The organism is sulfur-oxidizing endosymbiont of Gigantopelta aegis, assembly GCF_016097415.1.
Lineage (GTDB): Bacteria > Pseudomonadota > Gammaproteobacteria > GRL18 > GRL18 > GRL18.
On the sequence record NZ_JAEHGE010000001.1, the window covers coordinates 3,175,739 to 3,233,409 of the forward strand.

At 39.8% G+C, this 57,671-nt stretch carries 52 protein-coding genes and 8 pseudogenes (2 of these 60 running past the window's edge); 18 read left to right on the forward strand and 42 right to left on the reverse strand.

All coding sequences use genetic code 11. The features are described from left to right. Positions 1 to 261 carry the 5' portion of a hypothetical protein gene (locus JEU79_RS16240; RefSeq protein WP_198264940.1) on the reverse strand. It extends 33 nt beyond the left edge of the window, so 261 of the gene's 294 nt are visible here — the first part of the coding sequence; it begins with the start codon at positions 259 to 261; the stop codon falls past the left edge of the window. 489 nt (positions 262 to 750) lie between these two features. Between JEU79_RS16240 and JEU79_RS16245 the strand changes: the two genes are divergently transcribed. From JEU79_RS16245 to JEU79_RS28095, 4 genes and pseudogenes are all read left to right on the forward strand, one after another. Beyond that, on the forward strand, positions 751 to 930 hold the full coding sequence (locus JEU79_RS16245) for a hypothetical protein (protein ID WP_198264941.1): 180 nt from the start codon (positions 751 to 753) through the stop codon (positions 928 to 930). A 1,218-nt stretch (positions 931 to 2,148) separates the two neighbouring features. Then, positions 2,149 to 2,295: pseudogene (locus JEU79_RS16250) on the forward strand (phosphoribosylamine--glycine ligase); the annotation flags it as partial. Between the two features lie 417 nt (positions 2,296 to 2,712). Continuing rightward, positions 2,713 to 2,892, forward strand: a complete 180-nt coding sequence (locus JEU79_RS28090) for a hypothetical protein (RefSeq protein ID WP_343074980.1) — start codon at positions 2,713 to 2,715, stop codon at positions 2,890 to 2,892. Between the two features lie 26 nt (positions 2,893 to 2,918). Beyond that, positions 2,919 to 3,182, forward strand: a complete 264-nt coding sequence (locus JEU79_RS28095; RefSeq protein ID WP_343074981.1) for a hypothetical protein — start codon at positions 2,919 to 2,921, stop codon at positions 3,180 to 3,182. Between the two features lie 235 nt (positions 3,183 to 3,417). Here the strand turns inward: JEU79_RS28095 and djlA are convergent, their stop codons facing one another. After that, positions 3,418 to 4,113, reverse strand: coding sequence for a co-chaperone DjlA (gene djlA, locus JEU79_RS16260; RefSeq protein ID WP_343074982.1), 696 nt, complete (start codon positions 4,111 to 4,113; stop codon positions 3,418 to 3,420). 144 nt (positions 4,114 to 4,257) lie between these two features. Here djlA and JEU79_RS16265 point away from each other — a divergent pair. Then, positions 4,258 to 4,607, forward strand: a pseudogene (locus tag JEU79_RS16265) (histidine triad nucleotide-binding protein). On the opposite strand, the pseudogene JEU79_RS26670 reads toward JEU79_RS16265, so the two are convergent. Continuing rightward, a pseudogene (locus JEU79_RS26670) lies at positions 4,604 to 5,113 on the reverse strand (secondary thiamine-phosphate synthase enzyme YjbQ). The pseudogenes JEU79_RS16265 and JEU79_RS26670 sit on opposite strands and share 4 nt — an antisense overlap. Before the next feature lie 399 nt (positions 5,114 to 5,512). Here JEU79_RS26670 and JEU79_RS16280 point away from each other — a divergent pair. The 11 genes and pseudogenes from JEU79_RS16280 to JEU79_RS28115 all read left to right on the forward strand — a co-directional run bounded on the left by JEU79_RS16280 (position 5,513) and on the right by JEU79_RS28115 (position 10,685). Next, positions 5,513 to 5,807 (forward strand): annotated as a pseudogene (locus JEU79_RS16280) (HU family DNA-binding protein). A gap of 324 nt (positions 5,808 to 6,131) precedes the next feature. After that, complete coding sequence (locus JEU79_RS27590; RefSeq protein ID WP_281400935.1) at positions 6,132 to 6,263, forward strand: CBS domain-containing protein; 132 nt, start codon at positions 6,132 to 6,134, stop codon at positions 6,261 to 6,263. A 95-nt stretch (positions 6,264 to 6,358) separates the two neighbouring features. Further along, on the forward strand, positions 6,359 to 6,616 hold the full coding sequence (locus tag JEU79_RS16285) for a CBS domain-containing protein (RefSeq protein ID WP_198264943.1): 258 nt from the start codon (positions 6,359 to 6,361) through the stop codon (positions 6,614 to 6,616). 131 nt (positions 6,617 to 6,747) lie between these two features. Then, the gene (locus tag JEU79_RS25790; RefSeq protein ID WP_214660604.1) at positions 6,748 to 6,900 is read left to right on the forward strand and encodes a hypothetical protein; all 153 of its coding nucleotides are present in this window, start codon (positions 6,748 to 6,750) and stop codon (positions 6,898 to 6,900) included. 240 nt (positions 6,901 to 7,140) lie between these two features. Further along, positions 7,141 to 7,608 carry a DnaJ domain-containing protein gene (locus tag JEU79_RS28100; protein WP_198264944.1) on the forward strand — a complete coding sequence of 156 codons (468 nt, stop codon included), beginning with the start codon at positions 7,141 to 7,143 and terminating at the stop codon, positions 7,606 to 7,608. Next, positions 7,572 to 7,862: a DnaJ C-terminal domain-containing protein gene (locus JEU79_RS28105; RefSeq protein ID WP_198264945.1), complete on the forward strand. Its 291-nt coding sequence runs from the start codon at positions 7,572 to 7,574 to the stop codon at positions 7,860 to 7,862. The genes JEU79_RS28100 and JEU79_RS28105 overlap by 37 nt, the downstream gene beginning before the upstream one ends. 6 nt (positions 7,863 to 7,868) lie before the next feature. Beyond that, positions 7,869 to 8,117 (forward strand): hypothetical protein, encoded by a 249-nt coding sequence (locus JEU79_RS28110; protein ID WP_198264946.1) that lies wholly within the window; start codon positions 7,869 to 7,871, stop codon positions 8,115 to 8,117. 513 nt (positions 8,118 to 8,630) lie between these two features. Continuing rightward, a pseudogene (locus JEU79_RS26675) lies at positions 8,631 to 8,720 on the forward strand (hypothetical protein); the annotation flags it as partial. Positions 8,721 to 8,808: 88 nt separating this feature from the next. Next, positions 8,809 to 9,416, forward strand: a pseudogene (trpC, locus tag JEU79_RS16310) (indole-3-glycerol phosphate synthase TrpC); the annotation flags it as partial. 110 nt (positions 9,417 to 9,526) lie between these two features. Beyond that, positions 9,527 to 10,450, forward strand: a pseudogene (locus JEU79_RS16315) (aminotransferase class III-fold pyridoxal phosphate-dependent enzyme). Then, positions 10,425 to 10,685 carry an aminotransferase class III-fold pyridoxal phosphate-dependent enzyme gene (locus JEU79_RS28115; RefSeq protein WP_343074983.1) on the forward strand — a complete coding sequence of 87 codons (261 nt, stop codon included), beginning with the start codon at positions 10,425 to 10,427 and terminating at the stop codon, positions 10,683 to 10,685. Before JEU79_RS16315 ends, JEU79_RS28115 begins: the two are co-directional and overlap by 26 nt. A 54-nt stretch (positions 10,686 to 10,739) precedes the next feature. Here the strand turns inward: JEU79_RS28115 and JEU79_RS16320 are convergent, their stop codons facing one another. From JEU79_RS16320 to JEU79_RS16500, 38 genes and pseudogenes are all read right to left on the reverse strand, one after another. Then, the gene (locus JEU79_RS16320; protein WP_198264947.1) at positions 10,740 to 11,234 is read right to left on the reverse strand and encodes a hypothetical protein; all 495 of its coding nucleotides are present in this window, start codon (positions 11,232 to 11,234) and stop codon (positions 10,740 to 10,742) included. 131 nt (positions 11,235 to 11,365) lie between these two features. Then, entirely contained in the window at positions 11,366 to 12,013 is a 648-nt protein-coding gene (locus JEU79_RS16325) for a hypothetical protein (RefSeq protein WP_198264948.1), read from the reverse strand. 42 nt (positions 12,014 to 12,055) lie between these two features. After that, positions 12,056 to 12,403 carry a DsbA family oxidoreductase gene (locus JEU79_RS16330; RefSeq protein ID WP_198264949.1) on the reverse strand — a complete coding sequence of 116 codons (348 nt, stop codon included), beginning with the start codon at positions 12,401 to 12,403 and terminating at the stop codon, positions 12,056 to 12,058. 191 nt (positions 12,404 to 12,594) lie between these two features. Next, the gene (locus JEU79_RS28760) at positions 12,595 to 12,708 is read right to left on the reverse strand and encodes an IS3 family transposase (RefSeq protein WP_198266048.1); all 114 of its coding nucleotides are present in this window, start codon (positions 12,706 to 12,708) and stop codon (positions 12,595 to 12,597) included. A 220-nt stretch (positions 12,709 to 12,928) separates the two neighbouring features. Continuing rightward, on the reverse strand, positions 12,929 to 13,456 hold the full coding sequence (locus JEU79_RS16340) for a hypothetical protein (protein WP_198264950.1): 528 nt from the start codon (positions 13,454 to 13,456) through the stop codon (positions 12,929 to 12,931). A 3-nt stretch (positions 13,457 to 13,459) separates the two neighbouring features. Continuing rightward, the gene (gene pilM, locus JEU79_RS16345) at positions 13,460 to 14,722 is read right to left on the reverse strand and encodes a pilus assembly protein PilM (RefSeq protein ID WP_198264951.1); all 1,263 of its coding nucleotides are present in this window, start codon (positions 14,720 to 14,722) and stop codon (positions 13,460 to 13,462) included. Between the two features lie 37 nt (positions 14,723 to 14,759). Further along, on the reverse strand, positions 14,760 to 15,617 hold the full coding sequence (gene ubiA / locus JEU79_RS16350) for a 4-hydroxybenzoate octaprenyltransferase (RefSeq protein WP_198264952.1): 858 nt from the start codon (positions 15,615 to 15,617) through the stop codon (positions 14,760 to 14,762). Positions 15,618 to 15,675: 58 nt separating this feature from the next. Then, complete coding sequence (locus JEU79_RS16355) at positions 15,676 to 16,275, reverse strand: chorismate--pyruvate lyase family protein (protein WP_198264953.1); 600 nt, start codon at positions 16,273 to 16,275, stop codon at positions 15,676 to 15,678. A gap of 285 nt (positions 16,276 to 16,560) precedes the next feature. Then, the gene (locus tag JEU79_RS16360; protein ID WP_198264954.1) at positions 16,561 to 17,286 is read right to left on the reverse strand and encodes a hypothetical protein; all 726 of its coding nucleotides are present in this window, start codon (positions 17,284 to 17,286) and stop codon (positions 16,561 to 16,563) included. Beyond that, positions 17,262 to 17,768 (reverse strand): DUF4124 domain-containing protein, encoded by a 507-nt coding sequence (locus JEU79_RS16365; protein WP_198264955.1) that lies wholly within the window; start codon positions 17,766 to 17,768, stop codon positions 17,262 to 17,264. Before JEU79_RS16365 ends, JEU79_RS16360 begins: the two co-directional genes overlap by 25 nt. A gap of 37 nt (positions 17,769 to 17,805) precedes the next feature. After that, a complete protein-coding gene (recG, locus tag JEU79_RS16370; RefSeq protein ID WP_198264956.1) occupies positions 17,806 to 19,971 on the reverse strand; it encodes an ATP-dependent DNA helicase RecG in 2,166 nt (721 codons plus the stop codon). Positions 19,972 to 20,004: 33 nt separating this feature from the next. Beyond that, positions 20,005 to 20,556 carry a Kazal-type serine protease inhibitor family protein gene (locus tag JEU79_RS16375; protein WP_198264957.1) on the reverse strand — a complete coding sequence of 184 codons (552 nt, stop codon included), beginning with the start codon at positions 20,554 to 20,556 and terminating at the stop codon, positions 20,005 to 20,007. Between the two features lie 57 nt (positions 20,557 to 20,613). Beyond that, complete coding sequence (locus JEU79_RS16380; RefSeq protein WP_198263143.1) at positions 20,614 to 21,609, reverse strand: IS30 family transposase; 996 nt, start codon at positions 21,607 to 21,609, stop codon at positions 20,614 to 20,616. Positions 21,610 to 21,999: 390 nt separating this feature from the next. After that, entirely contained in the window at positions 22,000 to 23,193 is a 1,194-nt protein-coding gene (locus JEU79_RS16385) for an MFS transporter (RefSeq protein WP_198264958.1), read from the reverse strand. Positions 23,194 to 23,246: 53 nt separating this feature from the next. Beyond that, positions 23,247 to 25,325: a TonB-dependent receptor gene (locus JEU79_RS16390; protein ID WP_198264959.1), complete on the reverse strand. Its 2,079-nt coding sequence runs from the start codon at positions 25,323 to 25,325 to the stop codon at positions 23,247 to 23,249. Positions 25,326 to 25,483: 158 nt separating this feature from the next. Then, positions 25,484 to 30,997: a trifunctional serine/threonine-protein kinase/ATP-binding protein/sensor histidine kinase gene (locus tag JEU79_RS16395; protein ID WP_198264960.1), complete on the reverse strand. Its 5,514-nt coding sequence runs from the start codon at positions 30,995 to 30,997 to the stop codon at positions 25,484 to 25,486. A gap of 410 nt (positions 30,998 to 31,407) precedes the next feature. Beyond that, the gene (locus tag JEU79_RS16400) at positions 31,408 to 31,635 is read right to left on the reverse strand and encodes a hypothetical protein (RefSeq protein WP_198264961.1); all 228 of its coding nucleotides are present in this window, start codon (positions 31,633 to 31,635) and stop codon (positions 31,408 to 31,410) included. Further along, positions 31,628 to 32,911: a non-ribosomal peptide synthetase gene (locus JEU79_RS16405; protein ID WP_198264962.1), complete on the reverse strand. Its 1,284-nt coding sequence runs from the start codon at positions 32,909 to 32,911 to the stop codon at positions 31,628 to 31,630. Before JEU79_RS16405 ends, JEU79_RS16400 begins: the two co-directional genes overlap by 8 nt. Before the next feature lie 313 nt (positions 32,912 to 33,224). Next, a pseudogene (locus tag JEU79_RS16410) lies at positions 33,225 to 34,383 on the reverse strand (IS3 family transposase). Positions 34,384 to 34,446: 63 nt separating this feature from the next. Next, entirely contained in the window at positions 34,447 to 35,031 is a 585-nt protein-coding gene (locus JEU79_RS16415) for a response regulator (protein ID WP_198264963.1), read from the reverse strand. A gap of 10 nt (positions 35,032 to 35,041) precedes the next feature. After that, a complete protein-coding gene (locus JEU79_RS16420; RefSeq protein WP_198264964.1) occupies positions 35,042 to 35,938 on the reverse strand; it encodes a sensor histidine kinase in 897 nt (298 codons plus the stop codon). A 63-nt stretch (positions 35,939 to 36,001) separates the two neighbouring features. After that, a complete protein-coding gene (locus tag JEU79_RS16425) occupies positions 36,002 to 37,738 on the reverse strand; it encodes a hybrid sensor histidine kinase/response regulator (RefSeq protein ID WP_198264965.1) in 1,737 nt (578 codons plus the stop codon). Then, positions 37,731 to 40,022, reverse strand: a complete 2,292-nt coding sequence (locus JEU79_RS16430; protein WP_198264966.1) for a GGDEF/EAL domain-containing response regulator — start codon at positions 40,020 to 40,022, stop codon at positions 37,731 to 37,733. Before JEU79_RS16430 ends, JEU79_RS16425 begins: the two co-directional genes overlap by 8 nt. Positions 40,023 to 40,135: 113 nt before the next feature. After that, positions 40,136 to 40,513: a transposase gene (locus tag JEU79_RS16435; protein ID WP_198266049.1), complete on the reverse strand. Its 378-nt coding sequence runs from the start codon at positions 40,511 to 40,513 to the stop codon at positions 40,136 to 40,138. Between the two features lie 45 nt (positions 40,514 to 40,558). Further along, on the reverse strand, positions 40,559 to 41,335 hold the full coding sequence (locus JEU79_RS16440; protein WP_198264967.1) for an IS4 family transposase: 777 nt from the start codon (positions 41,333 to 41,335) through the stop codon (positions 40,559 to 40,561). A 75-nt stretch (positions 41,336 to 41,410) separates the two neighbouring features. Beyond that, a complete protein-coding gene (locus tag JEU79_RS16445) occupies positions 41,411 to 42,535 on the reverse strand; it encodes a tetratricopeptide repeat protein (RefSeq protein WP_214660607.1) in 1,125 nt (374 codons plus the stop codon). Between the two features lie 131 nt (positions 42,536 to 42,666). Then, complete coding sequence (locus JEU79_RS16450) at positions 42,667 to 43,368, reverse strand: energy transducer TonB (RefSeq protein ID WP_198264969.1); 702 nt, start codon at positions 43,366 to 43,368, stop codon at positions 42,667 to 42,669. Between the two features lie 96 nt (positions 43,369 to 43,464). Then, a complete protein-coding gene (locus JEU79_RS16455; RefSeq protein WP_198264970.1) occupies positions 43,465 to 43,872 on the reverse strand; it encodes an ExbD/TolR family protein in 408 nt (135 codons plus the stop codon). Further along, a complete protein-coding gene (locus tag JEU79_RS16460) occupies positions 43,869 to 44,423 on the reverse strand; it encodes a MotA/TolQ/ExbB proton channel family protein (RefSeq protein ID WP_198264971.1) in 555 nt (184 codons plus the stop codon). Before JEU79_RS16460 ends, JEU79_RS16455 begins: the two co-directional genes overlap by 4 nt. 33 nt (positions 44,424 to 44,456) lie before the next feature. Beyond that, positions 44,457 to 45,833 (reverse strand): MotA/TolQ/ExbB proton channel family protein, encoded by a 1,377-nt coding sequence (locus JEU79_RS16465; RefSeq protein ID WP_198264972.1) that lies wholly within the window; start codon positions 45,831 to 45,833, stop codon positions 44,457 to 44,459. Further along, on the reverse strand, positions 45,830 to 46,609 hold the full coding sequence (locus JEU79_RS16470; RefSeq protein WP_198264973.1) for a DUF3450 domain-containing protein: 780 nt from the start codon (positions 46,607 to 46,609) through the stop codon (positions 45,830 to 45,832). The genes JEU79_RS16465 and JEU79_RS16470 overlap by 4 nt, the downstream gene beginning before the upstream one ends. Further along, complete coding sequence (locus JEU79_RS26685; RefSeq protein ID WP_246540338.1) at positions 46,609 to 47,859, reverse strand: putative bifunctional diguanylate cyclase/phosphodiesterase; 1,251 nt, start codon at positions 47,857 to 47,859, stop codon at positions 46,609 to 46,611. Before JEU79_RS26685 ends, JEU79_RS16470 begins: the two co-directional genes overlap by 1 nt. Positions 47,860 to 47,906: 47 nt before the next feature. After that, on the reverse strand, positions 47,907 to 50,186 hold the full coding sequence (locus JEU79_RS26690) for a PAS domain-containing protein (protein ID WP_246540339.1): 2,280 nt from the start codon (positions 50,184 to 50,186) through the stop codon (positions 47,907 to 47,909). A 242-nt stretch (positions 50,187 to 50,428) separates the two neighbouring features. After that, positions 50,429 to 52,543 carry a bifunctional GTP diphosphokinase/guanosine-3',5'-bis pyrophosphate 3'-pyrophosphohydrolase gene (gene spoT / locus JEU79_RS16480; protein ID WP_246540340.1) on the reverse strand — a complete coding sequence of 705 codons (2,115 nt, stop codon included), beginning with the start codon at positions 52,541 to 52,543 and terminating at the stop codon, positions 50,429 to 50,431. 84 nt (positions 52,544 to 52,627) lie between these two features. Beyond that, positions 52,628 to 52,900, reverse strand: coding sequence for a DNA-directed RNA polymerase subunit omega (gene rpoZ, locus JEU79_RS16485; RefSeq protein WP_198264975.1), 273 nt, complete (start codon positions 52,898 to 52,900; stop codon positions 52,628 to 52,630). Positions 52,901 to 53,013: 113 nt separating this feature from the next. Further along, positions 53,014 to 53,616, reverse strand: coding sequence for a guanylate kinase (gmk, locus tag JEU79_RS16490; protein ID WP_246540341.1), 603 nt, complete (start codon positions 53,614 to 53,616; stop codon positions 53,014 to 53,016). Between the two features lie 179 nt (positions 53,617 to 53,795). Then, positions 53,796 to 54,005 (reverse strand): hypothetical protein, encoded by a 210-nt coding sequence (locus tag JEU79_RS16495; RefSeq protein ID WP_198264977.1) that lies wholly within the window; start codon positions 54,003 to 54,005, stop codon positions 53,796 to 53,798. A gap of 122 nt (positions 54,006 to 54,127) precedes the next feature. Then, entirely contained in the window at positions 54,128 to 55,018 is an 891-nt protein-coding gene (locus JEU79_RS16500; protein ID WP_198264978.1) for a YicC/YloC family endoribonuclease, read from the reverse strand. Positions 55,019 to 55,263: 245 nt separating this feature from the next. On the opposite strand from JEU79_RS16500, the gene JEU79_RS16505 reads away from it, so the two are divergent. Next, a complete protein-coding gene (locus JEU79_RS16505; protein WP_198264979.1) occupies positions 55,264 to 56,217 on the forward strand; it encodes a serine/threonine protein kinase in 954 nt (317 codons plus the stop codon). Between the two features lie 19 nt (positions 56,218 to 56,236). On the opposite strand, the gene JEU79_RS16510 is transcribed toward JEU79_RS16505, so the two are convergent. Then, positions 56,237 to 56,641: a bacteriohemerythrin gene (locus tag JEU79_RS16510; RefSeq protein ID WP_198264980.1), complete on the reverse strand. Its 405-nt coding sequence runs from the start codon at positions 56,639 to 56,641 to the stop codon at positions 56,237 to 56,239. Between the two features lie 430 nt (positions 56,642 to 57,071). Between JEU79_RS16510 and rph the strand changes: the two genes are divergently transcribed. Next, a protein-coding gene (gene rph, locus JEU79_RS16515; protein ID WP_198264981.1) for a ribonuclease PH crosses the window boundary here: on the forward strand, positions 57,072 to 57,671 show its 5' portion. 132 nt of this gene lie beyond the right edge of the window; only the first 600 of its 732 coding nucleotides appear in the window; its start codon is at positions 57,072 to 57,074; its stop codon lies beyond the right edge, outside the window.

Sequence of the window (57,671 nt, forward strand, 5' to 3'; positions counted from 1 at the left end):
AGGCCTTATTGCCTGAAACAAAAGAATCTCATAAGGCAGATGAGCCGAATGCTTTACACTGGCTACATCAATATTCCCCATCACTGTTCTATCAGCACCTGCTCCTTTGGTGATAGCAACACCAAAGACAGTTTCTTCTTTACCTAGTTGAGCGCTCCCCCTTATATCCGTCTTATCCCAGGGATCGTAAGCAACTTTTGCACAGGCTTTTTGCAATACAGGTGCTACAGCTACTGAGGTGATGGCTTGAGTAGTGACCACATTTGCTTGCTGCAGAAGTTACTGTAACAGGGGTTATAGAGGGGCTAGGCTGGCTGCTTGAAGTTTTAGCAACTGCCGTGCTTGTAGTGATGGCTTTTGGTTGTGTTTATAGGCTGTGACTTGTGGCTTAGCTGTTGTTTTAGCAACTGGCTTTGAGCTCACTACTTGCTTAGGGGTTATTAACTGCTGGCTTAGGGCTATAAGCCAGCATTTTAGCTGAATCCTGCCATTGCATTGGCGGCTGTTTTTTGAGTCTGAGAGATGCCTGCTGCTGTTGGCTGATTGCTAATTGTTTGCACCATCGCTATGGCTTCAGCTTCAATAGGTGAGTTCAGTTTTCTATCGACTTCAGCAATGGAACGACTAATGACTTAAATAAAAGCTTGCCTTGTTCGTCACACACCATGGGTTAAGGCTGATAAACCAAGCAACGACTAGCAAGCATATTCAAACCATCCTGAGCATGAATTATCGGATCACACTGTCCACATGGTTATACCGTTCCATGGCATTTTTCCCGGTGGTGCCGTTAAGCCGATCAGCTTTAAGTTCTGGAAGTGGAATCAATTGTTTCCATCAATGAAATATATTGCTGTACCTCAATATTCATTGGCGGCTGAAGCTATTTATTTGTCAACATTGGATATGTGGGCGAGGGCTGGCACTTGACTTGTTTGTTGAGTATTCCAGACAGCAGGTTCAGCATAAACATTGCTGAGGCCAGTTTAGCCCTATTTTGCAGTGGTTGCTTTCGCTCATAAGTCGGCATGACCATGTGTGATTGTAATATTTCATAGAACTGCAAGAACATATCCGCACCGGCACACTGCAAGTGTCAGTCCACTAGAGTATCAGATTTTAACCACCACTTTTGGCTTTCAATAATGGCGAATAGTCATTCACCACTCATGGTCACCTATCAATGATGACAGTGCAGATAATTCACTGTAGCCAGAGTTGAGTGGCTATTCACATCACCGATTGAAGCACGAACAATTCAGCACAAAATCTTCAGGACAACACTTTACAACTGGCATTGTAATCACACAATGGCAGCGGATCGTGGCTGGAAAATGCAGAATGCCCATGACATTATCCGATCACATGGCAAACAATTTCTCGCAATGCTGATGGCGTTCGCCTTGTTAATTACACTAAACCAATCATGATAGCCAAAGTGGCCTGTGGATAGTCTTCACATCCTGCTTTTTCATAAAAACAGCTACGTGCTTAGACGCTCACTGGGGACTTCTTTGTAACAAAGAAGCATCGGTCAAAAAAGCTCTGTCTCAAGCAAATGTCAGCCGACATCGGCTGAGTGCTTTGGCAACCAGTTAAGCTGGTGGCTGTGATAATAAAACTTGTGCTGACTGCGATAGCGAGCAATGTTTTTTGAGCAAATTTCGGGAGTGAAGTGGTGGCAGATTTTCCGGTAGACATAAGCGATTCCTTCTAGCGTAAAGATTGGAAGCAGTAAGGGCTTATATTGAAAACAATAACTCCTCCTGAGGTAAAGGCGGGGAGTTAGGTGTAATTTAACAGCTACATCGTGACATTTTATTTGGCAATTGTTCTTTAATATCCTATTAAAAACGATGATTGCCTAGTTCTTATTTTGTCTCTGAAGCAGTAACTGCCAGCATCCTTACTACATTTTCCATGAATTAATATAATTTCTGCATGAATTATAACCAAGGCCTTTTTTGATTATTATTAGGTGTTTCCCTAGAAGATTTATATTTTTTCCAACAATTTATCTATTTTCCAACAACAGGGTAAAAAAAGAGGTGGTAAAATGTGCGGTCATTTATTCAGGATGATGATCAGTCTTTAGCTCAGAAAATTCATCCCCCTATCAATAGGTTTATTGCATGAAAATTTTTAGTCATCGGTAATGGCGGTCGCGAACACGCACTGGCCTGGAAAGCAGCTCAATCGCCTCAAGTAGACGAGGTGTTCGTCGCACCGGGCAATGCCGGCACCCACCGGGAAGCTCATGTCACCAATGTTGATATAGGCGTCTCCGATATCCCCTGCGCTCATTGACTTTGTGCAAGCATTACAACAAAAGCCCGATGCTGCTAATGCCGATAAAACACCCTTGGTCAGTGCTGCGATTATCATTGGCACTCCCTCTTTCGGCACAGAAATACCACATAGTAGCCCCAAAATGATTGAGAAAATAAAAAATTCCCCTATTAGATATGTATGGCAGCCTGGATCTTGATTCCGTTATGCGCTCTGCCAAGGCACGTAAAACAGCAGCGAAAAAATGCATCATAAGCATTCCCGTCAAGTAGAGACGATTGGCGCCAATCACTTTTATAATGGCCTGGATGATGAGTTGGTGAGTTATGTTAACAATTGGTTAAACAAAGTATTTTACCCCTAGCTTATTGGCTATAATAAACCCTAGATATATTTTTATTCCCTGTTTTTTGAGGTATTTTTATGACTTACTCGCTAGCATTTACTCTGCATTTACTTTCCGCTGTTATTTGGGTGGGTGGAATGTTTTTCGCACACATGATTCTGCGCCCTTCTGCCGTTGAACAATTAGAGCCACCACAGCGTTTACCTCTTTGGGTTGCAGTGTTCGGACGGTTTTTCTTTGGGTTTGGATTGCCGTAGGGACGATTTTAATCACTGGATACTGGATGATTTTTGATGTCTTTGGTGGTTTAGCGGGTTTAAAAGCACTCTATATACAGACTATGCATGGCATCGGCCTGATCATGACCGCCATTTATGCCTATATCTATTTTGTCCCTTATCAGCAGCTAAAAATAGCCGTAGCCAATAAAGAATATCCTGTCGGCGGTGCCTTGATGAATAAAATTCGCCAACTAGTGACAACCAATCTTATTTTAGGCTTGATTACCATCGCGATTGCCAGTGGTGGGAAATATATTAATTTGTAAGACTGCTGTTAGTATGAAGGCATTATTTTTTACATTCAATGATGTGCTTCGTACCTCATTGGCATCCTAGGTCGAGGTAAATTTCGATATTTGTAGGATGTCGTTAAGGCACGATGCGCATCAACATTCACTTATTTCTTACGCACTTCTTTAACCATTTCATAAGCCCTTAATCTGCTGCGTCTTCTCTGTCGCCATCTGTATCATCTCCTCAGGCAAGCCCTTAGAAACCAGTTTATCCGGATGATGCTGGTTCATCAAACGACGATAGGCCTTTTTTGACTTCCGCATCACTGGAAGCAGCAGATACACCTAACATTTCGTAGGCTTCTTTGACTAATTCACTATGGCTTTTATTCTCGTCGCCTTGATTATAGTAATAGCGATTGCCGCCTAGGCCCAGATTGGAACGAACCAGAGCACTTAATTGTTCAATATGTCTGTTGGTAAAGCCTAAGCGCTGAGCAACTTTATTAATGATTAATTGCTCAGCCTCATCCATTTTACCATCGGCAAAAGCAGCATGAAGCTGTATTTCCATAAACATTTGCAACAAGGTCGTGCGTCGATGCGCCACTTGTTTAAACTGAAATAACACCCCATCCAGATCAAAATCAGCCTGTTTACCTTGATTAAACAAAGCAATCGCGGCTTTCTTTTGTTCTGCATCCAGCTTCATGTGATCCATGATCTGCTTTGCCATGGCAATTTCGTCTTTCGTGACATGACCATCAGCCTTGGCAATATGACCCATAATGGAAAAAGTAGCCGAGAAAAAAGCCGCCTGAGTTAATTCATTATTATCATCCATGCCTGCCTGTAAAGGCTTATCCACTAATTTGTGGCCAATCACACCACCAATTAATAATCCCAGTGGTCCGCCCATGGTAAAACCCACCGCACCGCCTAAAAACTTACCCCACCAACTCATTTGTTCTTCCTCATATACTGCTTACTCAGCCACAATCAAATCTTACTCAGCCACTATCAAATCATACCAAAAACAAGCCACTTATTGAATTTTATGTTAGCGTATAGGCAAAATATCTTAATCAACGTCAGAGTAATGACCAATATGACTCAATCAAACTGCCTTTTCTGCCAAATTGCCCAGTATAAAATTCCTGCAAAAATAGCCTATGAAGATGAGCACATCATTGCCTTTCATGACATCTCACCACAAGCACCCATTCATATTCTTATTATACCTAAACAACACATTGCAACGATCAATGATTTTAGTGAGCGGAATCTGACTTGCTCGGTAAAATGATTTTGGTGGCAAAAAAACTAGCTCATGAACTCGGTGTCGCCGATGATGGTTATCGTTTAAATATGAATTGTAACCAACAGGGTGGTCAGACAGTCTTTCATACGCATTTACATTTATTAGCAGGCAGACAATTTGCCTGGCCTCCCGGTTAATTATTGATATGAATAATTATAGTTCTTTGGCCACTATGCTTGCGATGTTCCCATAAATATAAACCTTGCCATGTACCCAGTGCCATTTTATTTTGCATTACGGGTATCGCAATTGATGTTGCCGTAATTGCTGATTTGATATGTGCCATAAATATAAACCTTGCCATGTACCCAGTGCCATTTTATTTTTTCATTACGGGTATCGCAATTGATGTTGCCGTAATTGCTGATTTGATATGTGCTGGCATATCGTCTGCGCCTTCAAAGGTATGAGTATAAAGTGGATCGTTTTCTATCACTAAACGCGATCAACCAGTTTTCTAAATCATGTGCAAACAGATGGATCGGCATTTTCCTGAATAATTAAACTGGCGGATGTATGTTGCACAAACACAGTACATAAACCTTCAATTCAATATATTTGCATGATGAATAACGCGATCAATAGACTCTGTTATATTATGCAAACCCTGTCCTGAAACCCCTATTTTTATCGATTCAATCACATTTTTGCCTTTTTTTCATAAATTATTCAATTAAATACACTTTTTTTCATTATTCTGCTACTTTTATTACAATAAAACTATACATCTGTTAGATCAATAAAAGCCCTTAAATTATTATCATACTGATATCATAGACTGATATTATGTCATAATTAAAAAGAATAGTTAGAGCAATTTGAGCCCTATACCCAAGCGTTTTACTTAGTAAAATAATTAAAAAATAGTTAGAAACAATAAAAGCCCTAAAAAGTCTTATTATCATAAAAAATCAGTCCAAAAATGGTGGCTAAAAAACCAGTGGCTAAGAAAGTTACCACCAAAAAGAAAGCCGTTGCAAAAAAAGCAGTGACTAAAAAAAAAGCAGTCGCTTGCTAAAAAACAACCGCTATTCAAAATAAAATGACCAAGTCTCAAATTCTGACTGAAATAGCAGAAAATACAGACATCAGTAAAAAAGATGTTTCAACAGTACTGGCTGAGTTAGACATGCTGATCGAACGTCATATCAAAAAACGTGCCTGTGGTGAATTCTTACTACCGGGTTTATTAAAAATCGTTACTGTCAAAAAAAAGCCGTTAAAGCACGTAAAGGTATTAACCCTTTCACGGGTGAAGAAATGATGTTTAAAGCCAAAAGGCCACTACTGTCGTTAAAGTACGTGCGCTTAAAAAGTTAAAAGAAATGGCTGTTTAGCATTTACTATGGATAGGCCTTCGGCTTATCCATTTCCCTTTCTTACCCCTTTACCCTTCCCTTCTACAATTAAAATTTCTTTGATATTTCCCCTTTTCATTGAATTCCTGAGTATCTTTGTCTACATTTTATTTCAAGGGTGAACTTATTTACTCACACTAAGAGTCTCACACTAAGAACTTCACTCACATAAAGGGAGATGTACGATGCCTACTAACTATCAAGCGCTCGAAATAAAGCCATTACAAGTGGCGGCAACCTCTGTGTGAACCCAATTATTATCCTTATGACAGTATCACTCTCGAAGACCCTGCGGGCAAAGCAATGACCGATCTAACGAAGGTCTCTGCAATAACCATATCCCCTGCCTGTAGTTTGGATGAAGTCATTGATCGTATGCAAAAAATGAAGGTTAAGTTATTATTCGTAACTGATGCAATGCAAATCGCATTATAGGCCTCATTACTTATAGCGACTTACAAGGTGAAAGACCCATACAGTTTCAGCAAACAAACGGTGTGTCACGCAGTGAAATTTGTGTGCTCGACATTATGACCAGTATAGATTCCATTGACGCGATGGAGTGGAATGCGGTTGAGCGGGCACGGGTGGGTGATATTGTCAGCACCATGAAAAAACTAAATCGCCAACATGCGCTGGTACTTGAGCATCCTGACGAAGATAATTATCGGATTCGAGGTATTTTTTCCACCAGTTTACTCAGTAAACTTCTAGGAATAGAAATTGAAAGTAACGAAATGGCTCAGACTTTTGCAGAATTTGAGCGGATTTTAGCGAGTAAATTATAACTGTGATTTATCCTAATCTCACTTGCTTTCTAGGTGCTTAATAATATCCAGATAACGCTTTTCTTTCTTAGCCCATGAATTCAACATGACAGCTAATAAAATAAGCAAAATGAACACTGCTGAAACTGCTCATGACAGCTAATAAAATAAGCAAAATGAACACTGCTGAAACCTGCCGCCGATGCACCGGTCACAGCCAAAACGGCAATATCGGTGAATTGGCTCATATCGATACCACTGTCTTTTTTTTGCCTTCAAAAGACTCAATACCGCCTGTGGATTAACCATTTCAGGTTTTAACCAATACATCAGTCCCCAGGCAACTGCGCTCGAAACACCAACACTCCATGCTGTATAGCCTGACACCTTCTGAAACAGTGAGCGTTTAAAGATAAATTGTTTTTGTGTCTCTGTGAGCATAAAATACCTTCTTTTTACAATTTAAGCCCCATATTATACCCTAAGCATCTTTAAAGATAACGCCTTATAAACCAAACAACCTATAACCTAATACCTCAAAACTTATGTCAAAAAAAGATTATTACAAAATACTCGATGTCAATCGCAATGCCAGCGATGCTGATATCAAAAAACAATATCGACGTCTGGCCAGAAAATTTCACCCTGATGTCAGTAAGGTAAAGAATTCGGAGGCCAAATTTAAAGAGATCAACGAAGCCTATGATGTGCTTAAAGACAAAACTAAGCGCGATAATTATGATCGCTTCGGTAGTGCCGATGGCAATCCTTTCCAGGGTGGCGGCGGTTTTACTCCTCCTCCCGGTGGTGCAGGCCAAAGCGGCTTTGGTGGTTTCGGACAAGGCAGTTTCAATGACATCTTTGATAATATGTTTACCAATTCAGGGGTGGACAATTTCATGGTCAGGAAGATACGTTCACTCGCCAACGACGTCCACAGAAAGGGCAAAATCAAAATGTTGTCATTTCCGTTGATTTGGAAGACTCATACCATGGTGCTGAACGGTCTTTAAATGTCCAGATTCCGGGCAGTCATCCTTCGGTAGCAACAGGCACTAAGAAACTCAAAGTAAAAATCCCCAAGGGGATTAAAGAAGGACAAAAAATACGCCTTGGTGGTCAGGGTGGCGCAGGTCAGATTCGTGGTGATTTGTTACTGGAAGTAAAATTTAATCGCCATAAACATTTTACTGTTGATGGAAAAAATATCAGTCTGATACTCCCGATTACCCCTTGGCTTACTAATGCAGGGGACTCTGTTATCTGACAGATTATGACAGCTGAAGCTGATAGTGATGAGATGAAAGCTACCCTAGGAGGTATAGTTGAAATGAAATTGGCAGCTAATACCCCCGGTGGCAAAAAGCTGCGTTTAAAAGGTCGAGGCTTACCGGGTAAAGATGCAGGGGATCAATTTGTTATCTTACAGATTATGACACCTGAAGCTGATAGTGATGAGATGAAAGCACTTTATGAGAAAATGCAAACACTCAGTGAATTTAATCCTCGTGAGGATTTTTAATTGATTGCTGAAGTAAAAGTGTTGGATACTTCAAATGTAGGATGTGGTGAGGTACGAACCGCATCAATGGTTTTAAATTCATGCTCTTAAACATAAGCTTTGATGCGGTTCGTACCTCACCACATCCTACCCTGTAAAGATGAATTGGCTTATTTAGACGCTCATAAAGGTGCTATTGAACTAAGTTAATAAAATACAGTCACATAAACTACAGTAAATTATAAAAGAAAATTTGGTTAAAAAGATATGATTCATACAAAGAAAAACATCTTCATTACCGGCTTATCAATCTTCTTGATTAGCCTGATATTATTAACTTAACGCTCTGCCCACTCGTTGGAAAAAGTGACTGGCGGTTGTTAATATCTCCAAAATAAAGTCCTTGCCGACTCTCTCTTAACCGATGTTGGAAAAAGTTTAATGATCCTCTCTTTAAGCGTTTTTTAAGTTTGACACACCGAAACGCCTGGCACCACAACAACGCCCCCCCATGCTTTAGGCTCTGGAGTAATCGTGGATGCCCATCACGGGGCTATTGTTGCACAGGTTATTCCCAATTCAGCAGCCAGCCATGCAGGGGTCAAGTCCGGTGATATTATTACTGGCGTTAATGGCGGATACGCATTGATAATTCATCAGAGTTGCGTAACTATATTGCCGGTAAGACGTCCGGTGAGAAATGGCCAAATAAAAAAAGATCTCGCCAAGCAAAGGGTGATTCGGGGAAAACTTTGTGCCTGCTGAAATTGCACAATCTTATGAGCAAGGCGGTGCAGCATGTTTGTCGGTCTTGACGGATATTGATTTTTTCAGGGTAGTGATGCTTATTTGCAACAGGCGAGAGCTGCTTGTTCATTGCCGGTATTGCGTAAAGACTTTGTTATTGATACTTATCAGATTTATGAAGCACGTTTAATGGGTGCGGATGCAATTCTATTAATTGTCGCTTGTCTCAGTGATGCGCAATTGAGTGAGTTTGCTGCCTTGGCAGATGAACTGTCACTTGATGTGTTAGTGGAAGTACATGATTTAGCTGAGTTGGAGAGGGCTTTGAAGTTGCCGACACGCTTGCTGGGCATTAATAATCGTAATTTACGCACCTTTGAAACAACTTTGAATACCACCATTGAATTATTAGATAAAATTGCTGATGATCGTATTGTGGTGACTGAAAGTGCCATTCATTTGCCTGAAGATGTGGCCTTGATGAAGAGTCATCAGGTCAATGCCTTTTTGGTCGGTGAGTCGTTTATGCGCGCTGAGCAACCGGGTGAAAAACTTGCTGAGCTTTTTTTCTAAGCCCTTACATGTCTGATAATATACCATCTGCTCATAAAATCAGCTCCTTTTCATCGTCATCAGAATGGCTCGCCTACGATAAGGCGCATCTCTGGCATCCCTATACCAGCATGAGCGATCCTCTGCCGACTTATCCTGTTGAATCCGCTCATGGTGTGCGCCTTAAATTAGCTGATGGTCGTGAGTTAATTGATGGGATGTCTTCCTGGTGGGCGGCAATTCATGGTTATAATCATTCCGTATTAAATGCTGCTTTGGAGCAGCAAATTCAGTCCATGTCTCATGTGATGTTTGGTGGTTTGACGCATTTGCCTGCGGTCACTTTAGCGAAAAAATTAATTGAATTGACGGCTGAACCATTGCAGCATGTTTTTTTTTGCTGATTCAGGCTCTGTGGCGGTGGAAGTGGCGATAAAAATGGCCATGCAATATTTTCAGGCGCAGGGGAAACGAGTAAGCAAAAACTGCTCACCGTGCGCAGCGGTTATCATGGTGATACCCTGGGTGGTATGTCGGTTTGCGATCCGCTTAATGGCATGCATCAGTTATTTCAAGGGATTTTAGCACAACATTTTTTTTGCTCCTGAGCCCCATTGTGCAGAGGATGGATCGAGTAATATTGCTGAACTGGAACAACTTTTACAACAGCATCAAGCTGAAATAGCAGCAGTGATCATTGAGCCTCTGGTTCAGGGGCGGGCGGTATGCGTTTTTATTGCCCGGAATATTTACAGCAGCTCAGAGCGATCTGTGATGACTATGATGTGTTGCTTATTTTAGATGAAATAGCGACTGGTTTTGGGCGAACGGGAAGCCTCTTTGCCTATGAACAGGCAGGTATTGTACCTGACATTCTATGTCTGGGTAAGGCATTAACAGGGGGCTATTTAACGCTGGCCGCAACGATGACAACGCAAAAAGTGGTACAGGGAATCAGTGCTGATGGCGCGGGTATCTTAATGCATGGGCCAACGTTTATGGCCAATCCTTTAGCCTGTCAGGTGGCCAATGCCAGTATTGAGCTACTCTTGTGAGTTGGCTATTTGTCGAAGTTTAGATTGTGTTGAAGACGTGCGGGTTAAGGGCGCTATTGGTGTTGTGGAATTAAAAGAGTCGGTTGATATGAAAACCATGCAAGCAGACTTTGTTGCCCTAGGCGTGTGGATTCGCCCCTTTAATAAGTTAGTCTATATTATGCCCCCGTTTATTATCGAAACTAAGGACTTAAGCAAATTGACCCGCGCAATATATCAAGTCTTGAGTAAATAAAAACGTAGGGTGGGCAGATAAAGCCATGCCCACCCTACTATTTACGCATGGACACTAATTAAAAATCTCAGCAGATTTAATCGTATCAATCGGGATATGATAGGTAATATTCCCCGAACGTAAACGCGTGACCACCTTATAAATCCTTGGATGATCGATCTTTAATTTTCCCTTAAATGTTTTGTCTTTAGTGGTCACGAGCTTGATTCTAAAACCATTGAAATTAACAAGATTCTCTATAGCAACAGGACGATATTTTTTAATAATGATCGCTTGTTTTTTCTTGATTTGATCCGGCGTTTCTAACTCAACTTCTTTATTGGTTGCGGACTCGATGAGTTTTTCTTTGTCAACATGAATAGAAATTTCATTAATGCGTTTATTGTTAACGAATAGTTTTAGGCGGACAAACTGAATAAAATCGTTAGGTTCAAAAGTCACAATTTCTTCAGTACCAGTGAGATCACTGAGATCGGCTTTTAAGGTAATTGTACCGTGGGTTTTGAGAATGGTTTTATAGGCATTGAGCAAACCTTCTTCGGCTTCCACACCATAGGATAATAAATATTCTTCTACTTGAAGGGTATGTTCATTGATATATTCATCAATGCTTAGTTTGCTTTTGCTGGCGCAAAAACGATTTTTTCTTTCAATATAAGAGTCATCGGAAATTTCCAGTGTTATATCTCCAGGCTGTATCGTCTTGTTCGTAAAGAATTGAGATCACGAACTCCTGTTAATTCACCACTGATATTGATGCGGCTAAAGTCTCGAATGTCATTGTTTAGTGTGTAATTGAGGGTTTTTTTACGGGCGTTGAAGTGGTATTTTAATAAAATATCACTGGTGAGAGTATCATAGCCCATTTTTGCCAATGCCTGACTACCGATACGATAAACATCACCACAGGCAAGGGTGGAAAAAACTTCCATTTGTGTGGGTTCAATGTCTGGGTTATCAATCATTTTCATGAGTTTGCCGGTGAGATTGACGGAAGCACCGGTGATGATCAAATTTAAAGATTCAGGTATTTGTTTATTTTCCAATTGATTGTTTAAAGTGATTAGGGTCATAAGATCCGGCGCAATAAATTGCACGGATTCTATGGAAATACTATCATCAAATAGTGGTAGGTAGACTTTAATGCCAGTGACTGTGGCGCTGCCAGCAAATGAGGTTTTTATTTCATCATAAGAAATTTGTGCGAAAGGTTTGGCATGAAAAATCTGATTATCGACAAACTGCTGGGTGAAATACCATAAGCCACCCTTAAGAGCGCCAAAAGAGACGATACTAATAACAAACAAAGCAATGACAATTTTTTTCATTGGTATCCTTGGATGAACAAAAAATAGCGATTTAATATTTAACTAATACCACGAAGGCTTGTTTTCAGGTACTTCTAATAAGGCTTTGATATTCGCTGCAATAATATGATAGCCAATATTACCATAAAGTCGCTGTCTGCCCTCATTAAAAACAAAAGAGGGGCTGCCCTCAATTAATTTTTGTTTATCATTAGTGGTGCAGGATGATAAAGCGGCCATTCCTTCACCATTGTTTAGCAGTTTTTCAATAGGGCTTCTAGGGATATTAAGTTGTTCTGCAATACGCATGAGTTGAGTATTGTTGGAAATATCCAGAGCATCGCGAAAATAAGCGAGTCGAACTAGCCAATCGGCTTGTCCCATCAGGCTTGTTTGTGGATCTGAAGGCAATTTCGCCGCATTGCTCCAATAGCTGGATGGATTTTAAAAATAAATGACATGAAGCAGAAGAATAAGGCAGGTTTTTAGGCCAATTTCAGGGTGTACTTCAATATGCGGGAATTTTTTTTTGTAACTGCAGCATGGCTGTATTGTAGCCTTACAAAGTCACCTTTGTTAGCCCAGTTTGTTTCTATGATGTGTCACGGCTTTTTCATTAATCGACCAATTCTCCGGCGGCTTATATGAACGCCTTTTTCAGCCAGTTTTCTTTTAAGACGACGGGTTCCATAAGTCTTGCGACTGTCTTCAAACAGTTTTTTAGCTGCTCAGTAAGCGCTTCATTTTCTTTCTCTCTATCCGTTTTAGGAGAGCTAACCCAATCATAATAGCAACTACGGGAAACATCCATAAAACGGCACAGAATCGTTACCGGGTAATCTTTAGCCTGATCAGTTATCCATGCGTACTTCACAAAGTTTCCCTTGCAAAGTACGCTGTGGCCTTTTTTAATAAATCACGCTCCTGGCATTCACATTACTTAAAACTAATACCGTTAAAAACAGATTCCTTTTTCAATGATGAAACAAATTCCGGAATAGCCTTCACATCCGTAGACTGACCTTGCAAAATGATTTGCTGACCACCGGCATAAACGTTAATATTGTCAAACCAGATAGGCTCAACATTTTTTCTTGCGAGTGCCGCAAAATAAGCAGACAAACCAATATCATTACCCCTGACCATGGTTGATAAGTCCTTTAATGCTTGCTGCTTACTGGCAAGCACGCGTTTTAAATGTTCTAGTTGCTGTTGCTCTTTTTTTGAATTGGTTAAACCGGCTACCGTCAGCTCAAGTTTTTCAACAATTGTTTTAGCCTGCTCAAATTGTGATTTACTGCTGGCTACTTCTCTTTGCATGCTCATATTATTCCAATACAAGAAGCCATAAAACACCATCATCAACAAGGCACTTGCTGCCACTAGACTTAATAACATATTGGCTGAAAAAGGCTCTTCATTCGCCGTTGATATGGGTTGATATAAATTAATTTGCTGTTGCATTGTTTACTGTACACCCTGCTGTTTCTTTTGAGAGTGCTGCCCTTCATTACGTAGGGCTAAACCTATCGCATAAAAACAATAGGCCTGTAGTTCTCGACTCAGGGGCTTGGCAACATTAAGTGCTTCGTTAAAATCCAGTGCTTCTACCGGCACACCCAACATTTCATGAATATATTCAATCAGACCGGGGACTTCATTGACCAGAGGGGCCAGAATAATTTTTGTCACCGGACGTTGATTAAAATGACTGACGTAATAATCAAGAGAACGCTGAATTTCAAGAATGACTTCATCAACAATCAATTTGCCCTGCTCATTTAAGCCATTAATTGTGCTTTGCTCTGCATCCGGTTCTTGAATATCGTCTTCAAAGCTAATACCATCCAGATCATGGATACTATCAGGGAGCTTAAAATCATCTTCTTTATCAAAAATGACATCTTCATCTGAAATGTTAAGTTCTATTTCTTCGGCATTAAAATCATCTTCTTCAAAAGAATTCTGTTCAGAACCCTTGCTTTCACTTGACTTATTTTCAGCATTCTCGCTTTCAAAAGCAGAATCCAAAACCTGCGCTAAGCGATTAATACCAAAATCAATTTTCCGAGTAAGATACAAAGTACCTTGACGTGTAATCGTCAACAAACCACTATTGGCATTAAAACGCAGCATTACAATGCCATCTTTATCTTCGGGTAAAATAGCCGCGATATTTCTCTGTGCCAACTCATAAATGTCAATCGCCTGAAGCTTCATTTCAGCCTGTTGTAACTGTTCAACACGCGCATCAATTTGCTGCTTTTGTGAAGCGACCACATACATGTGTTGTGCACGTCCTGATTGCTGACCGGGAATTTCGAAGACATCAATGACCGCATCGTCAATATGATAGGCTAATTGATCTTTAATGCGCCAGCGAACAGCTTGTTTCAGTTCAGAAGACTCGACATTAGGCGCATCAATTAATAATAATTCATAGGCGGATTTTTCGATGGATGAATTACAGGGGAATTGTTTGATGGGAAAGCTATGCACTATTTTTTTCAGGGCGTCATTTTGTGCATGATGATTCGGAGCTGAGCCTGTATTTAACGCGTCAGCAGACTCATCAGGGAGTATTTCAAAAGCACATTGCTTCAAGGTGGGTTTGAAAATAGGCTTTTTGCCCGGTAATAGATGGGCCATAGCCACGCGACTAGCGCGAAAATCAACGCCGATTAGACCCTCTGCATTCTTCTTTTGCTTAAAAAAAGGAAATTGCATCATTACCTATGTTAATCCTATTTATTGATATTACTCCTAACTATGGCAAATAATTGAAGAAAATTCCAATAAATATGATCATTCCTAGCCAATGATTGTTCAAAAATGCCTGAAAACAGCTTTTTGGCTCTCTATTTCGGATTAAATACTGCTGATAGACCGAAAAAACCATAGAAAGTCCTATTCCTAAATAGAAAAATAATCCGGCTTGCACCTGCCAGGCCACTATGAACATGCCTAAAGTAAAGAGCATTTGTAATAAGGCAATCATCAGCTTATCGTAGTCTGCAAAAATAATTGCTGTCGATTTCACGCCTATTTTTAAATCGTCTTCTCTATCCGTCATAGCGTACATCGTATCGTAGCTAACAATCCAGAGAATAGTGACCCCATAGAGTAACCAGGCAACATTAGGAATAGTATTTAATTGCGCAGCAAAGCCCATTGGGATCGCCCAACTAAAGGCCATCCCAAGAGCAATTTGCGGATAGTGGGTATAACGCTTCATAAAGGGATAAGTCGCCGCCAGTAATAAAGCCACCACACTGAGCAAAATAGTATACCAATTCAGCCATAGCACTAGCAGAAAAGCAATGAGAATGCAGATAGCAAACAAGGCTAGCGCTTCATTAGGGCTTACCTTACCCGAAGTAATGGGGCGATTTTTAGTGCGTTCAATATGCTTATCAATATGACGATCAGCATAATCATTAATCACACAACCTGCCGAACGCATAATAAAGACCCCCAGCGCAAAGACCAGTAAAATATCCAGCGGAGGTATTCCTTCTGCCGCAATCCACAAGCCCCAGAAAGTTGGCCATAGAAGTAACCAGGTACCGATGGGACGATCCATTCTCATTAATAAGTAATATTGGTATAAGCGCTGCTTAATCACGATTTAATTCTCTATCTTAAACTCTCTGTCTTAAACTCTCTGTCTTAAACTCTCTGCCTTAAACACCCTGCTCAAACACACTGGGCAAAAAAACTTCAGCAACCAGCAGGGGTTTGTGGTGCAGATAAAAAATAGAGCGCCTCGCCCAAATACTTTCAAGTTCAGAACTATAATTACCCAACTCACAATGCTCTTGTGCTGAATCAAACAATTGGTGACCATTTGACAATGCCGCCACTTCAATTGCATCACGTTGCAAGTCTGGCTGGGCAAACAAGAACTCACCTAAAGGGCGGTTGCCCAAATGGCTTAATTGTTTTTGTGGCCCCGTTAAGGTTTTGATGGGGATGACCGTACGCGCAAAAATAACCGCTGTATCACCACAATAAAGTAATACTTCGCGAATGAGCGCACCACGTTGGCTTGGCAGTTTGAGGCGTTGAACTTCATCATTGGAGGGAATAGCCATCCCCTGATGGAGCAATTTGACCGAAAAACAGCCCTTATTCTCTGTCTGACAATGATTTTTGATTCTTTGGGTCAAGGAATCACTGTCCAGCAACCATTCTCTGATATCATCGGGAATATGCAAAATAGAGGCATAATCAACAGCAACCCAGTGCGGGATCCGTTTAAACTGTCGAGTTATTGCTGGCATAGATAATTTTACAGGGCTTCATTGCTAATTTTGGAGCGTTAATGTTAAGGCTCAAAGAAAGCTTGATTCTAACACAAAGCAGTATTTTCTTGAATTATCCTCTTTATAGACACCGATCAAACCTTGTTTACACTTCAGATGTAGGATGTGGTGAGGAACGAACCGCATCAATGGTTTTAAATATACGAGTTTTAAATGTACACCTTTGATGCGGTTCGTTCCTCACCACATCCTAGCAATGTAAAGATAAATCGGCTTATTTGATCTGTCCCTCTTTATATACTCTCATCGACCAATAAAGTTAATGGCTTTAATGCTCTGCAATGAGTATTCAAAGTCACCGGTTTCACTGCTACCGATAATACGTGTAAACGGGGGCGACATCACTTCCATTTTAATCTCTTTGCTACTGAGTTCGACTGCCACAATGAGCTGATTGCTTGAGGTGGGACGAATTTTAATTTTTTTGATGTCCTTATAAGGGATTTGGGTTTTACTGCTGATTAAAAATGTCTGGCCATTGCTTTTTTTACCCCCCTTGCTACTGCTTAAATTATTACCTTGAATGGTTCTTTTTTTATCATCGGTAAACATCAATTGAATACCGACATCAGGTGAGCTTCCCGGTGCGACAACTTTTATTTTTGGCTTTGTTGCCGGGGGCGGTATGGACGTACTGACGACTTTAATTTCAGGTTTAACTTCTGGTTTAACTTCTGGTTTAACTATGTGCTTAGATTTTTTCGGTTTCACTGCTGCAACTTGATGTGTCAAATCCAACTCAATTACAGGTGATTCCTTAGATTTGGCTTTATTAGTCTTACGAGTTTTAGCTAAAGCTGCCTGTTGCTTACGTTGTTTATTAACCTTTCTAAGCACACTTTTAGAATTAAAAAACTCGACCTGTTTAATGTCTTCTAAGGATTTACTAAAACGGCCAATCTTTGATTCGCCACTTAACACCGGAAAGGGTGCTTTAATTATTTTCACCTCTTCATGACCATCAGCCATAATAAAACGCGCCTGCAACTCACCCGTTTTTTTCCACGGCTCAGAAGAATTTTTTTAACGCGTAATAAATCTACCGTAATACCATCATCCAGTTTCAGCTCTGGACTGTCACTCATATCGCCATCCTGAGAACTTCTTAATGTTGCAGTTTCTAATTCCAGTTGCGTGGTGGTTAATAGGGATAATAAAACATAGGCCTGATTATTTTTTTTCGCTTTTTTGGCCGTTTTCTGTGCCTGAGTAGTGCGTTTTTTCTTAACAGCCTTAGGCTGTTTTTTTGTCGATGTTGCTCCTTTTAACCAATCCAGTCGTTCACTTGTTTCACCTTTGGCACAGGGTTGATCGGAGAAATTCGTATTACCAAAATCATCTTCACACTTATAAACCTGAGCGGATAGGCTCGCACTGAAAAAGAAAAATACGATAAAACTCAGGCATTGCTTGTTCAAACATTGCTTATTCAAACATTGCTTATTCAACATATTCAAGAGCACTCTTCGAAATCCTGTTCTTACGTCACTATACATTCTTATAGTCCACCTTATGCCCGATCCAACGCTTAATTAATGGTTCAACAGTCTCAGGATAGTCATTTATTAAGCGTTGGGCAAGGGTATTTATGCCGGGAATAAGATGTTGATCACGGATCACATCAGCAATCTTCATTTCTGCCAAACCCGTTTGCCGTGTGCCTAAGACCTCACCCGGACCTCTAAGAGCCAAATCTTTACGTGCAACCTCAAAACCATCGCTGGTTTCACGCAAAGTCATCAAGCGGGACTTACCATTTTTTGATAAGGGGCTACCATACATTAACACACAGGCGCTGGATTGACTGCCACGCCCTACACGCCCACGCAATTGATGTAATTGCGATAAGCCCAGACGTTCAGAATTTTCTATGATCATCAAACTAGCATTGGGCACATCAACACCCACTTCGATTACCGTGGTAGCCACCAACAATGCCAACTCACCTTGTTTAAAAGAAGCCATGACGGCTTTTTTTTCATCACCTTTCATGCGTCCATGTACCAGACCAATGGCTAAATCCGGTAATTGTAAGCACAATTGTTCATAGGTCTTTTCTGCTGCCTGACATTGCAATACTTCTGATTCTTCAATTAAAGTACAGACCCAATACGCCTGTCGCCCCTTAAGACAGGCCTGATGTACACGTTGTAAAATATCATCCCGTCGTTGTTCACCTAAAACAACCGTTTCTACCGGTGTCCTCCCCGGTGGGAGTTCATCAATAATAGAGCAGTCCAGATGCGCGTATGCCGTCATTGCCAGCGTTCGCGGAATCGGTGTTGCCGTCATGATCAACTGATGAGGATGACGTTCTTTTGGCAGTCCTTTGTTCAAGCCTTTTTGCAAAAGAGCTAAACGCTGATGTACCCCAAAACGATGTTGCTCATCAATGATCACCATGGCCAGATCGTGGAAAACAACCTCCTCTTGAAACAAGGCATGGGTGCCAATAATCATTTGCGCCGAACCATCGGCAATGGATTCTAATGCCTCCCTGCGCTGTTTGACTTTACTCTTGCCACTGAGCCAGGCTACATTTAAACCTAGCGGTTCTAACCATTGCTGAAAATTATCTCGATGTTGTGCCGCTAATAATTCCGTCGGCGCCATTAAGGCCGCCTGAAAGCCATTTTCTATGGCATACAAAGCCGATAATGCAGCAACGACTGTTTTTCCAGAGCCGACATCACCCTGAATAAGTCGTTGCATCGGATGTGCGTCACTCACATCCGATGCAATATCCGCTAACACACGAGACTGAGCCTGGGTTAGCTCAAAGGGTAATTGTTGTAAAAACTGTTCACTATAAGGGCGGGCGATATTTTTACTGGCTGCCAAAAGAAAAGGGGGGGCATGATATTGCTTTTGCTCTTGATAAGCCTGCTTCATGCTTAACTGATGTGCCAATAACTCTTCAAACACCAGACTTTGACGATAAGGGTCATTGCCTTCAACTAATTCAAAAACAGCACAATCCGGGGGCGGTGCATGCAAATAAATGAGCGCCTCTAATAGCGAGGGTAATTGCAATTCCTGACGTATAGCAGGGGGTAAATAATCTTTTACTAGAGTAATGCTATCCCCTTTCGTATTAGCCATTTGGGTCTTTAGCTGTTCGATAACTGGAATAACGGCATTACGAATCGCTAACTGAGACAAGCCATCTGTCGTGGGGTAAATTGGGCTAAGACTTTCTTCTAATTGAATCGTCTGGTGCTGATCAATGACGCGATATTCCGGATGAATGATTTCCAGACATTGCCGACCACGTTTAATTTCGCCAAAACATTTAAGCCATTTTCCTTGCTCTAAGGCACGACTTAAACCAACGACCTGTTGTTTATTAAAGTGAAAAAAACGCAAACTGAGTACGCCGCTGCCATCATCAATTTCACAACTTAACACTGCACTGCGAGCATAGTGTGTTTTGCAACTCAAAAGTTTGCCTGTCACTAAAGCGCTATCACCTATGCGTAAGCTAGCGATAGAGATGACCCGGGTTTTATCCTGATAACGTAGGGGCAAGTGAAATAAGAGATCATTAAGGCTAAATAAAGAACGTTTAGAAAAACGCTCCAGCATTTTTTCACCTACGCCTTTAAGTACGATGATAGACTGCTCAAGCCAGTCTTGATCGACAGTTTCTTTCACGTTTTTCCCGCAATGAAATTTAATATTCAGGCATTAATAATGATGCACATTACCATCGACAAAGGAATGATAAACAACCAATACCACCCTCTCACCTTGTTCATTCACTTTAAACTTTTTATACACACCTTCTTGCAACATGATCTGCCGACACTTCATTTTATCTTTATAGCTAATACACACTTCACCCTTATCGTTGACTTCCCAATGCGAAGTAAATTTATGCTCACCTTGCATACCCCGTGTCGTACCATTGGGAGCTGCATAGACTGTCATGGTTATTTTTCGCGAGGGAATTTCAACTTGATAGGTTTTATCAGAAAATAATTTGGTCACTTCTGCTGCTGACAGAATACGTTCAGGGCAAGCCGCTGGCGTATAAGAAACAACACTCACATCAGAACATGCGCCACAGCCATTCGCATAGGTTTTACTCTGCCCTTCAATATTCACACCACACACCGGCATATAATCCATAGTACACATCATTGGGCGCTCTTGAGGGCACGTTGTTTTACTGCTGTTTCCTGCTTTTTTTACAATAGTTTCTTCCATGCCATCGGCTGAAACAGTGGTAAAACTCACTAGCATCCCAAAATAAATTGTTAAGCACACAAATAAGCATTTTTTCATTTCGCGGATTCAACTCTGAAGTGCAACGCAGGAAATTCCAGTTCTTGCAAATGATTTTTTCATTGCCTGGAATGGTGTTTGAAAGCCGAGTGCCTTTCTAGGTCTATTATTAAGTTTTTCCATCATGTTGTAAACCTCTTTATCAGTCACTTCTTTAAAGTCTGTATCTTTAGGAAAATATTGTCTAATCAGTCCATTAGTATTTTCATTTAACCCTCGCTCCCATGAAGAATAAGGGTGGGCAAAATAAAATGCTGTATCAAGAGCTTTGCTTACCTGCTCATGATAAGCAAACTCTTTACCATTGTCTGCGGTAATACTATGAAGCCTGTCTTTAAAGGGTTTAAGCAATTGTATTGTTGCTTGTGTCACCCAATCAGCCTGTTTGCCATTCACTCTTGCTACTAATGTGTAAAGCGTTTTTCTTTCTACAATCGTGACCAGAGCACCACTGTGTCCTTTACCGATCACTGTATCAATTTCCCAGTCACCAACACGACGTTTATCATCAACAATCTTAGGACGGTCATCAATGGAAATTCGATTAATTATTTGTCCTCGACTGCTTTTACCGTTACTACCACGCTTTTGGTATTTCTTTCCCTGACGCCTTAAATACTGATGTAAATCACCACCTTGCTTCTTATCATCCCATATGTGTTGATAAATACGTTCATGGCTAAGAAGTAGCATTTTGTCATTCAGTAACCAACCTGATATCTGTTCAGGACTCCACTGGTGCTGTGAAAGCTTTTCATCAATAAGGGCAATCATGTCATCCGTCATTTTAATTGCTTTAGAAGCATTGTAGCGACGCTTAACGGCTTTTTCTTGAGCTTGCTTAAATCGATAGCCACGTAAACCAGCGTTGCGTTTAATTTCACGGCATATAGTAGATTTACTCACCTCAATCGCCTGAGCAATTTTAGACTGGGAAATGCCATTTTTAATCTCAGTCGAAATGTAGTATCTTTGTTCTTGTGTCAATTGCTTGTAAGTTCTCATAAGTCACTTTACTCTTGCAGGAGAAAATGGCCGATTTTACAAGCAATTGGCCATTTTTTCGAGCAAATCATTGCTGTACTTATGATTTTTTTAGTAGCGCCGTCAGGCGCGTCGCTGGCTCATGAAATTCCCGGGGTGGCCATCGCTACGCTCGGCCACCCCGGGAATTTCATGAGCCAGCGATAAACCAGCAAATATCACAAATACAACCAAATAGTGTTGCACTTATGAGTTGAATCTAAGTTTTCAATTCCTTTGTTAAATTTATTTTATTTTACACATTAAATGTACGAATATCAATATGGCAGTTTAAGCAACTTATGGATATAAATGATTTAAGATAGTTTATAACAATAAAGCAGCAGGGGGATAATAGCGATGCCTGGTATTCTAAAGTGCTTTTTTATAGAGAAAAAATGCTGAAGCCATCAAAAGCAGACCAAAACTGGCAAAGGTTTGCGGTAAACCAAATAGATTGATCAGCGGTTGGGTAATAATCGGGCAAAGAAATTGACCCAGCCCCATAAAGGTGACGATCCAACCTAAAGCACGGCCACGATCATGCTCTGGCACAATTTCAGCTAACCAGGTGTTAATATTCGGCAATAATAGACCTGTTCCTATACCTATTATTGTTAAGGCAATTAGCACTTGATAGTATGAATGAGTAAACCAGATCCCCATAAAACCAATGCCTAAAATAAAAAATGCCAACGCAAAGACCTGATTAAAATTCAGCCTGAACTTAGCCTGTTTGTATAATAGTGCCGATGTCCCTTTGAAACCAGTCCAACAGGCAATTGCCAAACCAATATCTGAGGGCTGAATATTGCCCAAAGAAGTCAGATAAAAGGGCAAATGAAGCACTGTCATAAAGGTAAGTATCACCGTAACAAAGGTCATAAAATAAATAAAATAAAGTTTAGGATAAGCTTTAAATATCGACTGTTCCGTTTGTGCAGAATCAGGAATAGGCTTTGGGTCGTTTAAATCAATCGGTTGAATATATTTGATAATAAAGGGTAATAATAACACCGGAAACAAGAAAATATAAAACGCAGAACGCCAACCATAATCGCCTAAATAACCGATCACCAGTAAACCTATAATAGGTCCAAAGCCATACGCACTGGCATGATAGCCCATCATTTTTGCTCGTTGCTGCCCTATCGTATTACTGGCGATTAATGCCGTTGTTGAAGTAATAATACCAGCTTGGACAAAGCCTAAAAAACAGCGTGAGGCAAATATTAAATAGATTGAATCAAGAAAATAGGGCACGAAACCAATGACACTGAGACCCAAAATAGAGGCGATAAAGATATTTTTTTTACCATACAGATTTAACCAGCGACCAACTATTGGTGCCACCATAGCAGCTACAAAACCCGGCATAGTAACCAATAATTTTATCCAAAAATCGATATTCTCTACGCCTTCAAATTCCCTGGCCATTACGGGTAAAATGGAGACAATACTGGGCATATAAGTCGCGCAGGAAAGGCCGACGATAATCGTTAATGCCCACAGAGTGGGGTTTTTTATTATGTATTTTTGACCAGAGCCTTGTTGAATAGTATTCATCGGAGGTTAATGTATTTCCATGAAGGCATTTAAATTCATTGCTGAGCTCAGCCTTAAAAACTATAGCTTGCTTTGATACCATAAGTTCTGGGCGGCATGATATTTCCTGCTATGCCATTTTGAGTATCAAAATCAACGGTACCATTAAAATAATCTTCATCGGTTAAATTATCACCATATAAAGTCAACGTTAGCTTGTCATCATAAGTGACTAGACTGACACTGGCGTTCACTAAATCATAATCAGATTGGCCTTTGAGGGAATTATTATCCGCAGTATAAAACACATCATCCTGCCAATAATAATTTACACGATAAACAATCGTACCGGTACTCATATTTTGAAAATAACGTAGCGTGAAATCGGTCGTCCACTCTGGTGCCGCATTGAGATAGTTGCCGGAAATATCATCATTATCCAAAAACTTATCATAAGTAGCATCAAGCCAGGCAATACCAGCATCAAGCTGCCAATTAGCCGTAGGCAGATAAGAGACTTCAAACTCTGCACCATTAATATCAGCACTGGCAGCATTTTTAACCACAATGACACTATTTTCAAACGACTGCACCTGAAGATCAGTATAATCATAATAAAATAAACTGGTATTAAATCTCAGCTTGTTATCCAGCCAATTGGATTTCATGCCCATCTCATAGGCCGTTAAATATTCAGGTTTAAAATCAGACACAGCAATCGGTGAAGTAAAATTAAAACCCCCGCTCTTAAAGCCTTCTGAGATTGAACCAAAGAAAAATACATCTTCGGTCATATAAAAGTCCAGGCCTATTTTAGGAGTGAATTCTGACTCGGTAATTTTATTTTTACCTGCACCGCCAAAAAAGCTAGTACCTTTAATTTTCTTTTCTTCACGGGTATAACGACCGCCTAAAATGAGCGACAGGCGCTCAGTCATCGCGTAATTACCCTGAAAATAGGTAGCATAGGAAGTGGTATCGGTATCCCCTTCAAACTTCAAAGACAAAGGAATAAATAATAACTTACTTTCAGTAAAATACTCATTGTCTTCCTTAAAATAATACAGACCCGCCTGCCAAGTGAAAATACCGGTTTTCTTAATCAATTGAAACTCTTGTGAAAACTGAGTTTGATCTTCTTTTAATAACACATCATTTCTGACAAATTCCGTATAGTCCGAGTCGACACGTAATTTCCAATCAGACCCCCTATAGGCCGAAATAGATTTAAACTGGTAATCATCTGAGATATCCCAGATAAACTTACCGTGTACACCCCAGTTATTTAGTTTGTTCTCTGGATTGAAATTAGGATTAATTTTAAACGGATCACTAATATAGGTAGATGCATTGGTCATAGTACCATCGGCTAGACGATACGTGGGTTTGCGTTGCTGACCCGAGTCATCTTTTTTATAATAATCCGAGCTTAAAATAAATTCTGCAGAATCCGTTAATAACCAGCGTAAAGTACCTCTAAGACCATAGTCATTCTCATCGTTAAAATTCGATTGACTAGCACCTCCCGTACCCAGATTTTTTACATATCCATCACTATCATTGGTGATAAAGGATATGCCTGCCATCAACTTGTCTTCAATTAATGCGCCACTGGCCGCACCAGAAAAGCGATAAGTATCATAATTACCCACATCAACACTGGCTTTAATACGACGTTCATTCGTCGGTAGATAAGGCTTGATATTAATGGTTCCCCCTACAGAATTTCGACCATAGAGTGTGCCCTGTGGGCCGCGCAACACCTCAACCTGTTCCACATCAATAAAATTGCTGAACATCATCATGGGGCGGGAAAGATAGACATCATCATAGTGAATCGTACTACTGGCTTCACCACCGGGGAAGACATTATTCGTGCCCACACCCCGGATATAAATTTGCGAATACTCCACATTTTGAGAAATATTTAAATTAGGCGTTGCATTCGCTAAGCCTTTGACATCACGGATATTTCTGCTCGATAACTGTTCTTCATCAAACGTCGTTATTGATATCGCTGTTGTTTGTAAGTCCGTTTCACCCATTCGGGTCGCTGAAACGGTGATGTCTTCTAATTGATAAGCCTGATCGGCGGCGATATTAACGATGGGATAAAGCACAAGGAAAGTAGATAATAAATAACTTAACTTCATTTCAACCTCAATTTTACTAACGATGTTTGCAGCGATGCTTTACAGTTCTGGCCAAGGCACATGATGCTCTGTCATTAAGATTAGATGACAATTTTCTACAATTCAAGGCCGATGTAAAAAAGTAATTTTTAGATACGTTCTGATTCTTCAACTTAAATTTATACCTTGTTTTTGACCCCCAGCTTAATGGTAAACACTGCGCCTTTACCCACACCTTCACTTTGTGCCGAGATGCTACCATCATGTGCAATGAGGTAATTGGCGCAGGCGTGTAGATTAAAACCTGAAGTAATTGAAGAAGGTGTAGTATTTCGCCGTTCTTGTTTTTTTTCATTAGCATAATCACCGGCAAAAATCCGTTCTTTTAGTTCCGGAGCAAAACCAATGCCATTATCCTGAACACATAAAACAATCGCCTCTGATGAACCGACTGCAGTCTCAGTACCTCCCTTCTCAAGGTAAGTACTGATACGTATTTGACGCTGCTCTATGGCAATGCCATTCATTGCCTCACAGGCATTTTTAACAACACTGAGTATAATCTGCATCAACTGATATTCTTCAGCATACAATTTGGGTAAATCAGTACATTGTAATTGCACCTCAATATGCTCTGAACGTAGTATATTATCTAACATTTTCAGGGCATCATTGAGCAGTTCATTGACATCCAAATAATCATTCATCGGTTTAACAGTCGTATATTTTGACTGCAAGTGAATAAACTCTTCAATACGCCGAATGGTATTACAGGCTTGTTCCAAATTATCTGCGTGACTTTGATATTCTGTTGCCATAATATTCGGTAACATGGAGGTGATTTTAGTCAACTTCATGCGCTCTGATTCTTCAAGGCCATTATGTGTCGCTAGCGCATCAGCCAACTTTTGCATCAATTTTGGTGCTTTATTTACCAGTTCACTATTATGCATAGCACTATAGGTTTGTTCTGTCTTGGTTTTCAACGGAGTCAAAGCATTGCCAATATTGTGCATCACTTCAATGGCAATTTCAGCCTGTCCCGATTCCCGCGCTTGTTGTAATAATTGTGCCTGAGCATTTTTTAACTCATGAGTACGCTCTTTAACTTTATCTTCTAAATTTTCATATAATAAAGCATTCTCCAGCGAAATGGCTGCCTGTGCTGCCATCATCTGCATGAGTTGCTGACGACTCTGATGAAAAACGTGGGTGGCAAGTTTGTTTTCCAAATACAATAGTCCCGTTAATTTTCCTTTGGTAAGTACAGGCTGACATAATATAGATTGCTGCTCTCTATCCTGGACAAAATAAGGATCGTCATAAAAAGCTTGATAAGCTTCACGAGCATCATCCAGCGCAATACCTTTTTTCACTTTAATCACATGTTGTAATAAGGTTTTAGGTATTTCCTGATATTCACTCAATGGCGTATTGTGTAAAATTTGTCGAGTGCGATTATCCATGCGGCATTCACCCGCAATATGCCACTTTGATAGATGGTTAGAGCTTTCAGTCGATTCTTTAAGTAATAATATCGTACGCTGAGCACCCGCATTTTCCATCACCGTACTCAATAGTCGGTCCAACACACTCGACAGGCTTAATTCACTGGATAAGCTATGGGCAAATTTCATCACGGTATCCAGATCCATACCAACGGATGTCTCATTTTTGAGGCTTGAAGTAGAACTGACGGTGCGAATACTTCCACTCGTATCCGGCTTTGACTTACTAAGCTTATTCAATAACTGTGGATATTCTTTTTCTAACTGTTCTGTTTTAGCCTTGGCTCCCCATCGTGCCCAGGTATAATAGGCTTTCATCATATAAGCTTGGGCAATAATGGTTTTATTACGTTGCAAATAAAATCGAGCGCTCAATTCACAGGCCAATGCCTCTTCTTGTACAAACTTATTTTCTATAGCATAATTTATCGCATCATCGTAATAATCTTCTGCGCTAAAAAAATCACCCTGCACCCGATAAAATTCTGCTTCTACCAATGCCCATTTATGCGCAAAGTTCATGGGTGCATACTGCTTCCAAAAACTCATTTTTGTTTGGTTGTCTATGACTTGTTTCAGGGTAAAAGCTTGCTCTTCCAGTGTTTGCTCCGAATAATGCGCTAAACGTATCAATGACTCATAAAAATTTAATTCAGGAACAAAGATGTTACTGCTTAAGGCATCCTTATATTCCACTGCCTGATTAATAACTGTATATGCTCTTTGGATATCAAAAAATACAAAGGCCAGTATGGATTGATATAACTTTAAAAAACAAATTGCAGTTCGATTACCCATTTTTTGATATTGGAGTAAACTGACCTGTTCATCATAAAGCTCTCCCTGCAAAGCGATTGCATTTTCTTGCGCCCCCATTAAGTTCAATGTAACCTGATGTAACATCTGAGTATAATTTAAAGGCAGATCCTGATGTAGGCTGGCAATAAACTGCTCATAATTCATCAATTGCCTTTCCAATACAGAAAGCTCTTCTCCTGCAAAAAAGGCATGGGTAGATGCCCACCAGGCGCCTGTCGCCGAAAAAAATAAATCGCCTACCTCCAAACCACTGAGAGATGCTTCTTTTAAAGGTTCTATACTCTCTCTAAGGGCTTGCTTATAAAACTGATTGCCATAAACAACGGTCCAAGTCTTAGATTTTTGAGAAGTCGCTTGTAGTTTGTCTAATAAGGCTAAGGCCAACAGACCAAACTCATAACCCGCATTAATATCATTGAGTTTGCTGGATAAAATATTGCCATAAGCCGCATAAGTAGACAACATCTCTGGCGCATTACCATACTGAATGGCAAACTGAACACGTTTAAACACCGTCAGAGCAAAGATAACGGGACTAATCATATAAAAAGCCTGATTCAGCTTATCCAATAAGCCCATTCCAGATAAAATCATGGTCTCTGTCATCGCTGGCAAATTAATTAAAGAGGCTGTGCTATTCCCCTTCAGCATCGCCTGTGTTTTCATCAGTTCAGCTTGAAAATCATCACTCGTCGCTTGTGCTGGAAATTCAAAACCACATTGCTTTAACATTGGCAATGCATATTGGATCGCCGCTTTGAGATCATTTTGTGCAATCAGACTCAGACAATGCAATTGATGAGCCTTTATCGTATCAGTGAGCGTTTTGCTCTGCGCAAATAAAATCTCAGCCCTTTGCTGCTGTACTTGATAATCACCTAATAAGAAAGCGACTTCGATAGCTTCATCATACAAACCCAGTGCCAAGGTATAATCCGTCTGCCAGCAGGTCTCAGTCTCCAGCAAAGATAACCCCGCTTTAATATATTGCCCTGCGGAGTCATAAGCAGTTGAGCGCCGGGCAGCTTGACCGGCCTGATAATTTAATGTCGCCAACTCAATACGTTCTGTTGATACGATCACTAGATGCTGAGCCAAATTCAACTGATTAACCACATTAAATAACCAGCCAATCTTATCCTGCTGTTGGTGTTGCTTTTGCTGTTTAAGCGAACAACCAATATCAAAATGAATTTGGGCTTTCTGTACTTCGGGGAGCAAGGAATAAGCTGCCTGCTGAATGCGATCATGGGCAAAATCAAAACGCAGATGAAGCCCTTTTATATCGTCTTCCCGGTGGTCATCCTGAGCACTCTGCAAATCAATATCTGGCACTAGTTTATAGTCATCGCCCACGGGAATTAGTAGCTTAGCCTTAACTCCCTGCCAACAGTTTTTAAGACATTGACTCACAGTGCTGTCAGTCACTTTTGCTAATGTGGCCAAATCAAATTGATGACCAAAACAAGCAGCATAACTGAGAATATTTATAATAGCCGGTTCTAAACAACGCAGGCGGGTAGCCACAAATTCCACGACGTTTTCACTGGCAGCCAATTGCACAATGGATTCCAGTTCATAAATCCAATGTTCCTGCTTAAAGTCATAACTCAGTAAGCTCTCATCCTTTACCTGTTGCATGAACTGATGAACAAAAAATGGGTTGCCCTGGGTTTTTTTGTACACCACTTGTGTTAATGGCTGAGCATAATCACTCTGACAGAGACAGGCATCCATTAGCATGTCGTTCAAATCGGTTTCACTCAAGGCCTTCAGAAGCAAGTGATTTATTGGCAAACCACTTTGAATTAAACTGTCCAGAGTCAAATGTAATGGATGCTCCGCCGGGATTTCATTATCCCGGTAGGCACCGATAAACAATAAGGACTGATGGGCACAATCCAACTGTGGATCAGACCGATAATTCAATATAACGGATAATAGCTGTAAGGTGGCAGAGTCTATCCATTGCAAATCATCAAGAAATAAAATTAAAGGATGCGCCTGGGTCGTGAATATCTGTAAAAACTGTTGGAATAAATGATGAAAACGATAAGTCGATGCCACACCGGATAATTCTTCAACCCCAACTTGTGGACCAATGAGTTGCTCCAACTCAGGGACAATATCCACCAATAATTGCCCCTGAGTACCCAGTACTTGTTGAATCTGCATCTTCCAGACTTGTTGCTGGTCACTATTTTCAGCCAATAACTGCTTAATGAGACAGCCTAAGGCCTGACTCAGGGCTGAAAAAGGTGTATCTCGTTTGAGTTGATCAAATTTACCCTTAATAAAATAGCCTCGACTGCGCGTCATAGGCTTATGAACTTCATTAACCAGCGCTGTTTTACCCACACCCGATAGTCCACGGATGAATATAGCCTCCATATTTCCTTCGAACACCCGTTCAAATGCCCCGAGAAAGGATTTCACTTCATCAAAGCGACCATAAAGCTTAGAATTTAATTGGAAGTGCCGAGCAACATCGGTCTGACCCAGGGTAAAAGAAGGGATCGCCCCCTTTTCTTGCCAAAGTTGTTGGCAGTATTGTAAATCGGCCATCAAACCCTCTCCACTTTGATAGCGCTCCTCGGCATTTTTCGCCATCAGTTTTTTTACTATTTCATTAATGGCGGGAGGAATTTCTGAGTGAAGTACCAACAAAGACTCGGGTTCTTTTGCCAAATGACAATGTACCAATTCCATTGTATCTTCTGAATAAAAGGGTAATTGAGCACTTAATAATTCATAAAACGTGACCCCAAGGGAATAAAAATCCGTGCGATAATCAACACCACGATTCATTCGTCCGGTCTGTTCCGGAGACAGGTAGCTAAGGGTGCCGGAAAGCTCATCAGGATTTTGCAAGCTCTGGTTCTCAGTATTCAAGACAGAAGCAATACTAAAATCAATAAGAGCTATTTGCAGGCTTTGAGGCTGAATAATAATATTGCCTGGTTTAATATCTCTATGGGTTATACCAAGTTCATGTAGTTGTTCCAAAATATTGGCCAATTGGCAGGCAATATTTAAAAACACATCAATATTTAAAGGCTGAGCATCAGCATAGCGTTTTAGGTCTAACGACTGGCTATCCGGCATCACCAGTGCCAGCTTGTCCTGCCAGGACTCCATTGCCAGCGGTCTTACAACACCATCCAGTTGTATTTCTTTAAGCAGGTTATATTGGTGACAGAAGTTGAGCAACTCATTGTGGCTGGGCTGATCACGTTTCAGGAACTTAACAATGACCGGACACTGATCGCTTTGTCTCACACCACGATACACCATACTTTTAGCCCCTTCATAGAGGGCTTCGTTGATATCATAACCTGTGAGTTGAGGGGGTAAAATTTCGCTCAAAAAAATATCTTCTAAATTTATGAAGTGATTGGCTAGAAAAACTGATGGAATACTTTGAAATTATAGAACAAATCAAGCCAATTTCAATGCTTACAGCAAAGTAGTAATCATATTGCTAAGATTCTTTCTAGTTGAAAAGCAACCATATAAGTATTGAAGTGAGTATATTGTAGCGCACAAGACTCCCATCGTACAATTTCCCAAATTATTCATCATACGATTTGGCTAAAATCACTTCATTTTCCCACACTCCCATCATAAGATATTTTCCCCTAGCCACACTAAAATTATACGTTCAACCAAACTGCATTATAGTGCACACCAAATTATCATCGTCTTTTTTTAGTAAAATAATGATTTCAGTGCGTGATTAAGCTAAGAAGAGATAATTATAAAATAAATGGGATTGGCTAATTCACCTGTTGCTTGATGAGTTCTTCATGAGAGCGCCAGTGAGGTTGAATTAAGATATTATTGACATGCTGAATCGAAACGTTCCGCTTGCCTTCACTACAAGCTTCAATCAGACTGCCATAACAGAGATTACGACATAATCGCAGATTGCCTTGAGCGGAGCGTATGATAAACTCCGTCGCTGCACTATCAAAGGTATTTAAGCCCATATAAAGCTTAATCAATATTATTTATTATATCTTGAAGCCGTTTAGCAATAAGTTCTACATTAGGAGCCTGCATCATGGTGAGATGATTACCGACAACATCAATTAATTCAAAGTCATTCATTGCTAATTGCATCCAGCTTGACTCCGGATTAGCAGGATTAAGTTCATCTCGGCTCAAGGCTCGAAAATACAAAATATCGCCTTGATACCGCTTTGTTTGATAGGTAAACATTGCACTCTGATTTGCCTTAAACATAGTCAGATAATGGCGCAACTGCTCAATCGAAGTATCCGGTAACAAACGACTTGCTAATTGTGCATGATTCAAGAATAGCTCTAACTGTTCTTCTTCATTTAAATCCGCTAATTGTTCGCTATAAATTATCGGTGGCTGCTTTAATAGTAATGCGGCATTGTAAAGCTTTTCCAGCACACCATTCTTTGATTCATAGGTCGGCGCTATAGCAACGGTAAGTGGCGTAACCCCAGCAAGTATACATCCCCAAAAAACAGGAAAAAAATCTTCCAGCGTTGCCAATTGCAAAATAACAACATCATTTGCCTTAAGACCTTCTTTTTGTAGCCCAGAGACAACCGTTTTTGCTTTTATCAGTAGTTCATTATAGCTTTGAAAAACATCAGAGCCATCTTGTTGCACGAAAATAATCCCACTATCCGAATGTTTTTGTGCTGCAAATAAACCCTCCGATAATGTCATTGGTAAATGAGACTCATTAGTTAATAATAATTCTCCTTCACTTAATGCAATGACATCAGTTTTCTCTCCCTCTTCGTAATCAATATCATCAATATCTTCCTGGGACATTTCTGTTTTCCAAACTGGACATAAGTGTGATAGATGCAGTGGTTCACATTGATAGTCTTTATATTGTGCAAGCACTGAATAATCTAATAGTTCAGGCGTGTCTTCTAGTTCATGACTCCATGATTCGAGCAATTGCTTATTTACAACAACAAGCGGTAACAACTGCTTGTCATCTATTTGTCCAGACTCTGTTAATGGCATATTAGTAATAGCGATATATGCTTCCGGCAATATGCTATTTGGCAAACAAGATTTGAGATATTGGCGCAAATCATTTGCAATAAATTCAGCATCTAAAACAATGTAAGCCACAAGCTGCCGCCCACTTTCATGACATTCTTTAGCAAGTACACGGCAATCAATAATATTAGGATAAGCAAATAAATTGTATTCTATTAACTCTGGAAAGATAGTTTGTGTGCCTATAATAATTTCACGGTCATATCGATATTCGAGTATACTCATTTGTTTTACCCTTTTTTATTACTGATGTGTCAACACTTTTCCGGACAGTTTTCTAAATATTTTTTTGGCTGTTTCAAGTGATTTTTGTCATTTTGTATTTCCTATCATTTTAGTTTCTCATGTTAACTTTAAACAGATGAAGAGAAAGGGCTTTGCCCTCTGGAACGATAGAGCCGTTCCATTCACCCAAGGTATTTTCACAACGGTAATGATCCTGTTACAATATCTTCACGGCACAGGCTGAGGAGCCGATGGCCGTCAACGGTAATGGGCGGCATTTATGTCGCCTTTTACCCCTCTTCAATCAATCGATTTAAGCTATTTCCTGCTGTATTTCATAATCGACTGGTGACAAATAATCATTAGCCGAATGAAGTCGCTCCCGATTATAAAATACCTCAATATATTCAAATATTGCCTGCTTTGCTTCTACTCTGGTTTTGAATCGACAATGGTGCGTCAATTCAGTTTTCAAACTATGAAAGAAGCTCTCTGATACAGCATTGTCCCAGCAATTTCCTTTGCGGCTCATAGACTGAATTATGTTATGATCCGACAATATTTTTCTATGACTATCAGAGGCATATTGGCTACCTCGGTCAGTATGCCAAAGCAATCCATCCATTGGTTTACGCTTCCATATGGCCATCAGTAAAGCATCATTGACTAGCTTGGCTTTCATTCGCTCATCCATCGACCAGCCAACAATTTGCCTAGAGAATAAGTCAATGACAACCGCTAAATATAACCAGCCTTCCTTGGTGGCAATATAGGTAATATCACCCACATAGTAGCGATCAGGTTGAGAGACAGTAAACTCTCTTTCCAGTAAATTTGGAGATATACGCTTATTATGCTTGGAATTAGTCGTCGCTTTAAAGCGTCTCTTCGTTTTACAAAACAAACCGGCTTTTTCATTAATCGACCAATTCTCCGGCGGCTTATATGAACGCCTTTTTCAGCCAGTTTTCTTTTTAAGACGACGGGTTCCATAAGTCTTGCGACTGTCTTCAAACAGTTTTTTAGCTGCTCAGTAAGCGCTTCATTTTCTTTCTCTCTATCCGTTTTAGGAGAGCTAACCCAATCATAATAGCAACTACGGGAAACATCCATAAAACGGCACAGAATCGTTACCGGGTAATCTTTAGCCTGATCAGTTATCCATGCGTACTTCACAAAGTTTCCCTTGCAAAGTACGCTGTGGCCTTTTAATAAATCACGCTCCTGAATCACTTTTGCCAATTCTTTTTCAGACGTTTTACTTCATCATAAATGTGTTCATCACTTCTATTGGCTACCGTCTTCACCGGTTTGGAATATTTACTGATCCAGGTATGTAGAGTATTTACATTAACACCTAGCTCCCTGGCAGTCTGAGAAACGGGTTGATCCGTCTCATTAGCTAATTTGACAGCTGATTCTTTAAATTCTGATGTATAGCTTTTATTCGGTTTTTTTGTTTGATCATTCATTTTAGGTCACACTTTTTATCTTTTAGTTATTTTAAGTTGTGTGTCCGGTTAAGTATAGCCACATTAAATTTCTTCAGTCATATAAAAGGCTGTTTTTAGTTTAAAGAAACTATCGATCATGCCTTCGAGAATTTTGACCATGCCTTTTACTTTAATTTCAAGATTCCAACGCATCGAGAGAGAATCAGCCAATTGTAAGACTTCCTCGTCATCAAATGGTTTTTTCAAGTACAATAAGCGATCGGTAAATCCAACTTGTTTCACAATATCTGATACTGGTGCATCTGAATACGCAGTGACTATAATAATTTCAATTGTGGGGTCAATGTTGCGCACCTCACGCACTGTTTTTATACCATCCCAACCCGGGGGCATACGCATATCAGAAAATAACACGCTATAGGGTCGTCCTTCCGCAATAGCTTGTTTAACCATTTTGTAACCTTGTTCACCCTGGCTGGCTGTATCCACATCAAAAATACGTTTTTCCGGCTCATCTACATCAGTGATATCATCACTCAATAAGTCATTCAATAGACTTAAAGTAGACTCTTTAGCAGATGATTTTTTTGGACTTAATATTGATTCAAAGATACTCAATATATTGGGGTCGTCATCAATGATTAATACACGATTATTATAAGGCATGGTTTTTCCTTTATACCGGTAATACAATAGTAAATTGCGCGCCTTTACCTTCACCAACACTTGTCGCTTTAATCTCACCGCCAATGCTGGTTAGAAAACTGGCACAAAAATGCAGGCCAAAACCTGAACCATCTTTTTTAGATGTATAGCCAAAATCAAAAAATCGTGCTTTCATCGCTGGGTCAAAGCCTAGACCACTGTCTTTTATTGTAATAATAACATTCTGCTTCTCGACATAGGCCTTCAACAGAATGTGCTTGTCACTCTGAGGATTAGCATCAATGGCTTCATAAGCATTTTTTAATAAGTTGACCAGAACTTGTAATAACTTTGATTCTTGTATTTTCAGGTAAGGCACTTCTGCTATTTCTTTCACAACTTCAATATTACGACGTTTAATTGACTCACTTTGCATACTAATTGCGTCATCAATTATACGTGAGATGTTCACATCACAAAGATCGGCTTTTAAATGTGAATAACGCATGTGTAAGGCTATGATACTGGCAATATGTTCCTGCTTGTCTCTAATATTTTCTACATCACTGATGTTTTGTGCATATTCTTCTTCTAAACCATCCGGTAAGACTTTAATGATTTTTAGTAATTTTTGTTTTTCGTCTTCTGCTAGTGGACAATCAGGAATAGCTATTTCTAAGGGTTGTAATATTTTTCTTAGATGATTACGTAAGGGGCTTTTATCTAAGCGTTGCAAGAGCATCGATACTGCAATTTTTGATGGTGTTAGGGTATTACCAATATTATGTAAAACACCCACTGATAGCTCAGCGATTCCGGCTTCGTATTCTTGTTGTAAAAGCGTATTTTTTGCTTCCTCAAGTTCCATACTTAATTGCTCGACTTGAGTCTTTACGTTTTCATAGTCACTATTATTTTTATTTTCCATAGTCTTTTTGCTTGCCCATAGTTTCCAAAAATATGAAGATAATAAATCCTATCCTAATGCTATTTATTTATAATCTATGTTTTTATTCGCATACGGAATTTTAATGGTAAAACAAGTTCCTTTTCCAAGTTCCGATACCACTTGAATCGAACCATTATGATCTTTGGTTACAATAAAATAAGATAACGAAAGCCCAATTCCTGTACCAATACCCACTTCTTTTGTGGTAAAAAAGGGTTCGAAAATTCTTTTTTTATTTTCATCACTGATACCGGGGCCATTATCTTTTATTTCTATACAAGCATGATTATTTTCCTGATAGAGCCTGATATGAATTTTAGACTGATGTGACTCTGGCATATCTTTCATGGACTGTGCGGCATTTCTTAGCAAGTTCATAATAACCTGTTCCAACTTGGTTTTTTTGCAGGCTATTGCTTCCATTTCAGTATCATATTGAGTCTGTATATCAAAATCTCGAAAATGATAATTTTTTTTCATATCATAATCATTCATTGATAAATTAATGGCTTCATCAATCAAGTCTGATAATTTTTCTACCATCGTTGAACTACTTTGATGGCTGAAGCTGAGCATACTCTTTACTAACTTGGACGTACGACCACCACATTCTCTGATACCATCAAGCAATTGGATGATGCCACGCTGTTGTAGATAGTCATGAATAATTTCCATCGTGACATTACAGGCTTCTGCTTGTTGTTGATTTTTTTTGTTATCCACTGCAACCCGGTTTGTGATCACCTGAGCATTTTGCATAATACTACCCAAGGGGGTATTAATTTCATGTGCCATGCCTGCGGCCAGACCACCGACCATAAGCATTTTATCCGTTTGCAATAAGGCTTCTTCCAACTTAACTCTCTCACTAATATCATCAATACGAATAACAGCACTATTCTTTAATATACTGGATTCTTCAGTGATAGAAATAGGATAAATAATAATATCACAGAGAATGGATTTATCATGAAAGTGAAAGTTAAATTTTTCTTTTGTTTCAGTCGTAGAACGAATGACAGCACGATAAATCAAGTCATTGATACCTTCTAAAACAGGTAGAACTTGTTCTATGGGTTGTTTGAACACGCTTTCATAACTGAGTCCTGTAAAAATTTCAGTTTGAGTATTCCAGTGTGTGATCCACCCTTCACCGGTTACTCCAATCAACATTGATGGCATTGAGTTAATCATACCATCGAGGTATTTCCTCATTTTCAGGTTTTCATTTAACAGTCTTTTTATTGCACCTTGTTGTTGCTGTTCTTGTTTATAGAGTTGCCATTTAGTGGTTAGTTGCAGTGCAATTTGCGCCAACTCATCATTATCAAAAGGCTTTCTTAGGTAGAGTAGTTTTTCTGGATGGCCAATTTTATTGACAATATGACTCCGTGAAACATCAGCATAGGCTGTGACTATGACAATTTCTATATCGGGATCAAGTTCACGTATTTTTTTTGCTGTTTCGATACCATCCCATCCCGGAGGCATCCTAATATCAATAAAAGCCACTGCATAAAACTGAGATAAGGATTTTTTTTCAAGTACCTCTTTATAGGCATTTTCACCCTGAGAAAAAAAGCTTAAATCATAATCTGCGATATGATCATTCGGCTTCAGCACATCTTCGTCATTGTCTTTTTCATCAGTATCATCATCAAAGAGGTCTATTAATTGATTTAAGTCTGTTTTAGGCAGAGGTGCAGGCGTCAGAACTGTTTTATAAGCTGTCCATAATTCATGGTCATCATCAACAACCAATATTTTCTCTCTAGTCATGTTCTTGTTGTCGATTGTTTAACATTTCTTTAAACGTCTGAGCATTGACTGCTGGACTATAATAATATCCCTGATATGAGAGACACCCTTTGGCTTGTAATAGTTCAAGTTCTTCTTTTGATTCCACTCCCTCGGCGATAACATCAAGTTCCAAATGATTGCCCATCGAAATAATCATTTCCACAATGGCTTCATCATTACTGTCAGTACTAATATCCTTAACAAATGAGCGATCAATTTTTAACTGATCGATGGGTAATTTTGTCAAATAACTCAGCGATGAATAGCCTGTACCAAAATCATCCAATGAAAAATTAATCCCCATGATTTTTAGTTGTTGCATTTTTTTGATAATATCATCAATATTTTCAATAACCGTCCCTTCTGTTAACTCTATCTTCAATAATGAAGGGGGTAATTTAACTTTCTTAATAATTCCTTTTACCAAAGTAACAAAATTTTTATGTCTAAATTGCAATGGGCTTACATTGACTGCAAATTGATCATTATCGTTTAATAATTTCTGATCGTACCATTGCTTTATTTGCTCTATTGAGGTTTCTAATACCCACTCGCCAATATCTAGAATCAAGCCTGTTTCTTCTGCAATTGGAATAAAATCAGCAGGCGACACCCAACCACGCTCGGGGTGTTGCCAACGCAACAATGCTTCTGCACCGATGATTTTATTATCAGCCATCATGACTTGAGGCTGATAGTAAAGCATCATTTCATTTTTTATTAGTGCCTGACGTACATCTTTTTCAATTCTTAAACGTTCATCTACAGCTTTTTGCATATCTGGCAGATAAAACTGGCAGTCATTGCCTCCTTGAGTTTTAGCGCGGTACATGGCTGTATCAGCATGTTTCAATAAGTCAGTAGCACTATCGCCATCTTCAGGAAAAAAACTAATGCCAAGGCTGGCAGTCATAAAGTAATCATGTAGTTTAAGCACATAAGGTCGAGATATTACATCACTGATTTTTTTCGCTATCATTTGTGCATTCTGTGCTGCAACATCAACAGATTCTTGTTGTTCTAAAAGCAATATCACAAATTCATCACCGCCAATACGGGCAATCATATCTTCTGAGCGCATTAAGTTTTGCAAGCGCTTACCCACTTGTATTAGTAATTCATCACCAATAATATGACCCAGTGCATCATTGAGATTTTTAAAACGGTCAAGGTCAACAAATATCAATGCACCATGCCAGCCATGGCGCACAGTAATGGTGATATCTTGTTCTAAACGACGTAATAACATTGAACGATTAGGTAAACCCGTTAAGGAATCATGATAGGCTAAATATTGAATTTCTTTTTCAGCATCAAACTTTGCCAGTCCCATACTTAAAATATCTGAGATTCTCGACATAAAGGACTTTTCATTTTCTTCTACCTGACAATTAGGGGGATAATAAATAATAATCAGAGCAAATACAGCACCTTTTAAATAGGCTGGGGCAACACAAAAATGATGTTCAGTCTTATGATTTTCGAGTAAAGATTTCTGTTTGGATGCATGATATTGATGGAATAATTCCTGAGCAAAAGCCGGATTTTTACATTGCTGTTGATGCGCTTCAGAAAGATGACAACCATAGGCTAATTCCATGGTTTTTTCTTTGTTCGATTGGGTGAATAAAGCCCCTTCAATGCTTTGCTGATTACAGGAAAATTGCTCCACCATGGCTTTGATTGAAGCTAATAAAAACTCATTTTCATCTTTAGATTGTAAGCTCAACTTTAACAGTTGAGAGACAACTTGTTCTTCTAAATTTGCTCGTTTTATATGCTTTTGATTGTCCAGCAAGGTGGCATTAACTTGTTTTAATGCCAGGGTTCTTTTTTCAACTTCTTCCTCAAGGTGAGTCTGATAGTGACGCGTTTTATTTAATAGCTCTACCCGTTCAAGGGCCTTATTAACTGCATACTCTAAAACAGACAGGTCTTCAATCGGCTTGAAGATATAGTCCCATGCTCCCTGACGCAGGGCTTCTGCTACATCACTGATAACACCTGCACCGGAGATAATTATTATCGGAATTTCAATTTTATGCGCTTTTACCCAACTCAATACCTCTAAACCCGTCATTTCCGGCATATAGAGATCCATCAGAATCAAGTCTGGCTGATGTTGGAGAATCATCTCTGTACCGATACGACCATTTTCTGCTTCTTTGATATTAAAATCGCAATCTTCAAGAAAAAAGCGAATACTATCGCGAAAATATTTTTCATCATCTATAAGCAGTATATTCTTATTTTCTATCAGCATTGCTTAACCCATATCGTCCATTTTTATGCTAAGTTCATATTTTTCAAGTATAGTCACACATTCAATTTCCCACAAGTTTAGTGGGTAATATCTGAGGGATCCCCACGAATTTTTTAACAAATGTCAACAACTTGTTGCGTAAAATTTGAAATATTTTCAAAAACCATTTTAATTTCCTTCTTTTTAATTTTATACCGTTTATCTCGAATAATTTGAATCCCAATATAAACGTTAGAAAGCACAGTTCTATGCCTGATTGTATTGGCTTGTAAGTCATAGTGATATTTTTTATTCACAGCAACTTTGCCAATACACCAAAGTAAAAACTGTGTCAGTGCTGCGACTAATAATAAATTATTATATCGCTTTGCAGATTTAGATTTTGCTTGTGCAAGACCAATACCATACTGTTGATTTTTTGTATCTCTGAAACCTTCTTCAATTTGCATGCGAAATTTATACAGCCTAACGACTTTCTTTGGCTTGTTGATTTCTTTAGGTAAATGAGAAACTAATAGCCAGGGTTGTTTTGCTTTTTAGAATAGTAAAGGCTCTTTGCATCTTGAGAAATTCCTCCACGTTTTTCTTTTTATGTTTTCCTTTTCAGTCCCATGAAATAAAGTACCCTCACAAGGAAATGCTGTGCTTTTGCTATAGAAGATCGTACCTAATCCTGTTGGCGTTGTGGTCGCTTGCTTCATTATAGTAGTACAACCTTCAAATTTTTCACCCTCTAATGAGATCTGTACATTGCCCCGAACTCGACCAACCCAAAACCATCCCTTTGCTTCAATTGTTTCAAACCAGGGTGTTTTAAAAATTGCATCGGATAAGATAATGGGTTGGCAACCCTCTGGCAATATTGCTTCAAGTTCATCCAGAAAAGTATTATGAACCTGAGTATTATTCAATTTCTTTTCTTCGAAACATTCTTCATAAATAGTAAGTGAACGACCACCCATTGGTATGGATATTCTGAGTAGTTGAAAAATTTCACTACCTGGTATTGGCGACCAATCAGCTATAAGAACAGGGTGCTTTTGTTCACCAACCAATTGCAATGTCAAATACTGATAGAGATCTTTACGTTCATTGTGCAGGTGTATATTGCCAATTAATCTGTCCATTCTTTTGATATCATGCTTTGTTTTCGTTTTTGAATGAGCCCTCAAGTTTCTGCCCAAGCCAGTCACTGTTACCTGATGCTCAGATATTGCTGAATTAACACCTGCGATGAGTGCCTTTAATCTGATTTTATGCATATCAGGGCATGCAGATAATAATTTTTTATGTAATAATTGTGTTGCTTTCATGGCGTTCTCCAAATTGCTTTGTGGTGAACTAATTTGATCATAGTTCGCCATGAAAGTCGATCAATTTCTAAAATTTCAACGAGTTACTAAAAAAATTCGTGGGGATAACTCAGGGGTAATATAGCTAACTTGTTCCAACCAACTATCTGCTTTTTTCTGGTATTTTTTATATCCTAATGCTTTCTTTAATGCTTGCTGTGCTTTTTTGGGCTCTTTGGCATAGTAAGCACTAATTCCCTGTAGTAAATAAGCATGCCCTTTTGAGCTTAATTTTTTTGTTTGGGCAAGTTCAAATTTCTCATAGGCCGCTTGCCACTTACCTTGTTCCATTAGTAGGCGTCCTATTTTAAATACATATTGACCATTTTTAGGCTCTAGTTGAGCAATTTTTTGCAATGTTTTGATTGCCTGATCATATTCCTGAGCCATAATCCAGGCATCCACTAATTTGAGCTGATTTTCTTTATTTGCCTTTATAGCACCTGATAGTAAACTGGATTGTAATAATTCTGCGGCATGAAATGGTGAATCAACGTATAAATATAAATTAAACAAGCGAAGATAATCTTCCTCCACATTGAGTATCTGCTGTTTGTTAGCCAACTCCAGCACTGATAACGCCAGCCTGGGTTGCTGAGTTTGCATATAAAGTCCCGATAATTGCTGCCAGTCTGCTTTATTCGGTGGATAATTTTTTATTAGAACTTGATACAATTTAATTGCCTGATGATAGTTTTTTTGTTGTAAATATAAAGAAATGGATAATTGATACCAGGATTTTGGTATTGCCAGTCGGCTCTTTTTCTGTGCTTTAATGGCTTGATTCACATGCTTAATTGCTGACTTATATTGCTTGTCTTGAGAAAATACCGTCGCAGCAAAAATATGTTGCTGCACAGTAATTTTTCCCTTGCTTAAAGCCAGCCAGCCCTTTAGTGCTTGTAGACTCTTCTTAAGTTTGTTTTCTTGTAAATACAATTGTGACAAATTGTAGCGGATATTACGACTGATAAAATTGGGTAAAACCTTAAGGGCATTGGCTTGTTCTAAATAAGTAATAGCAGAATAATATTGCTCTCTTTGTATTGCAAGCTGTGCGGCAGTTTGCAAGAAAATTGCCTGAGTATAGGCATTATGCTTACTCGCTAAAAATTGTTCCAGTTGTTTGTTGGCTTGAGTCAGTTGATTTTTTTCAATCATTTTATGGATTGACTGGAGCTTTTTATAATGGCGTTCCGTTAGCGTGCCACTTGCATAAAGATTGCAAGAAAAAATGATTAGACTAATGAGTATGATTAGTGCTTTCAATTGCGCTATGATTCTGTGTATGCTCATTTGCTTAGTTTAAAATTAATTTGCTGTTGTGCTGTTCTAGAGACAGCCTTACCAGCAACTATTTTAGGACGAAAACGCCAGCGTTTCATTGCTTTAATGGCCGCACGATTAAAAATATTTTCAGGTTTTGCTGCTAACACCTTAACGCTTTCAACTCGTCCCGATTGATTAATTAATATTTCCATTTTCACCCAACCCTCAATACCAATTCTAGCCGCTCGGGAAGGATAAATCGGAGCAATTCGAACCAAGGCCACCACTTCTTCATCAAGCATAATTTCGTTGATGATAGATTTATTGATGATAGCTTTGCTCTCATTGCTAATAGGGGTTGCTAAAGTTTGATTCGGTGTAAAGTCACCTAAATAAAGTGCCTCATTCAGGTTCAGTTGTGTCTTAATTTTTGGCATAGGGGAAACAATAGGCGCAAGTTGTGGTTTCATCACCTGTAGCGGGGGAAGTTTAGGTGCTGGTGGTCGATTATCAGGCAAGTCGGGTTGTTTGGGAGGCTGCACTTGCTGCGGCTTTTTTTCTGTCGTCTGCTCACGGATCAGGCGGACAAAATCCAGCCCGTTTAAGCTTATCGTACTCTGTTTTTCTACTTGCTTAAATGTCAGCATTTTTTGCATCACAACAAACAAAAGTAAGGTAAATAAGGCACCAATAACAAAGGTGCTGAAGTAGCGTATGATTGGCATAGTTATGTTTTATTAATACAATATATAGGATGGGCACTGCCCACCAAAAGAGTTAGCGTTAATTATTCATAAACCAAGCACTAAGATGTCAAACAGCTAAGGTTTGCTTGCTGCAATGGATATATTACTAATACCCGCCAAACGCACTTGATCAATAACTTTAATTAAAACCCCAGTCTGGGCAACCGCATCTGCCTGGATAATCACTGAACCCTCTGGGTTTTGTGCCTTAAGTCGTTCAATGTTCGCTCTGACTGAGTGTGTTTCTACTTGACGCCTATCAATCCAGATAGTACCTTTTTTGGTAATGGCCACTAAAATGTTGCCCTGTTCATGACGTTCGGCTGTTTTTGCTGTAGGTCGATTAATTTCAACCCCCGTTTCTTTAACAAATGAGGTGGTGACAATAAAAAAAATCAATAGAATAAATACCATATCAATCATTGGGGTCAGGTTAATGTTAACCGGACGTTTCATTGGATTGTTGATATGACGTTTTCTCATTTTTGATCACTTTCCTGGTCGGTCATTTTATCTGTGACTTGCAGCATTTTTTGTTCTGCCTGTTGCTGCAACAAACTACTCATAAACAAGCCTGGAATAGCACTTAACAAGCCTGCTAAGGTAGTGATTAAGGCCTTAGAAATACTGGCGGCTAAAGCTCTGGCATTGCCAGTCCCATAGAGATTTAAAATCTCAAAGGTTTCGATCATTCCGATCACAGTACCCAGTAGCCCTAAAATAGGCAAGAGTTCAACTGACACATGAATAGTACTAAGATGTTGATTCAGCCGACTATGTAACTTTGCCAAAATCATTGTTTTAATACTCTTGGCATACCATGATTGGTGCTCTTTTCTTTCCTGCCAGGGACGTAATTTTTGTTCTGCTAACAAGGGGAAATTGTAGCGAAAAAACCAATGGCGCTCTACGACCAACATCCATAAAACTATATTAAGAAAAAAAATACTCCATAAGACATAACCACCCGAATACATGAAGTCGAGTAATTGCCAGATTGCATTCTGTGCTAGTTGTAAGTATTCACTCAGCATGGCATCTATTCGTTCCGTATGAATATATCGACATCAGGCTTGCGGATCATTTTGCTCAGCAAGTTGCGCTATATAACCAGCACTTTCTTCATCCAGTATTTGGATCAGTCGATTACTTTTCGTTTGCAAAAAGCCATGCAACAATACTGCAGGCACGGCAACAATCAAACCCAGCCCCGTTGTCACTAATGCCTGTGAAATACCTCCAGACATCAGCTTAGGATCGCCAGTACCAAATAATGCAATTGACTGAAATGTTTCTATCATACCAATCACAGTGCCCAGCAAGCCTAATAAGGGGGCTACCGTGGCAAACAGTCCGAGCATAACCAAACGACGTTCCAGCTTCGGTGTTTCTGATAAAATAGCTTCATCTAGTTTCAAGCTCAATGTTTCAATTGAGTGCTGCGCTTTAAACTGATGGTATACCGTCATGATTCGCCCCAGAGGATTGTTCATGGATGGCTGATTGGACTTTCTTTGTCTGGTCATTTTAAAACCAATCGTTGCTAAATAGAAATAACGCTCCAAGGCGATAAGCAAGGATAAAGTGCCAATGAATAAGATAATATAACCAATAATGCCACCCTGTCTGATCCGTTCTTGAATATCCGGCATCTGGCTAAGCAGTGAGAGCAGCGTGCCTCCTGAAGGATCAATAGCCAATGCTATTTCACCTTTTTGGGATGTATTAGTCGCTATTTCCAATTGTGTAATCTGATTAAGAAAACGTTGTGGCGGTTGTTGATTAAGTTCTACCAGTTGATTGCTTTTTCTCAAATATTGTAAATAATGTCCATCACTCAAACTGTTAAATTCACCAATACGGGTAACAAGTCGTTCTTCTTCATTACCCTCAGCAGTGATTATCATTTGTTTGAATTGAACATTTTTACCTGACTGAGTCATTTGTCGCTGCATTTCATACCAAAGTTGTTTTAAATCGGTAATGGCGGGCAGTGAACGGCTATCTGATAATTGCTTTAGTAGAATGCCGCGCTGTGAATACTGAATAGAGATGATAGAATTATTAAAACGCGCATAGGTTTCACCTGATATCTGTCTGACAACACCAAACAACTCACCCAGATTAGCTCCTTTTTGGCTTATATTAACATCGATGTCTGCCAGTTTTTTATCATTGTTCTGCAATTGTTTTTTAAGTGTTTCTGAGCGTTGTAGTGCCAGCGCTAGCTCTTCTTTTACCTGTGCTAATAATTTTTTTCGTGCATGATGCTGTTGCTTAAAGCGCTGTTCCCGGGCTTTATTTTTTTTATCACTGAGCAGGCCAGACTGTTTTACCTCTTTCAAGAGTGTATCTAAGTCATTCGCCTTTGAAAAAGCCCATTGAGTCCAGACTAAAGTGGTGAAGGCAATAATCATTAATAAGCAATTACGTTTATTTATCATTTTTCTTCCTCCACTCTTCGAGGAATACTAACCGGTAAAGTAATAAATTCAGGTGCCAACTGTTTTCTAGCCATGCGCAAGCCATGCTCTAGTGAGGCGTAATATTGAGATGACAGAGGTACGTATTGCGCTTTATCTTTAGACCAGTAAAAAGAATTTTTTTTATCCAGACTTTGATAAACTAACACCACCCGTCCCATACGAAAATAATTCACTACCGCATTGTACTTTTCTGGATGACTGCCCTGCCATGTTTCAATGGTATGACCATATTCCATTTCTTGTAAAAATGTTTCCATGATCTGACGGTATTTTTCTGCACTGCTGACATCCGATTGATCCATTAATTGTTTTAACTCTCTGACGTTTTCTGAACGTTCTTGTACTAGAAAGGGCATGTCTAATTGAATAAATTGCTCTAATGTATTTATCATTTGCAACATTAAGGGCACTATCGCTTGTTCAGTTTGTTCTATACTATTGAGTTGCTGAGTGCGCGTGATGACTAAATCATTTTGTGATTGAACTAATTTGCTGAGTTGTTGGTTGTATATTGTTAGGGTGTTAAGTTGTTCAGAGACTTGCTGATATTCATGTAACATATCAGTTGACTGTTCACTGAGCATGTTAATTTTTTGTTGAGATTTTATTGCCTTATTTTGCACCTTGTTTTGAGCTTCAATGTTGGCTTTAAGTGTAGCTGCATTGAGAGGATTCAGACTGATAAAAATCAATAAGCATAAACTCAGTATAAGTATTTTTATTGGCTTGTTCATTATGATTGCAAAGCCCCTAAAAGCAATACTTCCATTTCTATTGCAGGCATGGGTCTGGCATAAAAATAGCCCTGAATATTTTCACAACCATTGCTGACTAGAAAATCCTTTTGTTGCATCGTCTCCACTCCTTCCGCAATCACATCTAAATTAAGGCTTTTGGCTAAGGCTATCACTGCACGGCTAATACCGGCATCTTCATCATCACTCGGCAAACCTCGAATAAAGGATTGATCTATTTTTAGTTTATTAATAGGCAAACGTTTTAGATAGGAAAGCGATGAATAGCCCGTGCCGAAATCGTCCACAGATATGACAACACCCATCGCACTGAGTTTTTCCAAAATAGCAATTGCATCCTCAGGATTAGACATAATCTGTCCTTCGGTCACTTCCAAACCCAGCCATTCAGGCTGGAAATTCATGGTCTTTAATATTCCCTGCAAGTATTGTGTAAACTCCTTGGTATAGAGTTGCTTAATCGCGAGATTTAAAGAAAGCACACCTGGATTTAAACCTTTCTCATGCCATTGTGCCACTTGTTTGATCGCCGTTTTCATGACCCATTGATCGATGGGCACAATTAAGCCTGTTTCTTCTGCAATGGGGACAAATTTATTCGGTGGAACCATATCCGATTCCGGATCATTCCAACGAATTAAGGCTTCCATGCCTATTATTTTTCCGGTCACAGCATTGACCTGTGGCTGATAATACACAACAAACTCTTCTTGCGCTAAAGCCTGACGTAACTTTGTTTCCATCACAATATGCTCAAAAGCTAATGCCGTCATTTCTGATGAATAAAACTGAAAATTATTACGACCTTCGTCTTTTGCCTTATACATCGCTGCATCTGCATATTTAAGTAAATTGTGCATATCTATATCATCTTGGGGATACAGGCTAATGCCAATACTGCTTGAAACAAAGAGTGTATGTTCATCAATGTAAATGGGTTCTGCCAGACTTTGCAGGATTTTTTTGGCTAATAAAGAGGCATCTTGTCCTCGTTCCAGTTCTTCAATTAAAATAGTAAATTCATCACCGCCTAGCCGGGCAAGACTATCTTCTTTACGGATCGCATTTTTTAAACGCGTTGCCACTTCTTGTAGCACTTTATCGCCTGTCACATGCCCAAGTGAATCATTAATTTTTTTAAAGCGATCCAAGTCGATAAAGAACAGTGCTAATTCATTATTCTGTCGTTTAGCTCGTTCGATGGACTGTGATAAGCGGTCATTGAACAATACTCGATTGGGCAGTCCTGTGAGTGCATCATGATGTGCCTGATAATCTAAGCTATTTTTTTGTTCATGGAGTTTTTTTCTGTGGCTTTTCGTTCTTCAATATCTTTAAACACCGTATGTAATACTTGCTTGCCATCTATAACAATAGGCGTTAGAGTCACTTCGATCCAAATATCAATATTATTTTTTGTTAAATGCTTCCACTCAAATGTATGCGAACCATTTTTAACGGCTAGCGCGATCATTTCATAAGATTTCTCATCACTCTTTCGCCCATCAGGCTGAAATTCTGGAGATATTTGTGCCGGTTCAAGATTTAAAACCTCTTTTTTAGAACCCCGCCTGAGAATTTTTAGTGCTGATTCATTACAGTCAATAAATTGATTACTTTCAATGTCCAGAATTAACACGCCACTCATGGTTTTTTTAAAAACCAACTCATAGAGTTCCTTCTGTTCGTCCAGTGCTTGCTTCTGATATAAAATGGCCTCTTGTGATTCTTTCAACGCTTTATTTTGTTGCTCTAAATCATTCTCTGCCAATTCTCGACTCTCCTGTAGGAGTAAGACCCACCAGACCAGCGTACAAACCATAATTGAGATTAGAAAAAAGAAGGTAATAAAAGCTTGCTCAAGATAAATAATCGAGTCATCCGACATGACTTCAAGTTGTGCAGAATAAACCATCCAGGCAATGACTGCCAACAGAAACAAAAGTCCGAAGCTAATGCTGATAAAATCCTGAAGCCTTAAACAAGCCTTAAACGAAACCTGACCAGCACTGAGTTTATGGCACCAATATGCCAGTTTTTTTCTCAAAGAGAATTCACTTTTTTCTTTACAAGCATCATGGCAAAGTGAATCCAATGAGCAGCAAAGAGAACAAATTTTCACCTCATGAAAAGAGCAATAGGCCATGTCTTCCTGCTCATATTCGTTATCACACATTTCACATTGATGCGTGACAATGGCATTTGCTGGCGAGCGATGATGAGTGTCTTTATATAAGTCATTGCTGCGGGCAATATAATATTTTCCGCCACTGAACCAGGCAAACAAGGGGGATAAAATGAAAGCTAAGAACATTGCAATCAATGCCGAATAACTTTGCGCCATATCACCAAGAAAGCCCATAAAAGCAATAATGGCGACTATTGAGGCAATGCCCATACTACCGACACCCACTGGATTAAAACTGTATAAGTGGGCGCGTTTGAATTCTATTATTTTGGGACTCAACCCAAGGGGTTTATTAATAATCAAGTCCGCCGTGATCGCGCCAATCCATGCAATAGCGACATTGGAATACAAGCCGAGCACTTTTTCCAACATATAAAAAAGACCGAGTTCCATTAATAATAGCGCGATAGCAATATTAAAAACCATCCAGACAACGCGACCCGGGTGGGAATGTGTGACTCGAGAAAAAAAGTTTGACCAGGCCAATGAGCCAGCATAAGCATTGGTTACATTGATCTTGATTTGGGAAATGATGACAAAAAAGGTCGATGCCGCCAAGGCAACTTCGGGGTTCTCAAACACATATTGATAGCCTATGTAGTACATCTGTATCGGTGTTTTTGCTTCATGTAATGATAAGCCCGCCAATAAGACGACACTGGCTAGAAAAATACCTCCCAACTGTTTTAGAAAGCCCAGAATAATCCACCCCGGCCCGGCAAGTAGCATGGCTGCCCACCACTTAAAACGATTATGCTTTTCCAATGGTGGCATAAATCGAAGGTAGTCAACCTGTTCACCAATCTGCGCAATGAGCGATAAAGAGATACCGATAGCGAAGCCAAAGTAATAAAAATTAAACTCTGAACTCTCTGAAATGCTGCCCGTGAAACCAAGCATCGCCGTTATTGCTTCTGGCTCTTTAAGCAACACGGCAATAAAGGGCAATAGCATCATGGTGATCCAGATTGGCTGGGTCCACATTTGTAATTTATTAATAAAAGTGATGCCATAAAACACCATGGGAATAATGATGAGCGAGCTAAAAAGGTAGCCCCACGCCAAAGGCAGACCAAAATAAAGCTCCAGCGCCTGCGCCATAATGGCTGCTTCAAGCGCAAAAAAGATAAAGCTAAACGAGGCATAAATAAGTGATGTAATGGTAGAACCCACATAGCCAAAGCCCGCACTTCGAGTGATCAAATCTATATCGATATTATAGCGAGCAGCGTGATAGCTGATGGGAATCGCCGTTAAAAAAATAATGACTGATGCAGTGAGAATAGCCCAGAATGCGGTTTGAAAACCATAGTGAATGGCAATAGTCGCACCAATGGCTTCCAATGCCAGAAACGAGATACTGCCCAATGCTGTATTAGCGATGAGAAATTCTGACCATTTACGAAATGATTTGGGGGTATAGCGCAGCGAATAATCTTCCAGTGTTTCCGTTGCAACCAGGTGGTTATACTGGCGACGCGCATTTTTTAATGCTTTGATGTTATCTTCCTTGCTTGATCATGCAGGCGGTTTAAATTCTTATATTTAAATATACTACAAATTTTGAAATTTTATACTTTGAAAGGAAGTTTTAACTTAGTATTGAAAGACTAAAGACGAGTCAGAGTGGCCACGATAGCAAGCAATCTCAGATTACGCATAATATCCGCCAAATGGGTTCTATCACGTACAGACAAGGTAAAATCGAGGGAGTAGAGCTGATCTTCTCTATCAGCGGTCACGACATGCTCAATATTAGCTTCGCAATCTGCAAGTGCTGAGGCGATGGTCGCCAAGACACCTTTTCTGTGTTCAACTACCACTCTCAAGGTCACACTGAATTCAGCACTGATATCATCACTCCATTCAACATCAATCCATTTTTGAGCTTGTTTAAGATAATCTTTAGCATTTTTACAGGACTTGGTGTGAATAACAATACCACGCCCTGAGCTAATAAAACCGACAATTGGATCACCGGGAATAGGATGGCAACAGCGTCCATAATGAACCACCATCCCTTCTGTGCCTCGAATATTCAATAATGGCCCATGCTCTTGACGCGCCTGATCAAGCGCATCACTTTGCTCTGGTAATAAGTGCCGCACAACTAACTGTGGAATACGATTACCCAAACCCACTTGATGTAATAATTCATCCATTGAATTGAGTTCATAGTCTTTTATCACCCGTTCAATGCGACTTTGAGATAAGTCTTGTACCGACATATTGACGTTGCCCAGGCACTTGTTCAATAAACGAGTTCCCAAGGCAATGGACTCATCGCGTTGGAGATTTTTCAGTATATTGCGTATGCTACCACGCGCCTTAGCTGTAAAAACAAAATTCAGCCATGAAGGATTGGGCGAAGCACCCGGTGCGGTGATAATTTCAATGGTCTGACCATTCTTCAATTGCGTGCTTAAGGGCGCATGTTGATGATTGATTTTACCGGCAACACAAGAACTACCCACATCGGTATGTACGGCATAAGCAAAATCAACGATGGTTGCCCCTCGGGGTAATTCCATGATCAGCCCTTTGGGCGTAAAAACATAGACTTCCGACGGAAATAAATCAACTTTAACACTTTCTAAAAACTCAATGGAGTCACCCGCATTTTGCTGCAAATCCAATAAACTTTTCAGCCATTCTCTAGCCTTGGCCTGAGCAATTACGCCGCCGTTATTCTCGCTTTCTTTATAACCCCAATGAGCGGCAATACCATTTTCTGCGACGCGATGCATATCACTTGTGCGCAGTTGAACTTCAATGGGTACGCCAAAGGGGCTGAATAATATAGTGTGTAATGACTGATAGCCATTAATTTTAGGGATGGCGATATAATCTTTGAATTTTCCAGGAACTGGCTTGTATAATGCGTGAACAGCGCCTAATGCACGGTAACAGCTATCAACAGTATCGACCACAATCCGAAAGGCATAGACATCATAAACTTCTGAAAAAGGCAGATTCTTATTCTGCATTTTTCGATAAATACTATACAGGTGTTTTTCTCGCCCGAGGACGTCACATTGGATACCTTCATGTGATAAGCGGTTTTCCAGCGCTTCCTGAGTTTTTTTCACCAGGGTCTTACGATTGCCACGCACTTTATTAACAGATTCTTTTAACACTCGATAGCGCATGGGATAGTAAGCTTTAAAACCCAGCTCTTCCAACTCATGACGCATTACATTCATGCCCAAGCGATTAGCAATCGGAGCATAAACGTCTAGTGTTTCACCGGCAATGCGACGAGCTTTATCGGCCCGCATAATGCCCAGAGTACGCATATTGTGCAGACGGTCAGCCAATTTGATGAGAATGACCCGAATATCCTTCACCATCGCCAGAATCATTTTACGAAAACTTTCCGCCTTGGCTTCTTGCTTGTTGTCAAAATGAATATGATCTAACTTGGTGACACCATCGACAATTTCGGCGACTTCTTCGCCAAAGAGTTTGGCAATCTGTTCTTTATGGGTTTCAGTATCTTCGATGACATCGTGCAGAATAGCGGCAATGAGAGTGTTTTCATCCATGCGCATTTCAGCCAGAATCCTGGCCACAGCAATGGGATGATAGATATAGGGTTCACCCGTCATCCGCGTTTGCCCTTCATGGGCTTCGGCACCAAACAGATAAGCATGGTAGACAGCACTCACCTGATCTTCATCGAGATAAGCGTTCAGCATGGCGCAGAGATCACTGATGAGAAACAATAGCTGGAGTCCCTGTCAGAATTTGATAAAATGACATTTGTAATAACTCAGCGTAATGAGAACTACGCCTTGCTGACAAAAATCTTATTCTTCGCTAGTCATCTCTTGACCCGCTTCTTCTACTGAAGTCAACGAAGCACCCATGTGCGCCATCGCCGATACTTCAGTCAGAATTTCAGGACCAATTTTACCTTCAGCAATTTCACGCAAGGCAATAACAGTAGGCTTGTCGTTTTCAGCTTCAACTAAAGGTTCCTGACCATTGGCAATTTGGCGAGCGCGTTTAGTTGCAACCATCACCAGTTCAAAACGGTTTTCTACATTATCCAGACAATCTTCAACTGTCACTCGTGCCATTGGTGTTATACCCCTAGAAATTAAATAGTCGATAGTGAACTAGTCATTATACTCAAGCGCTGAGAATGACACAAGATATAATGCTTAATTAAAAACCATATATTTGTTGAGGTTTATACCAACAAAGCCTCAATAAGATTGTGATGACGGCGACATTGTGGCGATTGGCGTAAACGGAAGGCATAAATCAAGGCTTTAAGCTCGCCCAACGCATGGGAAAATTGATCATTAACAATTAAGTATTCAAATTCATCGTAGTGTGACATTTGTTCTATCGCTTCATTCATACGCTTACTAATCACTTCATGGGAATCCTGCCCGCGTTCCGTCAAGCGTGATAAGAGTTCTTGTCGTGAAGGGGGCAAAATAAACACATTAGTACAGGTATCAAATTGTTTACGTACCTGCTGAGCACCCTGCCAGTCAATTTCCAGAATAATATCGATGCCCGCAGTTAATTTTTCTTTAATTTGTTTTTTTGATGTACCATAAAAATTGCCAAACACTTCTGCATGTTCAATAAACTGTTGTTCAGCAATCATCTGCTGAAAAGTCTCATGACTCACATAATGGTAATCAATGCCCTCACGTTCACCCGGACGTTTTTCTCGTGTCGTATAGGAAACTGAAACCTCAATCAGGTCGGTTTCTTCTAATAAGGCTTTAAGCAGACTGGTTTTACCGGCGCCCGATGGCGCACTAATGATATACAACATACCGCAATCGGTTTCAGGGCTGTGGTTAAACATAGTTTATTCTCTTTTTTAATACTTTTTTGGACAGAATTTATTGGTGTATTATACCCCTGATATTTAGAAATGCACCCTGAGAGCATTTCATTCAGGACGATTTTCAGCCAAAGACAAATTTATCCTCTTGACACTCATATTACGCCCTAGCTTGCTAGTTTTTTTGATATTTCAATATCTTTTTTTAGCAAAGAATTAATTGTTTCATTTAAAGAGAATTTCTGTTTTTTATCACGAATTTTCTTTATAAAAAAATCCTTCACTTCTTTATCCAGATATATCGGAATATCCAACTCATCCAGAGGTCTGTAGAACTTACCTTGTTCTGCATTAGTAAAATCATATTCATCTTTCATTTTTTACACCTTTGTTGGTATGAATGCAGTTCTTTTTTAGATGCTTTTCTTGCGCTAATAATTCTCACATATTCAATGTTATTATCATCTTTAAATGTGTGTACGACAGCATCCAAAAACAGCTATTCAATATTCTGTATCTGCTCACGCATTTGCTCTATCAATACTTTCATCTCGACTGAAGCTGCCGTGGTGATTTCTGAGATAGATTTTGAGCCGAGGGTATTGGCTTCGCGATTGAGTTCTTGCATAAGGAAATCCAGGCGGCGGCCAATGGCTTCGTTGTCGGGAATGTCAGCGGAAATATTGCGTTCAATTTCAATCAGGTGAGTCTGTAAGCGGTCAATTTCTTCATCCACATCGGCTTTGTGTGCCAATAACACCATTTCTTGTTCTAGTCGGCCATTTTCGGCTTCAAGCGATAGGTTTGCTTGCACATGTTGCAGTTTTTCTTCTAATCGTTGGCGTTGTAATTGAAGAATTTTCGGCATTTTTTCTTTGACCTGATCAATCACCGCTCGCATGTCAGCGATGCGCTGAGCAATCATTTCGCCTAAGGCCTGGCCTTCTCTTTGTTTGCCCTCTAAGAGTTCAGCCAATGCCGAATCTAATACGGGAAAAACAGAATCATTGATAGCATTTTGATCGATGTTACGAGCATCCATTACCCCCGGCCAATTAATAATATCCACCGCGCTCACGGGTGCGGCATTGTAAATTAACTTATCGATTTCATGTAGTGTTTTGGCTACTTGTTCCGCCAAGTCATGATTGAAGGCTAGGAGCTGTTGGTTATTTTCGTCAATATTTAAACGAATAAAAACGTCCAGTTTACCCCGTTGAAATCGGGCTTTAATCCGCTCTCTGATTTGCATTTCCAACGCCCGCAATTCATCTGGCATTTTAATGCTCAAATCCAAAAAACGGTGATTGACACTGCGCAATTCGATGGCCATCACGCCCCAGTCCAGTTTTGCTTCCTGTCGGGCATAGGCAGTCATACTTTTAACCATAGAGACTCCAAGTGTCATAAGTAGAGGTGATATTTCTGGGACAGATCAAATAAGCCCATTTGGTTTTACATTTGTAGGATGTGCGAAGCAGGTTGATCGATCCCATATTTCTTCATCCTAGAAGAATAATTTCAACGATTGTTATAGATTGTAGCATAACCCATAGAAATTCTGCGTTTATCTCACTATACTCTCTTATACACTCATGAATTTTTACCGGAAGTTAATAGGATTAACAAACGCCCATGGCGCATAATATAGCCCCTCTTGCACAAGGAACCCAGGTTGATGAATACATTATCGACAATGTAATGGGCGGCGGCGGTTTCAGTATAGTTTATAACGCCCATAGTGTTGCAGACAAAAAACACACCGTACTGATTAAAGAATATATGCCGAAAAAACTGGCCGTCAGAGTCAATGATACGGATGTCACCAGTTTAGATCCTTCTGCACCTGAATCCTATAACAAAGGCCGTAAGCTTTTCTTTCAGGAAGCCAGTACCCTAGCAACACTCAAACACCCTAACATTGTTGATGTGACTAACTTTTTTCAGACCAATGGCACGGCTTATATGGTGATGAAAGATGAAAAAGGGGTCAACCTGCAAGATTATATTCGCAAGTACAAAGGCAACCTCAGTGAAAGATTATTACGTAAAGTCTTCCCGCAATTATTGTCTGGAGTAAAGTTATTACATGACAAGGGCTTATTACATCTGGATATCAAGCCCAGCAATATTCACTTGCGCCAAGGGGGCAGGCCTTTGTTATTAGACTTTGGTGCGGTCAGGGAAACCATGAAAACCCGTCTATATGATGCTCGTGTCGTGGCCACCGCTGGTTTTGCTCCCATTGAACAAGTGACTGAACGTGGCTATATGGGGCCTTGGACTGATATTTATGCCATCGGCGCTACCATGAGAAGTTGTATTGAGGGTGTACCGCCACCGTCAGCCAACAAACGCAAGGACGACGATCCAATGAAACCGGCGGTCAATGCATTTAAGCGCAAATACAGTCAGATACTTTTGGAGGCTGTTGATTGGTCGATGGAGCCGGATCAGCGTCTGCGCCCGCAAAGTTGTGATGAATTACTGGAAATGTTGGAAAAGATGCCCGATGAAAACGAGTCTAAGTCAATCTTGTCCAAGCTTAAGCTGGATCAGCTCTCGAATCTATTGCCTTGGAATAAATAAGCACACAGCGATAAAAAATTTAACTCGCGCCCTTTGCTAACAAAAACTGGCCATAGTCTTTATCGGTTTTTAGAATATGGTTGAGCAACCAGTCTTTTAAAAAAACCATCACTTCAACCCCAACTAAAAAATCACCATCAGCCATTTTTTGTCGTAACTTCTGAACCTGCTCAATCATTGCATGATGCTCATTGATATGAGACTCTGTTTGCTCATAAGCATGTTGAGCAAATAACTTTTCCTCATAACCAAAATGGCTCACTGTATAATCCGCTAAATCATCAAAAATAGCGATTAGGGCCTCATTGGCTTCACCTTCTGCCAAGGCCTCATTAAGTGTATTGATCATATTGATGAGTTTTTTATGCTGCTCATCGATTGAGTCAATACCCACACTTAATTCATTATTCCATTGGATCAACAACATGTATTCTCTCTGCTAACATTATTAAAAAACAATTCTTTAGCAGTATGAGGCATTCAATGAAGAAATCCAGACTATAATAGCCGTAGTATTGACTTTTATCAGCATTTTGCTGTGTTTTATATAAACAAACTTACTTCTGAACTCAAGGGGAAATCTTATATTCACATTTCAGCGTGGGCACAAAAAACGTGCTCACCCTACGCCTCATTCCTTCTGAGGCTTTTTACTTGAGAGTAAATGTCGGTGAATTCGTATATTGCGTAGCAGTTCACTGGTACGCAATAATGTGAAGAACTAGAAAATAAAAATATTCTTGCAGTTTTCTACGCTCTAAATGTTATAATTTTAGCACTTATAACAGGCTAAATTAAACATCAATAAAGCCTGTTGACAATATTTATATTTTTACATCACAGGAAACCACTCTATGAGTTCCAGCGGTACTACACGCCCTAGCGGTCGTGCTAACGATGAACAGCGCACAGTCAAAATCACTCGTCACTATACCAAACATGCAGAAGGCTCAGTATTAATTGAAAGCGGTGAAACCCAGGTGCTTTGTACTGCAACCGTAGAAACCAGAGTGCCGGGCTTCCTACGAGGCAAAAAGCAGGGCTGGGTAACAGCAGAATACGGTATGCTACCCCGTGCAACGGGCAAGAGAATGCGTCGTGAATCATCTGCGGGCAAGCAAAGTGGGCGCACTATGGAGATTCAGCGTCTTATTGCTCGTTCGTTACGGGCGGTGATTGATCTCGAAGCATTAGGCGAAAATACTATTACGCTGGATTGTGATGTCATTCAGGCCGATGGCGGCACCCGCACGGCCTCAATTACTGGCGCTTATGTCGCCTTGGTTGATGCCGTGAACTACATGCTAGAGAAGAAAATCATCAAAAAGAACCCGCTGCACGGTCATGTTGCCTCTATTTCAGTTGGTATTTATAATGGCGAACCGGTATTAGATTTGGATTATGCTGAAGATTCCTGCGCTGAAACCGATATGAATATTGTCATGAATGAAGTC

What these genes read in the sequence shown, in the direction of transcription:
- JEU79_RS16245 (WP_198264941.1), top strand. Translation starts at nt 751, where the DNA reads ATGGTTATACCGTTCCATGGCATTTTTCCCGGTGGTGCCGTTAAGCCG.
- JEU79_RS28090 (WP_343074980.1), top strand. Translation starts at nt 2,713, where the DNA reads ATGACTTACTCGCTAGCATTTACTCTGCATTTACTTTCCGCTGTTATT.
- JEU79_RS28095 (WP_343074981.1), top strand. Translation starts at nt 2,919, where the DNA reads ATGATTTTTGATGTCTTTGGTGGTTTAGCGGGTTTAAAAGCACTCTAT.
- djlA (WP_343074982.1), bottom strand. Translation starts at nt 4,113, where the DNA reads ATGAGTTGGTGGGGTAAGTTTTTAGGCGGTGCGGTGGGTTTTACCATG.
- JEU79_RS27590 (WP_281400935.1), top strand. Translation starts at nt 6,132, where the DNA reads ATGACCGATCTAACGAAGGTCTCTGCAATAACCATATCCCCTGCCTGT.
- JEU79_RS16285 (WP_198264943.1), top strand. Translation starts at nt 6,359, where the DNA reads ATGACCAGTATAGATTCCATTGACGCGATGGAGTGGAATGCGGTTGAG.
- JEU79_RS25790 (WP_214660604.1), top strand. Translation starts at nt 6,748, where the DNA reads ATGACAGCTAATAAAATAAGCAAAATGAACACTGCTGAAACCTGCCGC.
- JEU79_RS28100 (WP_198264944.1), top strand. Translation starts at nt 7,141, where the DNA reads ATGTCAAAAAAAGATTATTACAAAATACTCGATGTCAATCGCAATGCC.
- JEU79_RS28110 (WP_198264946.1), top strand. Translation starts at nt 7,869, where the DNA reads ATGACAGCTGAAGCTGATAGTGATGAGATGAAAGCTACCCTAGGAGGT.
- JEU79_RS28115 (WP_343074983.1), top strand. Translation starts at nt 10,425, where the DNA reads ATGCCAGTATTGAGCTACTCTTGTGAGTTGGCTATTTGTCGAAGTTTA.
- JEU79_RS16325 (WP_198264948.1), bottom strand. Translation starts at nt 12,013, where the DNA reads ATGAAAAAAATTGTCATTGCTTTGTTTGTTATTAGTATCGTCTCTTTT.
- JEU79_RS16340 (WP_198264950.1), bottom strand. Translation starts at nt 13,456, where the DNA reads ATGCAACAGCAAATTAATTTATATCAACCCATATCAACGGCGAATGAA.
- pilM (WP_198264951.1), bottom strand. Translation starts at nt 14,722, where the DNA reads ATGATGCAATTTCCTTTTTTTAAGCAAAAGAAGAATGCAGAGGGTCTA.
- JEU79_RS16355 (WP_198264953.1), bottom strand. Translation starts at nt 16,275, where the DNA reads ATGCCAGCAATAACTCGACAGTTTAAACGGATCCCGCACTGGGTTGCT.
- JEU79_RS16360 (WP_198264954.1), bottom strand. Translation starts at nt 17,286, where the DNA reads ATGGCTGATGGTCATGAAGAGGTGAAAATAATTAAAGCACCCTTTCCG.
- JEU79_RS16365 (WP_198264955.1), bottom strand. Translation starts at nt 17,768, where the DNA reads ATGTTGAATAAGCAATGTTTGAATAAGCAATGTTTGAACAAGCAATGC.
- JEU79_RS16380 (WP_198263143.1), bottom strand. Translation starts at nt 21,609, where the DNA reads ATGAGAACTTACAAGCAATTGACACAAGAACAAAGATACTACATTTCG.
- JEU79_RS16385 (WP_198264958.1), bottom strand. Translation starts at nt 23,193, where the DNA reads ATGAATACTATTCAACAAGGCTCTGGTCAAAAATACATAATAAAAAAC.
- JEU79_RS16390 (WP_198264959.1), bottom strand. Translation starts at nt 25,325, where the DNA reads ATGAAGTTAAGTTATTTATTATCTACTTTCCTTGTGCTTTATCCCATC.
- JEU79_RS16405 (WP_198264962.1), bottom strand. Translation starts at nt 32,911, where the DNA reads ATGAGTATACTCGAATATCGATATGACCGTGAAATTATTATAGGCACA.
- JEU79_RS16415 (WP_198264963.1), bottom strand. Translation starts at nt 35,031, where the DNA reads ATGCCTTATAATAATCGTGTATTAATCATTGATGACGACCCCAATATA.
- JEU79_RS16420 (WP_198264964.1), bottom strand. Translation starts at nt 35,938, where the DNA reads ATGGAAAATAAAAATAATAGTGACTATGAAAACGTAAAGACTCAAGTC.
- JEU79_RS16425 (WP_198264965.1), bottom strand. Translation starts at nt 37,738, where the DNA reads ATGACTAGAGAGAAAATATTGGTTGTTGATGATGACCATGAATTATGG.
- JEU79_RS16430 (WP_198264966.1), bottom strand. Translation starts at nt 40,022, where the DNA reads ATGCTGATAGAAAATAAGAATATACTGCTTATAGATGATGAAAAATAT.
- JEU79_RS16440 (WP_198264967.1), bottom strand. Translation starts at nt 41,335, where the DNA reads ATGAAAGCAACACAATTATTACATAAAAAATTATTATCTGCATGCCCT.
- JEU79_RS16445 (WP_214660607.1), bottom strand. Translation starts at nt 42,535, where the DNA reads ATGATTGAAAAAAATCAACTGACTCAAGCCAACAAACAACTGGAACAA.
- JEU79_RS16450 (WP_198264969.1), bottom strand. Translation starts at nt 43,368, where the DNA reads ATGCCAATCATACGCTACTTCAGCACCTTTGTTATTGGTGCCTTATTT.
- JEU79_RS16455 (WP_198264970.1), bottom strand. Translation starts at nt 43,872, where the DNA reads ATGAGAAAACGTCATATCAACAATCCAATGAAACGTCCGGTTAACATT.
- JEU79_RS16460 (WP_198264971.1), bottom strand. Translation starts at nt 44,423, where the DNA reads ATGCTGAGTGAATACTTACAACTAGCACAGAATGCAATCTGGCAATTA.
- JEU79_RS16465 (WP_198264972.1), bottom strand. Translation starts at nt 45,833, where the DNA reads ATGATAAATAAACGTAATTGCTTATTAATGATTATTGCCTTCACCACT.
- JEU79_RS16470 (WP_198264973.1), bottom strand. Translation starts at nt 46,609, where the DNA reads ATGAACAAGCCAATAAAAATACTTATACTGAGTTTATGCTTATTGATT.
- rpoZ (WP_198264975.1), bottom strand. Translation starts at nt 52,900, where the DNA reads ATGGCACGAGTGACAGTTGAAGATTGTCTGGATAATGTAGAAAACCGT.
- gmk (WP_246540341.1), bottom strand. Translation starts at nt 53,616, where the DNA reads ATGTTGTATATCATTAGTGCGCCATCGGGCGCCGGTAAAACCAGTCTG.
- JEU79_RS16495 (WP_198264977.1), bottom strand. Translation starts at nt 54,005, where the DNA reads ATGAAAGATGAATATGATTTTACTAATGCAGAACAAGGTAAGTTCTAC.
- JEU79_RS16500 (WP_198264978.1), bottom strand. Translation starts at nt 55,018, where the DNA reads ATGGTTAAAAGTATGACTGCCTATGCCCGACAGGAAGCAAAACTGGAC.
- JEU79_RS16505 (WP_198264979.1), top strand. Translation starts at nt 55,264, where the DNA reads ATGGCGCATAATATAGCCCCTCTTGCACAAGGAACCCAGGTTGATGAA.